The organism is Ramlibacter sp. (assembly GCF_035627355.1).
GTDB lineage: Bacteria > Pseudomonadota > Gammaproteobacteria > Burkholderiales > Burkholderiaceae_C > Ramlibacter.
Genome location: NZ_DASPLW010000028.1, coordinates 1 through 54,496, shown reverse-complemented (window position 1 = coordinate 54,496; position 54,496 = coordinate 1). Strand labels below are relative to the sequence as shown.

Sequence of the window (54,496 nt, the reverse complement as noted above, 5' to 3'; positions counted from 1 at the left end):
GCGCGCACCGAGCGCAAGACCGGCCGCGGCTACCACGGCTTCGCCTTCCATGCCGATCCCGGCGTCACGCTGGAGGAGGACCTCGCCCGGCGCGACCTCACCATCAACGCCATGGCGCGCGACGAGGCCGGACGCCTGATCGATCCCTTCGGCGGCCAGGCGGACCTGCGCGCGCGCGTGCTGCGGCACGTGACCGACGCCTTCCGCGAGGACCCGGTGCGCATCCTGCGGGTGGCGCGCTTCGCGGCCCGCTTCGCCGATTTCAGCCTCGCCCCCGAGACACTGGAGCTGATGCGCGGCATGGTGGCGGCCGGCGAAGTGGATGCGCTGGTCCCCGAGCGCGTGTGGCAGGAACTGGCGCGCGGCCTGATGGAGCAGCGGCCCTCGCGCATGTTCGAGCTGCTGCGCGAATGCGGCGCGCTGGCGCGGCTGCTGCCGGAGGTGGACCGGCTCTGGGGCGTGCCGCAGCGCGCGGACTACCACCCGGAGGTGGACACCGGCGTGCACCTGATGATGGTGCTGGACATGAGCGCGCGGCTGCAGGCCAGCCTGCCGGTGCGCTTCGCCTGCCTGGCGCACGACCTGGGCAAGGGCACGACGCCGGCCTCGGTGCTGCCGCGCCACATCGGCCACGAGGAGCGCAGCGCCCGCCTGCTCAAGTCGCTGGCCAAGCGGCTGCGCGTGCCCACCGAGTGCAGCGAACTGGCGGACGTGGTCGCGCGCGAGCACGGCAACATCCACCGCAGCGGCGAGTTCGGCGCGGCGGCCATCGTGCGATTGCTGGAGCGCTGCGACGCCTTCCGCAAGCCGCAGCGCTTCGACGAGGTGCTGCTGGCCTGCGAGTGCGATGCGCGCGGGCGGCTGGGGCTGGAAGAGTCCGGCTATCCGCAGCGGCCCCGCTTGCGAACCGCCCTGCAGGCCGCGCTGGCGGTCGGCACGCGCGCGATCGCCACGGCCGCGCAGGCGCAGGGCCTCGCCGGGCCACAGGTCGGCGAGCGCATCCACGAGGCGCGGGTGCACGCGGTGGCGCAGTGCCTGGCCGGCACTCAGTCCAGCAGCGCCAGCGCAGCGTAGTCGCCGACCCGCTCGCCCAGCCCGGCGGGTACCAGCTCGCAGCCGGCGGTCAGCGCCGGCAGGTGGCGGCGGACTTCCGCCTGCAGCCGCGGCAGCAGCAACTCCTGGTTGTGGCAGAACACGCTGCCGCCCAGGCTGATGCGCTGCAGGTCGAGGGTCGCCACCAGGTTGTAGAGCCCGCGTCCCATCACGCGGCACAACTCGTCGACGGCGGCCAGCGCCCGGGCGTCGCCCTCGCGGGCGCGCTGCATCAGCGTGGCCGCATCGACGCCGAAACGGGGCTCGGCGAAGGTGCCGCCGACCAGCGCCTCCAGGTCGCCCACGTTGCCGCAGCCGCACTGGATGCGATCGTCGTCGGCGACGAAAGCATGTCCCGCGTGGCCGGCATTCCCGTTCTTGCCGCGCAGCACGCGTCCGCCCACGCACAAGCCGGTGCCGACACCGGTGCTCCACGTCACGTACGCGCAATCGTCCACGCCCTGCAGCGCGCCCCAGCGGCGCTCCGCCTCCAGCGCGGCGATGCCGTCGTTCTCCACCCGCAGCCGGGCGAAGCGGCGCGCCAGCGGCGCTTCCAGCACGGCGGAGGTCCAGTCGTTGGGCAGGCGCCCGGGCGGACCGGCCAGGCCGCCGCAGATGTTGGGCGCGGCGACTTCGATGGCGCCGTCCACCCGCACGAACGGACCGCAGGAGGCAACGCCCGCGGCTTGCACGGCGTCGGGCGCGATGCCCGCCTCGGCGCAGGCCTCGTCGACCATGCGCAGGATCTGGCGCGCCACGGCGTCGCGGCTGCCGCTCTTGGCGGTGGGTTCGTGCCGGCGCGCGACCAGGTCGTGGCTGCGGCCGTCGTTCAGGCTGACCGACACCTTGGTGCCGCCGATGTCGATGCAGGCTTTCATGGGGCGTTCACAACAGGCGGGAGAGGCCGGCCGCCACCATGCTCAGCAGCACCGTCGAGGCCAGCGGGATGTTCCAGTCGCGCCCGAACAGCTTGAAGCGCAGGTCACCCGGCAGCCGGCCGAAGCCCAGCTTCTGCAGCAGCGGCGTCAGCCAGCTGATCAGCATCAGGGCCAGGAAGACGACGATGAACCACCGGATCATGCGGCCAGTGTAGGCGGTGGCTCCGTGACGCGGGCTTCAGAGGCGCCCGGTGCGGTCGCCGCGGGCAAAGCCCATCGCATCCCAGAACCCGCCCGCGGCCAGGCCGACCACCTTGAACAGCTCGCCCATCTCGTGCTCGTTCACCAGCTTCTGCATCGCCGCCTGCTGCGCCCGGTCGGCGCCGGCGGCCAGTTCGAGCAGTCCGCAGTTGAACAGGAAGTGGGCCTGGCTGGTGTAGCCCAGCACCGCCAGCCCGGCGTCCTGCGCCGCCAGCGCGATGCCGGTGAAGTCCACGTGCGCCGTGATGTCCTTGGTGCCGAGCGCGTCCAGCGGGTCGGGGTCGGCCAGGTGGCCGCGGTGGCACATGAGCGTGCCCATGTGCCGCTGCGGGTGCCAGTACTCGCGCTCGGGAAAGCCGTAGTCGAGGAAGAAGGCGGCTCCCTTCTCCAGCCGGTCGGCCAGGGTGCGGATGAAGGCCTGTGCCTGCGGATGGATCTCGGTCAGGTAGTCGTGCGCGCCCTCGACCTCCACCGGCGGGCGCAGCGCGGTCGGCCGGTCCTCGAACCGGAGCCCGTCGCTGCCCGCAGCCACCCCCCGCTCGTGCCACACCCCGCCGATGCGGTGCAGCAGCTTGACCGGCATGGCGTCCAGCACCTCGTTGCCGACCACCACGCCGGCGAAGCGCTGCGGCAGCTCGGACACCCAGCGCACCTTGCCGGCATGCGCCTTGAGCCGCTCCTGCTGCCGCTCGCGCAGGCTGCCCGAGAGATCGACGATGGTGTAGCGCGCGACTGCCGGGCCAAGCGCCTCCAGCAGTTGCCGGGCCAGGGCGCCGGAGCCGGCGCCGAACTCCCAGATCTCGTCCGTGCCCGATACCTCCAGCGCCTGCCCGAGCTGGCGCGCCAGCGTGCGGCCGAACAGCGGCGTGAGCTCGGGCGCCGTCACGAAGTCGCTGCCGCTGGACGGCAGGGCGCCGAACTTGCGGGAGGCGTTCGCGTAGTAGCCCAGGCCGGGCGCGTACAGCGCCAGCGCCATGAAGCGGTCGAACGGCAGCCAGCCGCCGTCGCGCGCGATCGCCTTGGTCATCAGCCCCGCGAGGGCGCTCGTTACACTCGACGCCTCGTCACTCATCGGTGACATTCTGGTTGGAAGCGCGGCGGGAAAAACCGAGGTGGCGTTGGCTGCATCTGAACAATCCGGCTTGGCCGCATCGAACGAGCTCATCCGATGGTTGCGCCTGCTGGCGCTGCCCGTGTGGGCCCGGGCGGCCATTCTGCTCCTGGTGGTCATTGTCGTCGTTGGCGGCACGGCGCTCCTGCCCGGCAAGGCTGGCGCCGACAGCGCGGAACTGGCCGCCTTCCGCCATGTGTTCCTCGCGCGCGGCGTGGTCGAGACGCAGCGCCACGCTATGCTGGTCCCATGACACGGTGGGTCCTCATCACCGGTGGCTCGCGCCGACTCGGCCGCGAGATCTGCACGGTCTTCGCACGGGGCGGCTGGAGCATCGCCTGCCACTACCGCGATTCGGAAGCGCAGGCGCAGGAAGTGGTCGAACAGGCACGGACGTTCGGTGTGCAGGCCCTCGCCCTACAGGGCTCGCTCGACAGCGAGAGCGACGCCGAGTCGCTGTTCCACCGGACCTGTGCAGGCATCGGCGGACCGCCCTCCTGCATCGTCAACAACGCCTCGACCTTTTTTCCCGACGCCGCCACCGATTTCGTCGCACAGTCCCTGCTGCAGCAGTTGCAGACCAATCTCCTGGTGCCGCTGGTGCTGGGGAAGCTCCTGCATGCCGGCTGGTCGCAGGCCTCGAATGCGAGCGGGGTCGCCAGCGTGGTCAACGTGCTCGACCAGAAGGTCTACAACCTGAATCCGGACTACTACTCGTACACCCTCTCCAAGCTGGCCCTGGAGCGGGCCACGATCCAGCAGGCCCAGGCCCTGGCCCCCACGCTGCGCATCAATTCGGTGGTTCCCGGCTTGATGTACCCGAGTGGCCCCCAGACCATCGAGAACTTCGAGCTCGCCGCGAACGCGAACCTGCTGCGGCGCCCGGTCGACCCTGTCCGTGTTGCGGAGACCGTCTTCTTCCTGGCGGACAACGAGTGCATCACCGGGACGAGCGTCTGCGTGGACAATGGGCAGCACCTCGTACCCCTGCCGCGCGACATCATGTTCGTCGTGGACGACCTGCTGCGAAAGAACGCATGAACCCGACCGAACGGCTCCTGGACTGTCGTCGAATCTTCCTGCGCGGGCTCCAGGTCGAGGCCGTGATCGGCGTGCACGAGTTCGAGAAGGACCAGGCGCAGCGGGTCCTCGTCGATGTCGACCTGTACGTCTCCCCCGCATCGCCGGCCCGCGACTCGATCGACGAGGTCGTCGACTACGACTTCGTTCGCGACCTCGTGCTGGAGCGGGTTGCGAGGGGCCCGATCGCCCTCCAGGAAACGCTGTGCGACGACATCCTCCGCGCCGTGCTCTCGCACCCCGAGGTGCAAGCCGCCCGGGTCAGCACGCGCAAGCCGGACGTCTATCCGGACTGCGAGGCGGTCGGCGTCGAAGTGTTCCGGTTCAGGCCGACAGACAGATGAACCCCGACGGCGGCAAGGAGGTCCTCACCCTCACCGGGCTGCGCTTCGACGCCAACCTCGGCATCCTGGAGCACGAGAAGGCGAGCCCGCAGCCGATCCAGGTGGATGCCGAACTGAACCTGGGCACCCAGCCGCTGCTGCCGCGCGACGACGAGATCCTGCACGTGCTGGACTACCGCAAGGTGCGCAAGATCATCATCGAGGAGTGCACGGCCGAGCACGTCAACCTCCTGGAGAGCCTGATCGGCAAGCTGGCGCTGCGGCTGATGCAGTTGCCCGGCGTGCTGGGCGTGCGGGTGCGCATCGCCAAGCTGGCGATCTTCGACGACTGCGAGGTCGCGATCCGCGTCGAGACCGGGCTCTGGTAGCGGCGCCGGCTCAGTGCCGGTGGCCGCTGTCCTTGGGCGCCGGCGTACCCATCACCTGCACGATCTTCACCCGCGTGCCCTCCGGCGCGCCGCGCTGGATCGCCAATGCGGCCCCCTGCGCCGACTGCCGCTTCGTGTCGAGCGCGAACGACATGGCGGACAGCTCGCGCGAGAAGCGCAGGCTGTCCGGATCCACGCCGCGGGTCTTGCGCGCGGCCGCCTGCAGCCGCGCCGCGTCCCAGGGCCCGGCCACTTCGCAGAACACCATCACCCGGCCCTGCCTGGCGGCCTTCTGCAGCAGCGCGTAGTCATAGGTCGCGGCGACCTTGTCCTCGGCACAGGTGCCGCAGGCCCAGGCGCCCGGCGCGGCCAGGGCCGCGGCGGCCAACAGGAAGGCGCTGCGCTTCATCACTTGTGCCCCGAATGCCCGGAGGCACCCTGCGCCGGTGCCGGCACGGGCGAGGCCGGCATCGGCACCGCCGAACGGGTCTGGGACGGCGGCAGCGTGGCGCCCTCGGCCGCGGGCTGCGGCTGGCGCTTGCCCTCCGCCTTGACGTTGGCGTCGGCCCACTTGAAGTACGCGAGGTACTCCTTGACCTCGTTGTCGGAAAGGCCCTGGTTGGGCATGGGCACCTTGTACTTGCCCAGCATCTCCTTGGCGATCGGGTCGGTCTGGATCATCTGCTCGGGCGCCTTCAGCCAGCGCGCCAGCCAGGCTTCGTCGCGCCGCTGGGTGACGCCCAGCACGTCCGGGCCCATGCGGTCGCCGCCGCCGATGGTGTGGCAGGCCAGGCACTTCTGCTCGAAGTGCAGCTTGCCCTGCAGCGCCACCGGATCGGTCGGTGCGCCGGTGGCGGGGATGTTGTGGTGCTCGGGGTCGGTGCCCGGCGCCGTGCCGGCGTCGATGATGCCCACCGCGCCCTGCGAGGCGTTGGCGAAGTGGTGGTCCACCATGGCGTAGCCGCCGGCCTCGGGGATGATGAATTCCACGATCGCGCCGCTGGACGAGCCGAGCAGCACCGTCTGCATGCCGCGGAACTGGTTGTCCGGGTTGCCGTCGATCCAGACGCGGTCGAAGATGGTGCCGACCACGTGGAAGCTGGAGGTGTTGGAGGGCCCCACGTTCAGCACGAACAGGCGCACCTTCTCCAGCGGCTTGGCCGGCAGCGGCTGGTCGACCATGCCGTTGTAGCGGCCGTTGAACACGGTGTAGGTGGGCGCCTTGGAGCGCACCCGGTCGCCGTCCAGCACGTACAGCGGCGCGCCGTCGACCTTGCGCTTCTCCGGGTCGAGCTTGGTATAGAACTCGCTTTGCACCACCGCGTACTCGCGGTCGACCTTGGTCGGGTAGCCGCCGCGCGGCTCCACGATCATCATCCCGTACATGCCCGAGGCGATATGCTCCAGCACCATGGGCGTGCCGCAGTGGTACATGAACACGCCGGGGTAGTTGGCGGTGAACTCGAAGGAGATGGTCTGCCCCGGCGCGATCGAGCGGTACTTGTCGTTGGGCGCCACCATGGCCGAGTGGAAATCCATGGAGTGCATCATGGGCGCGGTGGTCACGCGCGGGCCGGGCATGGCCTCGTCGGAGCGGTTGCTCATGACGAAGCGGATGCGATCGCCCACCTTGGCGCGCACCACCGGCCCCGGCACCATGTCGCCGAAGGTCCAGGCGCTGTACTTCACGCCCGGCGCGATCTCGATGATCTTGTGCGTGATGTCCAGCCGGATCTCCTTGACCGGCGCCGGGTCCAGCGGCTTGAGGGCCGCTTCCATGCTGAGCGAATTTCCCGCCGCGAAGGGACCGGTATGGCGCTCGTTCGAGACCACCGCCGTGGGCGAGCCGAAGGCCATGTGCCGGTGGTCGTAGGGATCGCCAGAGGCCGCCGTGCTGCCGGTCGTCGCTGCCGGCGCCGATGCCGGCGTGGCCGCGCTGCTCGCGGCCGTGTTGCTGTCGCATCCCGCCAGCACCAGGGCCAGCACCGGGCCGAGGACGGCCCACCGCAGTGCGCGGTTCATCACGAATCGCATGCGCTCTTCTCCTTTTATTCGCGTTGGTCTTGACTTAAGTCTAGGAGATTCGCGCAAGAATCTGGCAAAGGCGCAGCGCCGCGCTCGGCCAGTCCGTCAGGGCGACAGGGCCGCGACCGACAGCCGCGAGCGCGCGCCCGCAAACGGCGGCACGCCGGCCGCCCGCCAGCCCTCGGCCGACCGGTGCAAGGCCGCCGCGATGCCGCGGCGCAGCGCCTCGGCCTCCGCGGTCAGGCCCACGTCGCGCCGCCGCAAGGCGACGACCCGCACCGGCGGCAGCGCCAGCCCCTGCAGCTCGATGCGCCGCAGGCCGTGCGGCTGGCCCGACTCGAGCAGCGGCATCGCCACGATGCCGATCGCGTCGGTGCTTCGCAGCAGGCTGAGGCCGACCACCGCGTCGCAACGCAGCACCTGTGCGGGCAGCTTCAGGCCCAGGCTGCGGAAGTAGCTGGCCACCAGCGGCGAGCGGGTGCCGGTGCGCGAGCCCATCGCCAGCCATTCGTACTGCAGCAGCGCATCCGGCGTGACCGAGGGCCCGCCTTGCAGCAGCGGATGGCCGGCGCGCACCGCCAGGCCACGCGGCGCCTCGGCGACGGCCTCGAGTTCGAACCCGCCCAGCGCGATGTCGCCGTCGTCGTGGACGAAGGCGAAGTCCAGCGAGCCGTCGCGCAGGCCGCGCACGGCCGCATGGGCGAAGCCCTCGCCGACGCACACCTGCGCGGCCGGATGGTGGTCGCGGAAGCCACGCAGCGCCGGCACCAGCCCGCAGGCGGCCACCAGCGGCGTGACCAGGAGGCGGACCATGGCCGGCGCGCCGCGGCCCTCCTCCGCCAGGTCCGACTGCAGCAGTTCGAGCTGGCGGTCGATCAGGCTGGCGCGGGCGTGCAGGCGCAGGCCGGCGTCGGTCAGCTGCACGCCGTGCGGCGTGCGCAGCAGCAAGGCCAGGCCGACGTCCTCCTCCAGCTTGCGCAGCGACTTGGTCAGGGCGGCCTGGGTCAACCCGAGCGCGGCGGCGCCGCCGCGCAGGCTGCCGTGCGCGGCCACGGCGAGCAGCGCGCGGATCTGGTGGGCCTTGAGGTCCATGGCGTCAGGCGGCCAGCGAGCGCCCGGTCAGGGCGTAGCCGACGCATTCCACGAAGTATTCGGCGGCCGGCACCAACGGGCGGTCGCGCCGGGTGAGCAGCGTCAGCCGCAGCGGCGGCCTCGGCAGGCCTGCCAGCGGCACCGCCACCAAGTCCGCCAGTTCGGGCGCTGCCAGCAGCGGTTGCGGCAGCACGGTCACGGCATCGCCCTGGCGCAGCATCTGCAGCGCGATGTAGGCCTCGCACTGCAACTGGCGCTCCGGCGGCGCCAGCCCCGCCGCCTCGAAGAAGCCGAGGAAGCGCCGCACCCGCGCGGACGAGGGCGCGACGGTGAACACCCATTCGAAGCGGCGCAGCGCCGCCAGCGAGGGCTGGGCCAACACCGGGTGGCCGCGCCGCACCACCACGACGTAGTGCGTGGTCACCAGCTCGCGACAGGCGAACTCCTCGCCCAAATCGTCGTGGTCGGCCTCGATGGCCAGGTCGACCGCGCCTTCGCGCAGCGCCGGCAGGCCGTGCGAGACCACGCCTTCGAACAGACCGAGCTCCACCTGCGGGTAGCGCTGGCGGAACCAGCGGCAGGCCTGCCCCAGGCCGCCGGCGATCACCAGCGGGGTGACGGAAGCGAGCACCTGCTTCTGCTCGCGCGCCGACTGCTGCAGCTCGGCCATGGCTTCCTGCAGCTCGTTCTCGATCAGGCGGGCGCGCCGGGTCACCCGCTGGCCGTCTTCGGTCAGCGCCGTCCCGGCCGGGCCGCGCTGCACCAGCACCCGGCCGGTGGCGGCCTCCAGTTCGCGGATGGCGCGGGTGACGGCGGCCTGCGACCAGTCGAGTTCGCGGGCGGCGGCCCGGATGCCGCCGTGGTCCACCACGTGCAGCAGGGCGCGCAACTGGCTGAGCTTGATGTCCATGCGTCCTCGTGGCCGGCCGATCGATTCGATGCGGGGTGACGGCAGCCGGTTAAGCCTATAGCCAGCCAACGTCTTCCGCCACTCCAAGGGTTTTCCCTAGAGTCCCGGGTCCGCCCCGTGCGGCCCTCCCCTAGCTCCCCATGCCCTCCTCCTCCGAAGTCCCGGGCTTGCTGCTGGCGCTGAGCGGTTTCGACGCCGACGCCACCAGCCGGCTGCTGCAGGTCGCCCGGCGCCAGGCCGCCGTGCGCTGGCTGGTCTGCGAGGACCCGCGGCGGGCCGACGCCTGGATGATCGCCGGACCCCAGGCCGAGCCGGCCGAGCACGGGCATGTGCGGGTGATCGATCCGACCGGTCAGCGCCGGCCGGTCAAGCTCAACCTGGAGGGGCGACCGGTCGCGTTCTCGGCGCCCGCTTGCGGATCGGCCCCCAACTTCGATCCGGCCTCGCCCGCCAGCGTGGAAGCGGCGCTGCGGGGTTTCGAGATCCGCCTCCGGCCGCTGCGGGTGCAGTTCGAGCTCGGCCGAGACACGGTGCACGGGGGCAGCAGCCTGCGCCACACCGTCTATCACGTGAAGGACCGCGGGCAGCTGGCGGCGGTGCTCGATTTCCAGCGCGGCACCGCCGCCCTGGCGACGGACCTGCATCCCGAGCGGCTGCGCGCCGCGATCTGGAAGCGGCGTCCCGATGGCGCCGGCGTCGCCCCGCCCGGCTTCCAGCAGCTGACCACGGCCCAGCTGGCCTGGGTCTACGTGCAGCGCAGCGACCACCGGCTGCTGCCGGAGGCCTATCGAAAGCAGCCCATCCACCTGCGCCGGATGCCGCGGGTGCCGCTGGCCTGGTTGTCCGATTACCAGCAGGAGGTGCTGCGGCACCTGGCCAGCCATCCCTGCACGCTGCATGAGCTCGGCGGCTTCACCATGCTGCCCATGCAGGCGGTGGAACGCGAACTGGCCTGCCTGTACTTCGGCGGGGCGATCACCACCACGCCGGCCAAGGCCGCCGGTGCCGCCGTCGACCGGCCGGGCTTCGCGCCGACCACCTCCGGCTTCGGCGAGGACCCGCCGGCGCTGCGCAGTGGCGGGCTGCCGCATGGCGGCGGCAAGGGCCCGGCGGGCGAACGCAGCGAATGAGAAAATCGGCGGCACGATGTCTGCCGTCTGGATCGAACCCGAAAACACGCCCGCCTCCCGCGGCCTGAAGATCGAACGCGAGGCGCACAAGCTGGAGAAGCGCCTGTGCCGCGAGGTCGGCCGCGCGATCGCCGACTACCGCATGATCGAAGCGGGCGACCGCGTGATGGTGTGCCTGTCCGGCGGCAAGGACAGCTATGGCCTGCTGGACATCCTGCTGAAGCTGCGCAACCGGGCCCCGGTCGACTTCGATATCGTTGCCGTCAACCTCGACCAGAAGCAGCCCGGCTTCCCCGAGCACGTGCTCCCCGACTACCTGAAGGCGCTGGGCATCCCCTTCCACATCGAGGAGCAGGACACCTACTCCATCGTCAAGGACAAGATCCCCGAGGGCAAGACCATGTGCAGCCTGTGCTCGCGGCTGCGCCGCGGCATCCTGTACCGTGTGGCCGACGAGCTGGGGGCCACCAGGATCGCGCTGGGCCACCACCGCGACGACATGCTGCAGACCTTCTTCCTGAACATGTTCTTCGGCGGCAAGCTCAAGGGCATGCCGCCCAAGCTGGTCAGCGACAACGGCCGCCACGTCGTGATCCGGCCGCTGGCCTACGTGCCGGAGAAGGACCTGGTGCAGTGGGCCGCGCACCGGCAGTTCCCCATCATTCCCTGCACGCTGTGCGGCAGCCAGGAGAACATGCAGCGCAAGCAGGTCGGCGCCATGCTGCGCGAATGGGAGAAGCGCCACCCGGGCCGGCTGGAGAACATGGCCCATGCGTTACAGAATGTCGTCCCCTCGCACCTGGCCGATGGAACGCTCTACGATTTCAAGGGTCTGAAAGCCACTGGCGTGGCCAGCGAAGACGGCGACAAGGCCTTCGACCCGGAGGACTTCGGCCCGCCGGCCGCGCTGACCGGCCTGTCGGTCGTCAAGCCCTGATCGTTCCTGGCTCCTGAAGCGGGGGTTCCGACATGAAGCGCTGCTGGCCTCGCTCGCTCCTCCTGGCGGTGCTGTCCGCCACGCTGCTCGCCGGTTGCGCCGCCGGCTACCTGCTGGACAACCAGGTCCAGAGCTTCTCCGGCCTGCAGTCGGGCCTGCCCGCCAACCCCACCTACACCTTCGAGCGCCTGCCCTCGCAGGCCAACCAGCCGGGCCAGGCCCAGCTCGAGGCGATGGCCGATCCGGCCCTGTTCGCCGCGGGTTTGCGCCGCGACGATGCGTCGCCGCGCTACGCGGTGCAGGTCACCGCGAGCGTGGTGCGCACGCTCTCGCCCTGGTACGACCCCTGGGATCCGTGGTGGGGCGGCGGTTTCGGCCACTTCGGCCCCTACCACCACGGGTTCGGCTGGGGGCCCGCATTCCCGCGCATGGACCAGGCCTGGTTCCAGCGCGAAGTCGGCATCGTCGTGCGGGACAAGGCGAGCGGCCGCGTGGTCTACGAGACCCGCGCCAGCAGCGACGGCCCCTGGCTGGATCCCGCGGCGGTGCTGCCGGCCATGTTCCAGGCCGCCCTGCAGGGCTTCCCCAACCCGCCCGCCGGACCGCGGCGGGTCGACATCCAGCTGGGCGGGCAGACGAAGACGGCGTCCGCGCAGCCCGTCCGGTCGGCCACCAGCCCGCCCGCCGCCGCGCCAGTGCCGGCTGCACCGGCGTCCGCACCCGCACCGGCCCGGTGACAATTCGCTACGGTTGGGGTGCTGGGCAGGCTCGAGGGCGCTGCCTAGAATCGCCCCGATGGAATCCACACGCATCATCGCCGTGCGCCACGGCGAGACGTCCTGGAACGTGGATGCGAGGATCCAGGGCCAGACCGACATCGGCCTGAACGACACCGGCCGCTGGCAGGCCCGCCGCGTCGGCCTGGCACTCGTCGGCGAAGCCATCAGCGCCATCTACACCAGCGATCTCGGCCGCGCCCGAGAAACCGCCTGCTCCATCGCCGAAACGGCCGGTGCCCCCGTCACCCCGCACGCCGGGCTGCGCGAGCGCTGCTTCGGCATGTTCGAGGGCCGCACCTTCGACGAGATCCACCGCGACTGGCCGGAGCACGCGCACAACTGGCGCAAGCGCATTCCCGACTGGCAGCCGCCCGAGGGCGGCGAGTCGCTGCTGCAGTTGCGCGAGCGCGTCACCTGCACGATGACCTCGCTGGCCTCGCGCCACCTGGGCCAGCAGATCGTGGTGGTCGCCCACGGCGGCGTGCTGGATGCGATCTACCGAGTCGCCACCGGACAGGAAGTGAATTCCCCGCGCACCTGGGAGTTGCCCAACGGTGCCATCAACCGGCTGCTCTGGACCCCGCAAGGCTTCACGCTGATCGGCTGGTCGGACACGCAGCACCTCGACCATGCCCATGCTCCGTCCGACGAAACGACCGCTTAGCGACACCCTCCGCCAACTCGTCGGCCGGCCGGTCGACACCATCGACACCCCCGCCCTGGTGGTCGACCTCGATGCCATGCAGCGCAACCTCAATCGCATGGCCGAGTTCGCGAAGAAGCACGACATCCGCTGGCGCCCGCACGCCAAGATGCACAAGAGCTCGGCCATCGCGCGGCTGCAGATGCACGCCGGAGCGGCCGGCATCTGCGTGCAGAAGACCGCCGAGGCGGAAATCATGGCGGCGGGCGGGCTGAAGGACATCTTCATCACCAACCAGGTGATCGCGCCGCACAAGCTGGCGCGGGTCGCCAAGCTGGCACACCGGCTGGCGGCCGACGACGGCCAGTTGGCGATCGCCGTCGACAGCCGCGAAGGCATCAGCCGGCTGGGCCACGCCATGAACGAGGCCCGGCGCAGCAGCGGGCGGGCGGCGGTGATCGACGTGTTCGTCGAGATCGACGTCGGCTCCGGGCGTTGCGGCGTGGCGCCCGGGCGCTCGGCGGTGGAGCTGGTGCACGAGATCCGCAAGCACCCGGCGCTGCGCTTCATGGGCCTGCAGGCCTACCACGGCCGCGCCCAGCACATCCGCAGCGCGCACGAGCGGCGCGAGGTCATCGCGCAGGCCGCGCGCGACGCTGCCTTCACCCGCAAGCTGATCCAGGACGAGGGCGTGGCGGTCAGCCTGGTCACCGGCGCCGGCACCGGCAGCATGGTCTGCGAGGCGGCCAGCGGCGTGTACGGCGAGCTGCAGGCCGGCTCCTTCCTGTTCATGGACGCCGACTACGCCCAGAACGAGCGCGACCCGGCGCAGCCGCAGTTCGAGCCGGCCCTGTTCGTGCGGACCCAGGTGATCAGCAGCGGGCTGCAGCACGCCGTGTGCGATGCCGGCCACAAGAGCCATGCGATCGACTCGGGCCTGCCGAAGGTGCACCGGCTGGGCGACCAGCCCGAGCTGGCGTATGCCAACGGCGGCGACGAGCACGGCATCCTGCGGCCGGTGGACGGCGGCCCGGTGCCGGCGATCGGCGACATCCTGTGGCTGATCCCCGGCCACTGCGACCCCACCGTCAACCTGCACGACCACATCATCGGCGTGAAGGGCGGCCTGCTGCGCGGGCACATCGACCGGGTGATCCGGGTCGACGCGCGCGGCGCCCTGACCTGATTCAGCCGCAGGCGGGGCCGGCCCGCTCGCCGCGCGGCTCGTCGCAACCCGCGCCGCCGTCGGTGCGCGGCCCGGTCAGCACCGGCCAGGCATGCCAAAGGTAGGCGGCGAAGGCGGCGATCCACAGCAGGCCGGATGCGAACAGGATGGCGCTGCCGTAGGCCCCCGCCAACGGCAGGCCCGACAGGGCGCGCAACAGCGCCGCGGCAACCAGCGTCGCTGCTGCCAGCGGCAGCCAGCGGCGGCGGTCCAGCCACTGGCCCGCGTGCAGCCGACCGGCAATGCACATCACGGTGAAGATCGACAGGCCCATGGCGCCGGCCATCAGCAGGTGGCGCCCGGCCGAGGCGGACACCGGCGCCCCCAGCCAGGCGACGCCCATCCATGCGTAGCCCGCGGCCATCATCCAGTAGCCGGCATAGAGCATCAGGGCCCAGCGGGTGAACAGCGGGCGGCCGACGTGCCAGTCGTTCAGCAGGTTGAGCATGGCGGCCGCCGCAGCCAGTGCCAGCCAGCCGGTCACCGGATTCGCACCCAGCACGAATTCGGCGGCGCTGCACAGCAGGATGGTGGCGGCGGCCAGGTGGCGGCGCGGCGGGCGAGCCAGGTAGCCCACATCGGGTGGCGGCGTCGCGCCCGGCCGGCCCTCCTCGATGCGCCCGTTGACCACGCGCAGCGAGATGCGGCTGGTCGCCACGATGATCAGCACCATCAGCAAGCCGACCGCTACGTACAGCCAGGCGAGCGCATGGCCGCCGCGCGCCAGGGTGACGAAGAAGCCGGCCTGCAGCCCGGCCAGCGCCGCCAGCGCCCAGGCGAAGCTGCGGTGGCGCCGCGCCGGATCGCGCCACAGCGGCGGCACCAGGTGCGCCAGCAGCGCCGTCGCCAGGCCCAGATTGCACAAGGCTGCCGGCCAGATGCCGATCGCCGCCGGCCAGGCCGGCGCCAGCACGAAGGCCAGCCGCGCGCAGATCCACAACAGCGCCAGCGAGAGCAACGTGCGGCGGCTGACGGCCGCGCAGCCGGTGAATTCGGGCACGGCGGTGAGCAGGAAGCCGGCGATCGAGGCCATCCCGAAGCCGAACACCAGCTCGTGCGCATGCCAGGCGAGCGCGCCGCCCGGCAACCGTTGCAGGCCGGGCAGCCCGCCTGCCAGCGCCGCCAGCCACAGGGCCATGAACAGCACGGCGCTGCCCGCCGTGAGGACGAAGAAGGGGCGGAAGCCGCACAGCAGGCCCGGATGGGCCTCGATGCGGGCCAGCCAGTCCGCGCGCAGCGATGCGCGAGCCACGTCCATGGTCAGCGCCCTCCCGCCGCGGCCGGCCAGCCATTGGCCGGCCGCGCATCGGCAAGTCCGAAGCCGAGCCGCACTTCCTCGGCCTCCATCAGCTCGCCGGCGGTGCGGTAGATCCAGGCTTCACTGCGCACTGCCTGCGGTTGCGACAGCGTGAACGACCGCACCAGGCGGCCGGGGCCGGGCGCCATCATCAGGATGCGGTCGGCCAGCCGCACCGCCTCCATCAGGTCGTGCGTGATCATCAGCACCGCGCTGCCGACCTCGGCCACGCGCGCGCGCAGCAGCCCGTACAGCTCCGCCTTCAGGCCGACGTCGAGCGCCGAAAAGGGCTCGTCCAGCAGCAGCAGGTCGGGCGCCACCACCAGCGCGCGCCCGAGCGCCACCCGGCTCTGCATGCCGCCCGACAGCGCATGCGGGAACTTGGCCATGTCCTCGTCCGTGAGGCCCAGCCAGCGTGCCATCGCGGCCGCGCGCTCGCGGCGATCGGCCCGTGCCTCGCCGCGCGCCTTCAGGCCCAGCGCGATGTTGTCCAGCGTGCTCTTCCAGGGCAGCAGGCGCGGCTGCTGGAACATGCAGCCGATGCGGCGGAAGCCGTTGGCCAGGGTTCCTTCGGACGGGACCAGCAGGCCGGCCACGAGGTGCAGCAGCGTGCTCTTGCCGCAGCCCGACGGGCCGATCAGCGCCAGCGTCTCGCCCGGGGCTAGGTCGAGGTCGATGCCGGCCAGCACCTCGGTGAGGCCGTAGCGATGCGACAGGCCTCGGATGCGCAGGCCGGCCGTGGGCGCGCCGGCTTCCACGGCATGCAGGTGGTTCATGCCGTCACCCGCCACCGTTCCACCTCGCGCCGGAAGGGCTCCAGCAGCAGGTACTCCACCGCCAGCAGCAGGCCCAGCACGGCCACGATCCAGCCCATCGAAGCGGCCGTGTCCAGGTGCGAGCGCGAGACGGCCAGCGCCGCGCCAACGCCATCCGGCGCCGTGAGCAGCTCGGCCATCACCACCACCTTCCACGAGGTGCCCAGGGCTGTAATCCAGGCCGGGAACAGGTAGGAGACCACGTGCGGCACGTACAGGTCGAGCAGCGTCATGTGCCAGGGCAGCCGGTAGACCCGACCCAGGTCCTTGAGCTGGTGGTCCAGCGTGCGCGTGCCCTGCAGCGCGCCCGCGAACACGATGGGCGTGCAGGCGACCACCACCGTGAAGACCACCGAGGCGTCGCCCATGCCGAACCACAGCATCGCCAGCACCACCCAGGCGATCGGCGGCATGCCCAGGAACAGCGTGACGAGCGGGCGCGACACCATGGACGCCGTGAGCGAGAGTCCCGCCACCAGGCCCAGCACGCTGCCGACCGCGACCGCCAGCGCCAGGCCCACCATCGCGCGCCGGGCCGACACCAGCAATTCCGGGATCGCCGTGCTGCCGGCGAGCATCCCCGACAGCGTGGCGAAGGTGTCCCCTGGCCCCGGCAGCACCAGCGGCCCGTAGACCTGGGCACCGGCCTGCCACAGCGCCGCGAACAGGCACAGGCTGGCGATGGCCCCCCAGCCGCTCCACAGGTAGGCCAGCACGGCGGCCGGCGCACGGGACAGGCTTCGCATGCGGGCTCAGTGGCTGCCGGCGTAGAAGGCCGCGTCGGGCAGCTTGCCGCCGACCAGCGCGGGCTGGCGCTCCAGCAGCAGCCGGTAGAAGAATTCCAGGTCGGGCCGCGCCTCGGCCGCCGTGGCCAGGCGCTTGGGCGCCGCCTGCACGCCATCGGCCACGGCCTGCGCGTTCATCATCGGGATGCGCTTGGCCACCATCGCGCCACAGGCTTCGGCGTTGCGATTGCACCAGTCCTGCGCGGTGGCATAGGCCGCCTGCAGGCGCGCGCACAGGGCGGCGTCCTGCCGGGCCGCGCCGAGCGCCGCGATGCCGGCCTGCGGGATCTGCGGCGCGCGCTGCAGCAGCCGGCCCCATTCGTCCTGCAGGCTCACGCTGCGATGCAGCTCGGGCATGAGCGGCCCGTGCGACTTGTGCAGGGCCATGGAGACGGCCGGCTCGGACAGCAGCGCGTGGTCGACCTGCCGCAGCACCAGCAGCTGCATGGCATCGATCGGGCTGGCCACGTAGCGCAGGCGGAAGTCGCGCTGCGGGTCCAGCCCCTGCTTGGCGGCCAGCAGCTGGAACAGGATGTCGGGCATGTCGGCGCGGAAGGGCACCGCGATCTCCTGGCCCTTGAAGTCGGCCAGCGTGCGCGCGTCCGCCCGGCGCGACACCATCCACAGCAGGCCCCAGACGGAGACGTTCAGCAGCGCCAGCGGCACGCCCCGGTTGTAGAGGTTGGCGCCGACGTTGGTCGGCACCGCGATGAAGTCCGCCTGGCCCTGCATGGCGAGGGCGCGCAGCTGGTCCGGGTTGCTCCACAGGACGAAGTCGACCTGGTCCGCCAGGTCGGCCAGCGCGCCGCTCTCGACGATGCGCACCAGCGGGTTGGAGACGCTGGCCATGGGGCCGGCCAGCACCAGACGTGCCCGCCGGGCCGGCGCCGCCCGCGCCTGCACGAAAGGCAGCGCGGCCAGCGCCGGGACCGCGCGCAGCACGGTGCGGCGATGGCGGGCGAAGGTTCGATCCATCAGAACTCTCCTTTCCAGTGGATGGCCAGGCTGCGACCGGGCGCCTGGATTTCTCGCCCGGACAGGCCCTCGGCCAGGTGCTCGTGGTAGGCCTTGTCGGCCAGGTTGCGGATCGCGAAGCGCAGGCTCTGCTGCTGCCAGCGGTAGGTGACGCCCACATCGGCGGTGGCGAATCCGGGGGTGGTGTTCTCGGTGCCGTTGGTGAAGCGCGTGGCGACGCGATCCTGGGCCCTCACCAGGCGCAGCGTGGCATCGGCGCTCCAGCCGGGGGCGACGCGACCTTCCCAGCCCAGCGACAGTTCGTCGGCCGGCGACTGGAACAGCGGCTCGCCCAGGTCGTCGTTGCCGGCCCGGATGCGCGAATAGCCCAGCTTCGCCGAGTGGCCGCGCGTGAACTGCCAGCGCCCCTCCGCCTCCAGGCCCTGCAGCGTGACGCGGCCGATGTTCTCGGTCCGCTTGACCGGCAGGCCAGCCTGCACGGCGCCGGTGACGCGGCCCGTGATGAAGTCGGTGATGCGCGTGCGGTAGGCCGACAGCGTGTAGCCGAAGCGCTCGTCCTCGCCCTTGAGGCCGACCTCGAACTGGGTGGCCTGCTCGGGGCGGATCTGCGGGTTGCCGAGGTAGAAGAAGCCGTCGCCGCGCGGCGAGGCCTCGAAGCGCTCGCGCATCTCGCCGGCGCGGAACGCGCGCGAGAGATTCGCATAGGGCCGCAGCAGCGGCGCCACTTCGTAGACCAGCCCCAGGCTGGCCGAGGTGGCGCTGTCGCTGCGCGACAGCCCGTTGGTGACGGCACCGTTGTTGATCGACGCCGCGTTGCCCGTCACGCGGTCGAAGCGCAGGCCGGCCAGCACGCCGAGCCGGCCGAAGTGCATGTCGTCCTGCACGTACAGGCCCTGCGCGCGGATGCGCCCGTCGCTGAACGGGTCGTTGCGCATCCGGTTGTTGAACAGGGGCGGGTTGTTGTTCAGGTAGCGCTCGGGCGAGGCCGACATCTCCCAGACGTTCAGGCCGAAGGTCAGGAGGTGGTTCTCGAGGCCGGCCCAGTCGGCCTTCAGGTCCACGCCGTCGGTGACGAAGCGGACCCGCGTGTCGGCCTGGTCGCGCCCCAGTGCGCTGGCGAAGGCGCGGACTTCGCGATACACGGACTGGCGGTACAGGCGCGCGTCCAGCCGCCAGTCGCCGTGGCCCTGGAAGCTGTAGCCGACCTCCGCCAGGCTGCGCTCCTGCCGGGGCGAGTGCACGGTGACGATGCCGAGCGACGGCGGCATGCCGGGCTTGGCCGAACCCGGGTACCAGACGTCCTGGTCGACGTGCTGCTGCAGCGAGACGCGTAGCTGCTGTGCGGCATCGATGCGGAACCGGTACTGGGCGATGGCGCTGGCAGAGCGGTAGCCGGTATCGGCCACCTTGCCGCCGGGCGCACGGTAGTCGTCCTGGTGCGAGGGGGCCAGGCCCAGCATCAGCGCGTGGTCACCCTGGGACGCATTCAGGATGCCGGCCGCGCGCAGTCCCTGGCTGGCGCTGTCGTAGCCGGCCGAGGCGCGGAAGCGAAGGCCCGGCGTGAACTCGGCCTGCGGCAGCCGCACGTTGACCACCCCGCCCAGCGCACCGGTGCCGTACAGCACGGATGCGGGGCCGCGGACGACTTCCACGCTGTCGGCCAGGCCTAGCGACATGAACGAGGCGATGGCGCCGGCCGGCTGGGCCGAATTCAGCCGCATGCCATCCACCAGCAGCACCACGCTCTCGCGCTTGAGGCCGCGGATCACCGGGTTCTGGCCTTGCGCGCCATCGCTGGCGACAGCCAGGCCGGGCGCGCCCCGCAAGGCCTCGCCCACATTGGCGGCGCCGCGCTGGAACAGGTCCTCGCGGTCCAGCACCAGCACGGCCGCGGGCGTCTCCAATGCCTCGGCAGCGTGGCCCTTGGCGGTAACGTTGAGGGTGCGCAGCTGACTGTGCGCGGGGCCGGGTTGGGCCTGCGCCAGCGCGTAGGAGCCAGGAAAGCCGGCGGCGATGAGGAGGGTCAGGAGCCGCAGGCGCGGCTGGAAGGGTCGGAACGTCATGAAAGCGATCTCTCCAGGTTGGCATGGCAACCAGGTGGGCACCTGGTGCACTGGACCGGATCGCTGGCTGGCGGGCTGCTGCGGGCAGGTGGATTGGCTTGCTATCCGAGGCGTAGAGGGAATCTACCCGTCGGAAGTCGCCTTCGAAAACTGTTCATTCGGGAGCAGTTGATCTGCCTCAAGGAATTCCGAATGCATAGTTTTGGTCGTCGCTTGATCGACTTTCTCTGGCGGGCGCACCAAGGCCTCCGCCTGCTCCTGGCGGATCCATTTCGTCGAACGATGGCCTGCGCGTCAGTCCCAATTTCACTGGGTATTGGCGCGCACCATCAGTGCATGGACAAGCGCTCGCCGTGCCCATCCAGGCGCTGCGGAGCGAGGTCGCTGCCAGGTGCGCCCATATATTTCCAGTGGACGCATAACTGACCGAGCGACAACCGTAACGCCGGCGAAAGCCGCTCGTCTCGCATCAGGAGATCGATGTTCGACACGATCCGGGCCCGCATCGCGAGTCGGCGGCCGGCGCTGCCGGCCTCCGCATGGCTGGTCATCAGGGCCAGGGTGCCGGCGAGAACGGCTTCGAGCGCCGGCAACTGGCTGTCGTCCGCCTGCCCCTCGAAGGCCTGTGTCGCGTTGCAAGTCATGCATGTCTCCCGATCGGCAAAGACTTCTGGCTGGCTCCCTTGCCCACCGGGGCTGGCTCGCTACGGGGATCCAATGTACAGGCTCAAATGCGAATCGTTCGCATTGACGTCACTGGCAACGGGGTCTTGCCGGGATGGCCGCCCGCCTGCGGGCGTGCCCGCCGAGGCGGCCCGCTCAGGGTTCCCGCCGAAGCGGCGGACTGCGCCCCGGTCCGAGAATCGCCGCCATGTCCCCCAGCCAAGTCATCGTCCTCGCGACGCCCGTCTTCCTGCTGCTGATCGCGATCGAGTTCGCCTGGGGCTGGGCCCGGGGCCGCAACACCTATCGGCTGAACGACGCGGTCACCAGCATCGGGCTGGGCATGCTCAGCCAGGCCGCCGCCGTCTTCACCCGCCTGTTCCGGGTCGGCATCTACACCGCGGTGTACGGCTACGTGGCCGTCTGGCACAACGAGGCGTTCTGGACCTCCTGGTACGGCTGGATCCTGGCGCTGCTGTTCTACGACTTCTGCTACTACTGGCTGCACCGCGCCGGCCACGAGAGCGCCATCTTCTGGGCCGCCCACGTGGTGCACCACCAGAGCCAGGACTACAACCTGTCCACGGCGCTGCGCCAGACTTCCAGCGGCGCGCTGCTCGGATGGATCTTCTACCTGCCGATGGCGATCGCCGGGGTGCCGCCGCTGGTGTTCGGGGTGGTGGCGCTGATCGACCTGCTGTACCAGTTCTGGGTCCACACCGAGCACGTGCCGAAGCTGGGCTGGTTCGACCGCTGGTTCTGCTCGCCGTCCAACCACCGGGTCCACCACGCGGTGAACGACCGCTACCTCGACCGCAACTACGGCGGCGTGCTGATCGTCTGGGACCGCCTGTTCGGCACCTTCGAGGACGAAGACGAGAAATGCATCTACGGCACCCGCAGCCCGCTGGACAGCTGGGACCCGCTGTGGTCCAACGCCGAGGTCTACTGGGCGCTGGCCCGGGACAGCTGGCACACCAGGCACTGGGGCGACAAGCTGCGCGTGTGGTTCAAGCCGCCCGGCTGGCGGCCGGCCGACGTGGCGGCGCGCTTCCCCAAGGCGCCGTTCGACATCGCCGGCGTCGAGCGCTTCCACCCGCCGATGACGCGACCGGTCGCCTGGTTCGGTGCGCTGCAGTTCCTGGCGCTGCTGGCCGGCGTGTCGCTGTTCCTGTGGCAGGCCGATCGCACGCCGCTGTCCGCCAATGCGGTCTGGCTGGCCGTGCTGGCTGCCGTGCTGTGGTGCACCGGCGCCGTCATGCAGGGCCGCATCACCATCCTCGCAGCGCTGATGATCGAAGCCGGGGCGCTGGCCACCGCGACTTCGGCCATGGGCATGGTCGAACTGCACCGCCTGTTCAAGCCGCTGGCCATGGTGTTCGCCATCGCGCTGGTCGTCCTGCGCGCTCGCGGCCAGGGCGGACTGCGCAAGTTCGACGGACTGCTGGTCGCCGGCCTGGCGTTCTCGCTGGCGGGCGACGTGCTGCTGATGCTGCCGGGCAACTTCATCGCCGGCCTGGTCGCCTTCCTGCTGGCGCATGTCTGCTACATCGTGCTGTTCCGGCAGGGCGTGGGCTGGCTGCCGCGGCCCTGGGCGCTGGCCGCTACGTTGGGCGTCGGCGGGGCGATGTACGCGTTGCTGTTCCCCGGCCTCGGTCCGGTGCTCAAGCCGGCTGTCGCCGCCTACGTGGTGGTGATCGGGCTGATGGCGGCGCAAGCGATCGGCCGCGCCGCGGTGATCCGCGACCTGCCCGCGGTCGCGGTGGCGATCGGCAGCGTGTTCTTCATGCTCAGCGACTCGCTGCTGGCGCTGAACCGCTTCCACCAGCCGCTGCCGATGGCGCAGTTCTGGGTGCTGTCCACCTACTACGCCGCGCAGGCGCTGATCGCCTGCAACAGCCGGCCGTCGCCGGCCGTCAATCCGGCGGCGACGCCCCACCCCCAGGCGGCGCCGGCGGCCTGACGGCCTGGTCGCGCGCGATCCGCCCGTCCACCAGTTCCACCAGCCGGTCGCAGCGGGCCGCCAGCCGCGGGTCGTGGGTGACCACCACGAAGGCGGTGCCGTGCTCGGCGTGGATGCGGCGCAGCTCGCGGAACACCTCGTCCGAGGAGGCGGTATCCAGGTTGCCGGTGGGCTCGTCGGCCAGCACCAGCGGCGGCTGCAGCACCAGGGCCCGGGCGATCGCCACCCGCTGCTGCATGCCGCCCGAGAGCTGGGACGGGCGCTTGTCCATGGCCTGGGCCAGCCCCACCGCGGCCAGCAGGTCGCGCGCCTGCTGCAGCCGCTCGCGGCGGATGCGGCCTTCCGCCATCAGCGCCGGCAGGGTGACGTTCTCCAGCGCGCTGAACGCGGGCAACAGGTGGTGGAACTGGAACACGAAGCCCAGCGCGCGCCGGCGCAGCAGCGTCAGCGCCTGGTCGTCCAGGGCGCCGACGTCCTCGCCTTGCAGGCGATAGCTGCCCGCCGTCATCCGCTCCAGCAGGCCGACGATGTTCAGCAGCGTGCTCTTGCCCGAGCCGGACGGCCCGACCAGGGCCACGAACTCGCCGGCCGCCAGCCGCAGGTCCAGCCCGTGCAGCACCTCGGCCTCGTTCGGCAGGCCGACGTTGTAGCTCTTGCGCAGGCCGCGCAGTTCGAGCAGGGCCTCGCTCACAGCCGGATCGCCTGCGCCGGGTCGAGCCGGGCCGCGCTGCGTGCCGGGGCCAGCGCCGCCAGCACCCCGCACACCAGCGCCAGCAGGCCCACCCGCATGGCCGTGGCCCAGGACAGGTCGATCGGGAACAGCGGCCCGCCGTCGCTGGCATGCACGAAGCGGGTGAACAGGAAGATCATGGCCAGCGCCAGCAGCAGGCCCAGCACCGAGCCGATGGCGCCGACCAGCCCGCCCTGGATCAGGAACACGCGCAGCACCTGGCCGCGGGTGGCGCCCATGGCGCGCAGGATGCCGATCTCGCGCCGCTTCTGCACCACCGACACCACCAGCACGCTGGCGATGCCGAGCACCACCACGGCGGCGACCACCAGCCGGATCACCACCGTGCTGATCGACTGCGCGTTGAGCGCGGACAGCAGCTGCGCGTTGGTGTCCTGCCAACTCTCGATCCGGTAGGGCAGCTGGCGGCGCAGCGAGGTGGCGACCTCGGGCGCGCTCCAGACGTCGTCCAGGCCGATGTCCAGGCTGGTGACGCCGCCCGGCAGCCCGAGCAGGTTCTGCGCCGCCCGCAGCGGCAGGATGACGGTGCGGCGATTGAGTTCGCGCGCGCCGAAATCGACCAGTGCCGTGGCGCGGGCGGTGTCGCTCACCGCGCCGGTGCGGATGGTGAAGCGGTCGCCCGGCCGCAGGCCGAGGTCGTGCGCCAGCGCCAGCCCGACGATCGCGTCGCCCGGATCGAGCCGGGCCGTGCCGGCCACCACCTTGTCTCGCAGCCCGGCCAGCCGGTCGTAGCGATCCAGTTCCACGCCGGACAGGTTGACACCCTGGATCGCTTCGGCGCGCAGCGCAAGGCCGGCGCCACTGACCAGGGGCGAGACCACGGCGATGCCGGGCCGCGGGTCCAGCAGGCGCTGCACCGACTGCCAGTTGGCCACCGAGCGCAGGGGCTGCGCGCGCGGTTGGGTGTCGGTCAGCGACTGCTCGCCGGGCGGCAGCTCGAGCGCCGGCGTGACCACCTCCTCCGGCGCGCGGATGGTCACGTGCGGCTGCGAACCCAGCGTCTTGGACAGGGTGTTGGCCTGCAGCCCGCTGACCAGGGCCGAGATGTAGGCGATCACCGCCACGCCGGCCGCCACGCCCACCACGATCAGCACGGTCTGGAAGCGGCCCTCGCGCAGGAAGCGCACGGCCACCTGCCACTCGAACGCCGGCAGCCTCATCGCCCCACTCCCTGGCTGAGGCTGGACATCGGGTCGGAGCTCAGCGCGGCCTCGATCGCCGCGCCCGAGCGGGCCGGCGCCCAGTCGATGACGGTGGCACGCACCCGGTCGCCCGCCTGCAGCGCCGGCGCCAGCAGCACCTGCTCGCCTTCGCGCAGGCCCTCCAGCACCTCCACAGCGTCCAGCGTCCGCAGTCCGGTGCGCACCGGACGGGCGACCGCGCGGCCGGCGTCCTGCACCAGCACGCTGTCGCCGCCGCTATCCGCCGGCCGCAGCGCGCGCGCCGGGATCACGAGTGCACGATCGCGGCGGCCGGTGATCACCTCCACCGACAGCGTCATGTCTTCGCGCAGGAAGTCGGGCGGGTCGCCCTGCAGCGCCAGCTTGACCTCGACCGCCCCACGCTGCGCATCCACGGACGGGGCGATGCTCAGCACGCGGGCGGCCATGCGCCGCTCGGGAAAGGCATCCGCCAGCACCGAGGCCGGCTGCCCCGTGCGCAACTGCTGCAGGAAGGCCTCGTCCACCTGCGCCACCACCTGGGTCGGCCCGGCCAGCGCCAGCCCCAGCAGGGCGCGGCCGGGCTGCACGATCTGGCCCGGCTCGACCAGCCGGGTCAGCACCCGTGCGGGCGTCGGCGCCACCACGGTGTCCTCGGCCAGGCGGGCCTGCGCGGCCTCGATGGCGGCGCGTGCGGCGGCCAGTTGCGCCTGCGCCTGGGCGAGCTCGGCGCCCTGCCCGCTGCGGGCCTGCAATTGCGCCGCCGCCGCATCGCGCTGGGCCTGCGCGACCTCGAGCGCGCGGCGCGCCTCGTCGACCCGCGAGGCGCTGACGAAACCTTGCGCCACCAGCTGCTGCGCCCGGGACAGTTCGGAGCGCGCCGCCGACAGGTTGGCCTCGGCCTGGTCGAGTTGCGCCGCCGCGGCCCGGCGCTCGCTGCCGCGCAAGCCCTGCAGGCGGGCCTGTGCCTGCCGTTCGTTGGCCATCGCCTGCGCCAGCGCGGCCCGGGTCTGCTCGGACTCCAGCCGCACCAGCGGCTGGCCGGCTTCCACCCGGTCGCCTTCGCGCACCAGCACCTGGCGGACCCGGCCGGTGACCGTGCTGCCGACGTCCACGCGCGACAGCGTGGCGACGCGGCCGGAGAACTGCAGGGTCCGCACCAGCGGCGCTTCCCGGACCTCGATCGCATCGGAAGCCACGCCACTGCGCGCGAGCAGCACGGCCGCGAGCGCGACCGCAAACCCCACAGCCACGACCCACCCCCACCGATGCAGCCGGGGCCGGGGCCGTGCCATGCGCTACTCCTGGAACAGGCTGCCGTCGCTGCGCGGCGGCGCGACCCCGAGGTGCCGGTAGGCCGCCAGCGTCGCCACGCGCCCGCGCGGCGTGCGCTGCAGGTAGCCCTGCTGGATCAGGTAGGGCTCGATCACGTCCTCGATGGTGTCGCGCTCCTCGCCGATGGAGGCCGCGATGTTGTCCAGCCCCACCGGGCCGCCGTCGAAGCGGTGGATCACCGCTTCCAGCAGCTTGCGGTCCATCACGTCGAAGCCCTGCGGGTCCACGTCCAGCATGGCCAGCGCCTTGTGCGCGATCTCCTGCGTGATGTGGCCGCTGCCTTTCACGTCGGCGTAGTCGCGCACCCGGCGCAGCAGCCGGTTGGCGATGCGCGGGGTGCCGCGCGAGCGGCGCGCGATCTCGGCGGCGCCTTCGTCGTCGATCGGCGCCTGCAGCAGCGAGGCGCTGCGCAGCACGATGCGCGCGAGTTCACCGGCCGTGTAGAACTCCAGCCGCGCCACGATGCCGAAACGGTCCCGCAGGGGGTTGGTCAGCATGCCGGCCCGGGTGGTGGCGCCCACCAGCGTGAACGGCTGCAGGTCCAGCTTGATCGAGCGCGCGGCCGGACCCTCGCCGATCATGATGTCGATCTGGTAGTCCTCCAGCGCCGGGTACAGGATCTCCTCGACCACCGGCGACAGGCGGTGGATCTCGTCGATGAAGAGGACGTCGTTGGCCTCGAGGTTGGTCAGCAGCGCCGCCAGGTCCTTGGGCTTTTCCAGCACCGGGCCGGAGGTCTGGCGCAGGTTCACGCCCAGCTCGTGGGCGATGATGTGCGACAGCGTGGTCTTGCCCAGCCCGGGCGGTCCGAACAGCAGCACGTGGTCCAGCGCCTCGCCGCGCTTCTTCGCGGCGCCGATGAAGATCTCCAGCTGCTCGCGCGTCTTGGCCTGGCCCACGTACTCGGCCAGCAGCTTGGGCCGCAGGGCGCGCTCGATCGCCTCCTCGTTGGGCGAAGCCGGCGCGGTCGACACCACCCGTTGCGGAGGCGGCAGGCCGAAGTCGTCGGTCTTGATGGTCATTCTTCTAGCGAACGCAAGTGCGCTATCGCCCTTCCCAAGCTCTGTGCGCTAGCTGCGGCTCGTTCAACACCCCAGGCCTCAGCCACGAAGTGGGCCAAGTGGATGTTGTACCCCGTCCCCTGTCGGAGGACGCTCCCTGGCGCTAGCATTTCCGCGCGTATACCCGGTCTCCGAGACCTCGCAGCTATGCGTAAGACCTCATGTTTCGCATCATTGAGTTCCTCTGGATCATTCGGAATATTCCTTAGAGGAACTTCGAAGAAGTCTGCCATTGCTTGACGGTCAGCAAGGATCCAACTCTCTGCCTCAGAGACTGCGAGCCGGAACAGAAAATTGTCCGGCGCGTCCTCTGGCAGCCATTTCTGCCTTAGCTCCAGAGCACACTGGTGGTCGGTATCCGCGATACAGAGCACCGTCCGAACGTTCCTCGCGCACTCTGCGTAGCGATTCAAGTCCGGAAGCAAGCGAGTGATGCCTCGCTTATTAATAGGGCGCCCTGCTATCGACCAACCCGGCAGGACTCCCCGGACAATCTTGACCGCCAATTCGCAGCATAGCTGGTCCTCGCCGACCAGCAGGATGTCCCTCACTTAAAAAGCCCCATCTGCTCAATATTCTGCGGACGCGTCTTCGGGAGCATGACCTCAGACGGCGTCAAGCCGTGAGTCATTTCCTGCATCTCAACCTCGTTTGCTGTCCTGACAGTTGTACCGTTCTCCCCGGGTTCGAGAAGTAGGATTGACGCGGGCTCAGAAATGGAACCAATTAGAGTATCGCTATGGGTTGTGCTCAATACCTGTCTCAGGAAACCGCCCTTCTTCCGTTGCCTTAGAACCCGATCAATCATTAGCGGAATATGTTCGGTTATCGCATCGTTTAGCGAAAGCTCTGGCTCCTCGAGTAGCAATAGCCCTTCACCCTCCTGTAATGCCCACAGGAATCCTATCAGTCTCAGCGTTCCATCAGAAAATTGATCCTCGCGCTGCCAAGCGCCATTCACACGCCAATGCTTGAAGTTAGCTTTCAAGTGCGGGAGACCTGTAATTGGATCTTGCTCGAAGTGCAACTCGGAGAACTGGGGCACCGCCACTTCGAGGGCCTGCTGAATCCGACTTAGTCTCGCCTTTTGAGTCTTAGCGGGAGTTCGTGCGATGCGCTGCAGCAATCCTTGACCAAAAGGATCGTTCTCGATGATTCGACCACTGATCTCGTCACTGTGCTTCAATAGTTGAGGCACCAAGTGAAGGTAGGTCGTTGCCGACAAAAAATCGACGAGTTCCCGGAACTTGGCATTAGTGTTAATCTGCTCAAGGAAGGTTTGCGTTAAGCGGGCTGGATCGTGTTTGTCATCTCTGTCCGGACGTCTAAACAGCACCTCGCCATCCTTGTCCACCGATTCCTCTTGGACTAAGACGCGCTGCTGGCCTTTCCCCTCCGATTTGAAAGAGAGGACGTATCTCCAACGAGGTTGCGAGTCTTCAAGTAACTCACAAACCTCAATTTCAATCCTCACATCTGGCTCACGCCGCGCATGAAGGCTTCGAAGCTTGCTCAGACCTCCACGTTCCTTGAGAGCCTTCTGTAAGCCGCCACCTTCAGATTGAGCGACCGTCCGCAGGAAACGGAACACGTCGAGAAGGTTTGATTTCCCCGATGCATTGGCACCAATCACGTAACCTCTAGGGCCTAGGGCCACGTCAACTTGCCGGAAGTTTCTCCAGTTCCGTAGCTTCAGTCTCGTGATTAGCATCAGTGTCCCCCAACCCCCAATGTTGTCAGCCTATCTAGCGAGCATCTTCAGCGCCTGCTTGATGCCTTCGCTCACGCCGACGTCCTTGGGCAGCGCCTTGAGCGAAGCCTGCGCTTCCTTGTCGCTGTAGCCCAGGGCCACCAGCGCCTGCAGGATGTCGGCCTGGGCATCGGTGGCCGCGGCGCCACCGCCGGCCACGCCGACGTCGGCGCCGATCTTGCCCTTCAACTCCAGCAGCAGGCGCTCGGCGGTCTTCTTGCCGATGCCCGGTACCTTGACCAGGCGGCTGGCATCCTGCGCCGTCACCGCCTGCGCGATGTCGGCCACGCTCATGCCGCTGAGCACCGACAGCGCGGTGCGCGGGCCGACGCCGGAGATGCGGATCAACTGGCGGAAGGCCTCGCGCTCGGCGGCGCTGCCGAAGCCGAACAGCACCTGCGCGTCCTCGCGCACCACGAAGTGGGTCAGCAGCGTGACCGGTTCGCCCACGCCGGGCAGGTTGTAGAAGGTGCTCATCGGAACATCGACCTCGTAGCCGACCCCGTGGCAGTCCACCAGCACCTGCGGCGGGTTCTTGTCGGCCAGCGTTCCGTTCAATCTGCCTATCATTGACGAGTCCCGGCCAACATGGCCTTCCTGAGCTTCACGGATTATCAGCTTGATCCTTCGCCACGCCTTCGCGCCGCCGAACAACACCCGCCTCGCGCACCTGTGCGGCCCCATGGACGAACACCTGCGCACCATAGAGACGGCATTGCAGGTCAGGATCACCCGCCGCCAGGAGCAGTTCAAGGTCGAAGGCCCCAAGGCCAAGGCGCAGCGCGCGATGGACGTGCTGCAGGCGATGTACGAGATGGCCGGCCGCCCGATCGCCGCCGACAAGGTGCAGCTGATGGTGGCGGGCGAGCAGGCCATGGACGAGGACGAGTCCGGCGCGCTGGTGCTGCACACGCGGCGCTCCGACCTGAAGGCGCGCACGCCCAACCAGAGCGTCTACCTGGACAACATCGCCAACCACGACATCACCTTCGGCATCGGCCCGGCCGGCACCGGCAAGACCTACCTGGCCGTGGCCTGCGCGGTCGACGCGCTGGAGCGCAGCGGGGTGCAGCGCATCGTGCTGACGCGCCCGGCGGTGGAAGCCGGCGAGAAGCTCGGCTTCCTGCCGGGCGACCTGACGCAGAAGGTCGACCCCTACCTGCGGCCGCTGTACGACGCGCTGTACGACCTGATGGGGTTCGAGCGGGTGAACAAGGCCTTCGAGCGCAACGCGCTGGAGATCGCGCCGCTGGCCTTCATGCGCGGGCGCACCCTGAACAACGCCTTCGTCATCCTGGACGAGGCCCAGAACACCACGCCCGAGCAGATGAAGATGTTCCTCACCCGCATCGGCTTCGGCAGCAAGTGCGTGGTGACCGGCGACATCAGCCAGATCGACCTGCCCAAGGGCCAGCTGTCCGGGCTGGTGGACGCCGAGCGCATCCTGAAGCGGGTCAAGGGCATCGCGCACACGCGCTTCACCAGCGCCGACGTGGTGCGGCACCCGCTGGTGGCCCGCATCGTCGATGCCTACGACGCGGCACGGAAACAATGAGCTCCCCCCCGAAGCGGCCTTCGGCCGCCTCCCCCCCAGGGGGGCGCCAGCAGCGGCCCGGCAAAGCCGGTTCCGCGCTGGCCCTGGATCTGCAGATCGCAACCTTCGCCGGCGCAAGCAAGCACGCGGCCCTCCTCGGCCATTCCAAGGTCAAGCGCTGGATGGCGGCGGCGCTGCGCGGACCGGCCGAGATCACGGTGCGCATCGTCGGCGAGGCCGAAGGCCGGGCGCTGAACCGCCAGTACCGGCGCAAGGACTACGCCACCAACGTGCTGACCTTCGACTACGCCCGCGAGCCGGTGGTCAGCGCCGACCTGGTGCTGTGCGCGCCGGTGGTGGTGCGCGAGGCGCGCGAGCAGGACAAGCCGCTGGAGGCGCACTACGCCCACCTGCTGGTGCACGGCACCCTGCACGCGCAGGGCTACGACCACGAGACCAGCGAGCGCGATGCGTTCGAGATGGAGGCGCTGGAGGTCCTGCTGCTCGGGATGCTGGGCTTCCCCAATCCCTACTGAGCTACTGGATGCGCATCGGGATGGTCACCGGCCCGTCGTTGACCAGCTGCACCTTCATGTCGGCCGCGAACTCCCCGGTTGCCACGACCGGGTGCGCCGCCCGGGCGCGCTCGACGAAGTAGTCGTAGAGCCGCCGCCCCAGCTCCGGCGGCGCCGCATGGCCGAAGCTCGGGCGGTTGCCGCCCGACAGGTCGGCGGCCAGCGTGAACTGGCTGACCACCAGCAACCCGCCGCCGACGTCCTGCACGCTGCGGTTCATCTTGCCCTGCTCGTCGCCGAAGATGCGCAGCTTCAGCAGCTTGGCCAGCACCCGGTCGGCCTGGCCCTCGCCGTCGCCGTGTTCCGCGCACAGCAGCAGCAACAGCCCGCTGCCGATCTCGCCGATCACGCGGCCGTCCACCACCACCCGGGCTTCACTCACCCGCTGCACCAGTCCGATCAAATCAGGTCCTCCTCGTCCGCGGCGTGGGTCTCCACGTCGCTGGGCAACAGCTCGATGGTGGCGCGCAAGCCGGGCACCGCGCTCATCAGCGCCTGCTCGACCGAACCGCGGACCGCGGCCGCCCGCCGCAGGGTCCAGTTGCCCGGCATGTGCATGTGCAGGTCGACGAAGCGGCGCTGCCCCGAGCGGCGCGTCGTGATGTGGTCGAAGCGGATCGCCGGGTGCTCGAAGGACCTGAGCACCTTGTCGATCTCGTCCTGCACGTCGCGCTCGACGCGCTTGTCCATCAGGCCCTGCGAGGACCGCCACACCAGGCTGCCGCCTTCGCGCAGGATGTTGAGCGCGACGGCGATGGCCACCAGCGGATCCAGCCACTGCCAGCCGGTCAGCGCCACCAGGCCGATGCCGACCACGACGCCGGCCGAGGTCCAGACGTCCGTGAAGAGGTGGCGGGCGTCGCCCTCCAGCGCGATGGAGCGGTGCCGCCGCGCCGACTGCAGCATGGCCCAGGCCAGCAGCCCGTTGAACACCGAGCTCAGCACCGAGAGCCCCAGGCCCAGCCCGATCTGCTCCAGGCCCTGCGGATGCAGCAGCCGGTTCACCGCGGCCCAGATGATGGCCGCCGCCGCCACCATGATGGCCAGGCCCTCGAACGCCGAGGAGAAGTACTCGGCCTTGTGGTGGCCGTAGGGATGGTCGGCATCGGCCGGCTGCGCCGCGACATGCACCATCAGCAGCCCGAAGGCCGCGCTGGCCAGGTTGACCAGCGATTCCATCGCATCCGACAGCAGGCCCACCGAGCCGGTCAGCCACCAGGCCAGCGTCTTCAGGGCGATGGTCAGCACGGCGACCCCGATCGAGATCCGCAGCCAGGCGCTGGGCGGCACGATGCTGGCGCGGTCGGCGAGGGTCATGCCGTCATTGTCGGGCACCGCCCGATGCAGAATCGGCGGGCATGGAACACCCGCACCGTTCCTGCACCGGCGAGCGGCGCCGCCTGGCCCACCTGGCGATGGCGATCGCCGCGTCACTAGCCCTCGGCACGGCCCTGGCGCAGGTGCCGCCCACGGCGGACGAGCTGAAGCGCCAGGGTGGCCTGCACCTGGCGGCCCACCGGGGCGACGTGAAGAAGATCCTGGCCCTGACGGCCGCCGGGGCCGCCCTCAACGCCACCGACCCCCATGGCCGCACGCCGCTGCACGTGGCGACCTTCGCCCGGCGGCGCGATTCGATCCAGGCGCTGGCCCAGGCCGGCGCCGACCTGGGCCGGCTGGAGAACGACCGCTACGACGCGGTCACCATCGCGGCCGTGGCCAATGACGAGGAGACTCTGGCCTTGCTGCTGTCCCTGGGCGCCAGCGCCAGGCAGGTCACCAGCCGCTACGACGGCACGGCCCTGATCGCGGCGGCGCACCTCGGGAACGCCGGCGTGGTGCGCCAGCTGATCCGGGCCGGCGCGCCACTGGACCATGTCAACAACCTGCACTGGACGGCGGTGATCGAGGCCATCGTGCTGGGCGACGGCAGCCCCCGCTACCAGGCCACGCTGCAGGCGCTGATCGACGCCGGTGCGAACCTGCAGTTCGCCGACCGCGAGGGCCGCACGCCGCTGCAGCTGGCGCGCTCGCGCGGCTACACGGCCATGGCGGCGATGCTGGAGCAGGCGGGCGCCCGCTGAAGGCTCAGGCGCCCAGCGTCACCCGCGCGAACTTGCGCTTGCCCACCTGCACGACGTAGGTGCCGGCGGCCAGCTTCAGGCCCTTGTCGGCCACCACCGCCGAATCCACCCGCACGCCGCCGCCGTCGACCAGGCGATTGGCCTCGCTGGTCGAGGGCGCCAGGCCGGCCTGCTTGAGCAGCGCGCCGATCTGCAGCGGCGCGCCGGACAGCGCCACCTCCGGGATCTCGTCCGGGATGCCGCCCTTGCTGCGGTTGACGAAGTCCTGCTCGGCGGCGTCCGCGGCCGCGGCGTCATGGAAGCGGGCCGCGATCTCCTTGGCCAGCATCACCTTGGCGTCGCGCGGGTTGCGTCCGCCGGCCACTTCGGCCTTGAGGCGCTCGATGGCGGCTTCGCTCTGGAAGCTCAGCAGGGTGTACCAGCGCCACATCAGCTCGTCGGAGATCGACATCACCTTGGCGAACATGGTGTTGGCGTCCTCGGTGATGCCGATGTAGTTGTTCTTGCTCTTGCTCATCTTCTCGACGCCGTCGAGGCCTTCGAGCAGGGGCATGGTCAGGATGCACTGCGGCTCCTGCCCGTATTCCTGCTGCAGGTGGCGCCCCATCAGCAGGTTGAATTTCTGGTCCGTGCCGCCGAGCTCCAGGTCGCTCTTGAGCGCGACCGAGTCGTAGCCCTGCATGAGCGGGTAGAGGAACTCGTGGATCGAGATCGAGGTGCCAGCCTTGAAGCGCTCGTGGAAGTCGTTGCGCTCCATCATGCGCGCCACCGTGTACTTGGCGGCCAGCTGGATCATGCCGCGCGCGCCCAGCGGGTCGCTCCACTCGCTGTTGTAGCGAAGCTCGGTCTTCGCCGGATCGAGGATGCGGTAGGCCTGCGCGCGGTAGGTCTCGGCATTGGTCTCGATCTGCTCGCGCGTCAGCGGCGGCCGGGTGGTGTTGCGCCCGGAGGGGTCGCCGATCATCGAGGTGAAGTCGCCGATCAGGAAGATGACCGTGTGGCCCAGGTCCTGCAGCTGGCGCATCTTGTTCAGCACCACGGTGTGGCCGACGTGGATGTCCGGTGCGGTCGGGTCAAGGCCCAACTTGATACGAAGTGGTACGCCGGTCGCTTCCGAGCGCGCCAGTTTCTGCAGCCATTCTTCACGCGGAATCAGCTCCTCGCAGCCCCGCAGCGACACCGCCATGGCTTCCTGCACGCGATCGGTGACCGGGAAAGGTTTGGTAACAAGCGCTTGATTCATCACGGTTTTTTACTGATCGGACGGGATGTCACCGTCGCTATACTGGCGCCCGGAAGAGGCGGGGTGATTCTAAAGAGGTGCCCGTTTCGGGGCATTCCGCCTGCCCGCGGCCCGAGGGCACACTGCCGGCACCAACGCCGGCAGGTACACGAACAAGGATCCGAGGATTGAAACGAAACCGCTGGATCAGCGCTGCTGAAGATGCCCTGTCGGCGGCGGCTCGGCGCCTGGAGCACCATCCGCGCAAGCTGACGGCGCTGCTGGCGGCCATCCTGCTCGGTGGCGGGGGCGGCGCCTTCGCGGTCGCCTCCTTCGGTCCCGATCCCGCAGCCCTGCCGGTGCGCGAGGTGCTGGAGGCCGTGGAGCCCCAGGGCCTGAGCGAACAGGCCGAGGCGCTGGACGCCCACGTCTTCAATCTCTATCGCAGCGACCTGGTGCGGGCCTCCGACACGGTGGAATCGCTGCTGGGCCGGCTGGGCATCAGCGACCCGGACGCCGCGGCCTACCTGCGCCGGGACAGCACCGTGCGCACCCAGATGCTGGGCCGGCCGGGCCGCACCGTGCGCGCCGAAGCCACCCCGACCCACAGCCTGGCCCGCCTGACGGCGCGCTGGGTGTCCGACGACTCCGGCAACTTCCGCCGCCTGGTGGTCGAGCGCAACGCCGACGGCCACTTCACCAGCCGGGTGGAATCGGCGCCGCTGTCGGCGTCCGTGCGCCTGGGCAGCGGCACCATCCGCAGCTCGCTCTACGCCGCGGTCGACGAATCGCGCATCCCGGATGAAGTGGCCATGCAGGTGGCCGACATCTTCTCGGCCGAGATCGACTTCCACCGCGGCCTGCGCAAGGGCGACCGCTTCAGCGTGGTCTACGAGGCGCTGGAGGCCGACGGCGAGCCGCTGCGCACCGGGCGCGTGCTGTCGGTCGAATTCGTCAACGCCGGCAAGACCTACCACGCGATGTGGTTCCAGGAGCAGGGCACCAAGGGCGGCTACTACACGCTGGACGGCAAGAGCCTCACCAGCGCCTACCTGGCTTCGCCGATGGAGTTCTCGCGCGTGACCAGCGGCTTCGCCATGCGCTTCCACCCGATCCTGCGCACCATGCGCGCCCACCTGGGCGTCGACTACGGCGCGCCCACCGGCACCCCGGTGCGCACGGTGGGCGACGGCCAGGTCGAGTTCGCCGGCTGGCAGAACGGCTTCGGCAACGTGGTGATCATCAAGCACAACGCCAGCGACCAGACGGTGTACGCGCACCTCAGCCGCATCTACGTCAAGCCGCACCAGAGCGTCGAACAGGGCCAGCGCATCGGCGCCGTCGGCTCCACTGGCTGGGCGACCGGGCCGCACCTGCATTTCGAGTTCCGCAAGAACGGCGCGCAGCAGAACCCGATCCAGGTCGCGAAGCGCAGCCAGGCCTACACGCTCAGCGCGGCGGCCCGGCCTGCCTTCGACAAGCTGGCGCGCTCCATGCGCACGCAACTCGCCGCGGCCTCGCTCGCCACGGTCGCCACCGCGGAGTAAGCGCCGCGCCCGCGGCGGCCCCGCCGCATGCCCGAGCTCTACATCGGCCTGATGTCCGGCACCTCGCTCGACGGGGTCGATGGCGTGCTGGCCGACTTCGCCGGCAGCCTGCAGGTGCGCGCGCATGCCAGTGCCCCCTTCGATCCAGCCCTGAAGGCCGAGCTGCTGGCCCTCAACCGCAGCGGCCCGGACGAGATCCACCGCAGCCAGCTGGCGGCCAACGCGCTGATGCGCGTCTACGCGCAGGTCGTGCGCGAGCTGCTGGCGCGCACCGGTGTCCCGGCCGCCGACGTGCGGGCCATCGGCGCCCATGGCCAGACGGTGCGGCACCGCCCGCAGGCCTTCGACGGCACCGGCTACACGGTCCAACTGGCGCAGCCGGCCCTGCTGGCGGAACTCACCGGGATCACCGTCGTGGCCGACTTCCGCAGCCGCGACGTCGCGGCCGGCGGCCAGGGCGCGCCGCTGGCTCCGTTCTTCCACCGGGCGCTGTTCGCGCGCGAGGGCGAGGCAGTGGGCGTGCTCAACATCGGCGGCATCTCCAACCTCACGGTGCTGCGCCCGGACGGCACGCAGCTCGGCTTCGACTGCGGACCGGGCAACGCGCTGATGGACGCCTGGTGCCAGCGCCACCTGGGCCAGCCCTATGACGCCGAGGGTGCCTGGGCCGCCGGCGCGCCGTTCGATCCGGCGCTGCTGCAGGCGCTGCTCTCCGAGCCCTTCTTCGCCGCGCCGCCGCCCAAGAGCACCGGCCGCGACCTGTTCGACGAAGGCTGGCTGCAGCAGCACCTTTCGCCGTTCCCGGCGCTCACCGCGCAGCAGGTGCAGGCCACCCTGGCCGAACTGACGGCAACCGCCTGCGCCGGCGAGGTGCAGCGGCACGCGCCCGGCCTGCCCCGCCTGTATGCCTGCGGCGGCGGCGCGCTCAACGAGCACCTGATGCGCCGGCTGCAGGCCCTGCTGCCCGCCACCCGGGTGCTGTCCAGCGCCGAGGCCGGGCTGCCGCCGCTGCAGGTGGAGGCGGCCGCCTTCGCCTGGCTGGCCCGCAAGGCCGTGCGGCAGGAAGCGCTGGAGCTCCAAAGCACCACGGGCGCCCTGGGCGCCCGTGTGCTGGGAGGCATCTGGCCGGCCTGAGGCCGGCGCCAACGCTCAGGTGGAGAAGCTGGAGCCGCAGCCGCAGGTGCTGTTGGCGTTCGGGTTCTTGATCACGAACTGGGCGCCCTGCAGGTCTTCCTTGTAGTCGATCTCGGCGCCGACCAGGTACTGGTAGCTCATCGCGTCGATCAGCAGCGAGACGCCGTTCTTGTTCATCACGGTGTCGTCGTCGTTGGCGACTTCATCGAAGGTGAAGCCGTACTGGAAGCCCGAGCAGCCGCCGCCCTGCACGAAGACGCGCAGCTTGAGGTCCGGGTTGCCTTCCTCGGCGATGAGGTCGGCCACCTTGGCCGCTGCGCTGTCCGTGAAGATCAGCGGGGCGGGCATGTCGGTCGCGGTTTCGGCTGCAGCGCTCATGGGATGGTTCCGTAGGGTCGGGTGAAATGCTACGACAGATCGCCCTTCGGCGCCCGTCTAGTGGTTGTTTGCCGCCAGCTTGAGCAAGGGCTTTTCCTCGCCCACCAGAAGCGGCTTCAACTGCCCTGAGATGACGGCGCCCTGGTGCATCTCAAGGGCCCGGTAGGACACGTCGCCCTCGATGTGGGCCTTGGGCTGCAGTTCCAGCAGTTCGCGGGCATGGATGGGGCCGCGGACGGTGCCGTTGACGATGACGTGGTCGGCGTGGATCTCGCCCTGCACCACGGCCGCCTCGGAAATGACCAGCATGCTGGGCTCTTCGGCCAGCGCGCGGATGTCGCCGACCACCTCGCCGTCGACCCGCAGGCCTTCGGTGAACTTGAGGTTGCCTTCGACCCGGGTGCCATGGGCGATCAGGCTCTTGATCGGGGGCTGGGCTTTCTTGCCGAACATCCGTGAACTCCTCGACGGTCGTGCTTGCGTGCTTCAAGCCCCCAGCCGGATGCTCTGCACCGCCCGGGTGGCCGATCCTTCCACCACTTTGGCGGAAACGTTTTGTACCACGGCCTGCTCAGGCAGGTCGATCATTCCTTCCAGGCGGCGGTACTGCCGGAACCGGAGGTCCTGGGCGCCGCCGGGCAGGTCCATGGCCCAGGGCTTGCCGTCGAGCGTGCCGGCCACGGTGAGCTGGAGCTGGCCATGGAATTCAGGCGCATTGCGGGTCGGCTGGATCACCAGCACCTGCCACTTGAGCTGGGCGCCGGCCAGCACCTCGGCCTGCAGGGCCCGGATCGCCAACGCGTTGCCGCGGGCCGGCATCAACTTCTCGAAGAATCCCAGGTCGTCGCGCAGCGAGCGGTTCTCGGCCTCGAGCTGGCGCACCTGGGCGGCCAGCCGTTCCTGCGCGGCGCGCTCGGCAATGATGAGGCTGTCGGAGGTATTGCGGACCGACTGCGCCTGGTCGCGTTCCTGGCGCAGGCGGTCGACCTCGGCGCGCAGCTGCGACAGTTCTTCCTTGGCGTTGCCGTCCAGTCCGGCCAGGTCCTTGCCGAGCTCGAAGGCCCACAGGGCGATGGCCGCGCAGAAACCGAGCACCACGGCAGCCACCACCCAGCGCAGCGGCCAGGGCATGGCACTGCGCACCGCGACACGAGGAGCGCTGATGGTGAGCCGGCGGCGAAGCAGTTTCCAACGCATGAGCTAGGCGCGAAGAATGCCCGAAAACGACAAAGCCGCACAAGAAACACTTGTGCGGCTTTGTAACCCGACGGCAGCAGCAGCTGCCGTGGAGGCGATCAGCGCTTGCTGAACTGCTTGCGGCGGCGGGCGGAGTGCAGGCCCACCTTCTTGCGCTCGACCTCGCGGGCGTCGCGGGTGACGTAGCCGGCAGCCGACAGTTGCGGCTTGAGGGCCGCGTCGTAGTCGATCAGCGCGCGGGTGATGCCGTGGCGCACGGCGCCGGCCTGGCCGGACTCACCGCCGCCGTGCACGTTGACCTGCACGTCGAAGGCCTCGACGTTGCCGGTCAGCACCAGCGGCTGCTTGGCGATCATGATCGAGGTCTGGCGGCCGAAGAACTGCTCGATGTCCTTGCCGTTGACCGTGATCTTGCCGCTGCCCTTCTTGAGGAAGACACGGGCCACGCTGCTCTTGCGGCGGCCGGTGCCGTTGTTCCATTCACCAATCATCGTGGGCTCCTCAGATTTCCAGCGGCTTGGGTTGCTGGGCGCTGTGCGGATGCTCGGCGCCGCCGTACACCTTGAGCTTCTTGATCATGGCGTAGCCGAGCGGGCCCTTGGGCAGCATGCCCTTGACGGCCTTCTCCAGCGCGCGGCCGGGGTGCTTGGCCTGCATGTCGCGGAAGTTCGTGGCGTAGATGCCGCCGGGGTAGCCCGAGTGGCGGTAGTACATCTTGTCCAGTTCCTTCGCGCCGGTGACGCGGAGCTTGCTGGCGTTGATGACGACGATGTAGTCGCCCGTGTCGACGTGAGGCGTGTAGATGGCCTTGTGCTTGCCGCGCAAACGGGCTGCTGCTTCGCTGGCAACACGCCCGAGCACCTTGTCGGTGGCGTCAATCACAAACCACTCGTGCACCACGTCAGCGGGTTTGGCGCTGAACGTTTTCATGTGAGCTTTCGAGAAAGTGGTCTGGTGGGCCCTTTTCCACGGTCGGTGTTCCTCTGCCGGGAACCTCTTAGGTGGGTGCCGACGGCCCGGTGGGCCCTCGTTTCCGCCGCGGGGCCGCTATGGCGCTGCGGAAAAGCCAGAGATTCTATGCCAAATCAAGCACTTACGACAAGGCCGACGGTCGCCGGCAGGTAGGATGCCGGGATGTTCAGCTACCGCCACGCCTTCCACGCCGGCAACCATGCCGACGTGTTCAAGCACCTGGTGCTGGTCGCCATGCTGCGCCACCTGCTGGCCAAGGACACGCCGCTGTGGGTGATCGACACGCACGCCGGCGCCGGGCTGTACCGGCTGGACGGCGACTACGCCGGCACCTCCGGCGAGGCCCAGGACGGCATCGTGAAGCTGGCCGGCGCAGTGGGCGCCCACGACACGCTCGACGGCCAGGCGCTGGCACCCGCCCTGGCCGACTACCTGGACCTGGTGCGTGGCTTCAACCGCCCGGGCGACTGGCGGATCTACCCCGGCTCGCCCTTCATCGTCCAGAAGCTGCTGCGCACCGAGGTGCGCGACAAGCTCAAGCTGCACGAACTGCACCCCAGCGACAGCAAGGCGCTGGCCGGCAACGTGGCCCAGCTCAATGCCGGCCGGCAGGTGAGCGTGGCGCGCGAGGACGGCTTCGAGGCGCTCAAGGCCCTGCTGCCGCCGCCCTCGCGCCGGGCGCTGGTGCTGGTCGATCCCAGCTATGAAATCAAGAGCGACTACGCCAAGGTGCCGGCCGCGCTGCGCGACAGCCTGCAGCGCTTCGCCACCGGCGCCTACGCCGCCTGGTACCCGGTGATCCCGCGCCCGGAGGCGCACGAGCTGCCACGCAAGCTGCGCACGCTGGCCGGCCAGGTGCGCAAGCCCTGGCTGCACGCCACCTTCTCGATCGGGCAGAAGCCCGTGGCCGCCGGCGAGCCGGCCGACACCCGGCAAGGCCTCACCGCCAGCGGCATGTTCGTGGTCAACCCGCCGCACACGCTCAAGCCGGCGCTCGAGGCCGCCCTGCCGCAGTTGCTGCAGGTGCTCGGCCGCGGCCGCGGCAAAGGGCATTCGATCGAAGCCGGCGGCGCCTGAGGCGCGCACCAGGAGGCTCAGCCCGGATCGGGCTCGACCAGCGTCAGCGCGACCCGCTTGACCCCGGGCCCGAGCAGGCCGATCGCCCGAGCGGCGGCATGGCTGAGGTCGATGATGCGCCCGCGCGCATACGGCCCCCGGTCGTTGATCCTGACGATCACCTCGCGGCCATTGACCAGGCTGCGCACCTTCACCCGCGTGCCAAAGGGCAGCGTGGGATGCGCAGCGGTCAGCGCGTTCATGTCGAAGCGCTCGCCGCTGGCGGTGCGCCGGCCATGGAACGGCAGGCCGTACCAGGAGGCCAGGCCGCGCTGGAATGGCTCGTCCGCCGCCGGCGAGGCCGTCTCGGGACCGGATTCCACCCCTGCCGCATCCGGTGCAGTGCCGGGCGGGACGGCGCAGCCCTGCAGCACCGCCGCCACCGCCAGCAGCACCGCTGCCTCTCGCAGCCGCATCCTCACAGCCCCAGCCGCCGGCAGATCTCCAGCGTGGCCTGGGCCTGGTTCATGGTGTAGAAGTGCAGCCCCGGGACGCCCTCGCTCCGCAGCCGCTCGCACAGCGCGGTGACCACGTCCAGGCCGAAGGCCTTGATCGAGGCGCCGTCGTCGCCGAAGCCCTGCAGCCGCAGCCGGATCCAGCGCGGGATCTCGGCGCCGCACGCGTCGGAAAAGCGCAGCAGCTGGGTCGAGCTGGTGATCGGCATGATGCCCGGCACCACCGGCACCTCGATGCCGCGCTTGCGCAGCTCCTCGACGTAGCGCAGGTAAGCATCCGCATTGAAGAAGTACTGCGTGATGCCGGAGTCGGCGCCCGCCTCCACCTTGGCGACGAAGGCCGCCAGGTCGCCTTCCGGCGAGCGGGCCTGCGGGTGCACCTCCGGGTAGGCGGCGACCTCGATGTGGAACTGGCGCCCGGTCTCGCTGCGGATGAAGGCGACCAGGTCGCTGGCGTAGCGGAACTCGCCGCCCAGGCCATAGCCGCTGGGCAGGTCGCCACGCAGGGCGACGATGCGCCGGATGCCGGCCGCCGCATAGGCGGACAGGCGCTCGCGGATGCTGTCGTGCGTCTGGCCGATGCACGACAGGTGCGGCGCCGCCGCGCAGCCCTCGGCCATGATCTCGCGCACCGCCTGCAGCGTGCCCTCCTGGGTGGAGCCGCCGGCGCCGAAGGTGACCGAGCAGAACGCCGGCTTCAGGTCATAGAGCTTCTGCCGCGCCACGCGCAGCTTGTCGGCGCCTTCGTCGGACTTGGGGGGAAAGAATTCGAGGCTGATCGGGAGGGTCATGGGGTCCCCTGCTGCGAAGCGAAAACGAAGAACTCGCGGTTGCCGTCGCCACCGCGGATCGGGCTGTCGAACCAGCCTTGCACCACCAGTCCGCAGCCGACACAGGCGGCGCGGATGCGCTGCTCGACCTCGGCGTACAGCGAAGCATCGCGCACGATGCCGCCCTTGCCGAGCTGGCCCGGCTGCAGTTCGAACTGCGGCTTGACCAGCATCAGCAGGCGCCCGCCCGGCCTGAGCAACGGCGCGAGCGCCGGCAGCACCAGCGTCTGCGAGATGAACGACAGGTCGCCGACGACGAGGTCGAAGCCGGGCTCGACGCCGGCAGCGCGCAGGCGGTCGGCGTCCAGTTCACGGGCGTTGCACTTCTCGATGCACACCACGCGCGGGTCGTCGCGCAGCCGCGGGTGCAACTGCCCGTGGCCGACGTCGACCCCCACCACCTGTGCGGCGCCGCGCTGCAGCAGGCAGTCGGTGAAGCCGCCGGTGGACTGGCCGACGTCGAGGCAGCGCAGGCCGCGCGGATCGAGGCCGGCCGACTGCAGTGCGCCCTCGAGCTTGAGGCCGCCACGCGAGACATAGCGGGTCTCGGCATCGTCGGCCAGCTCCACCTCGGCGGCGTCAGGCACCTCGTCGCCGTTCTTGGCGACGCGGTGCCAGCCGCGCGCATCCTGCCAGCGCATGCCGGCGGCGATCAGGCGCTGGGCCTGCGAGCGCGTGGCGGCAAGGCCGCGTTCGACGAGGAGCTGGTCGGCGCGCATGGCGGATTCCGCTGGATTCCGCGCGTGCGGAAGGACGCGTCCTCAGTACCGGTAGGTATCCGGCTTGTACGGCCCCTGCTTGGGCACGCCGATGTAGCCGGCCTGCTCGTCGCTCAGCTCGGTCAGCTGCGCGCCCAGCTTCTTCAGCTGCAGCCGCGCGACCTTCTCGTCCAGGTGCTTGGGCAGCACGTAGACCTTGCCAACCTCGTAGAAGTCGCTGTGGGTGAACAGCTCGATCTGGGCGATGGTCTGGTTGGCGAAGGAGGAGCTCATCACGTAGCTCGGGTGGCCCGTGCCGCAGCCCAGGTTCACCAGCCGGCCCTTGGCCAGCAGGATGATGCGCTTGCCATCCTCGAAGATCACGTGGTCGACCTGCGGCTTGATCTCTTCCCACTTGCACTTGGCTTCCAGCGACGCGACGTCGATCTCGTTGTCGAAGTGGCCGATGTTGCAGACGATGGCCTGGTCCTTCATCTTCGCCATGTGCGCGTAGGTGATGACCGACTTGTTGCCGGTGGCGGTGACGAAGATGTCGGCCTTGTCGGCGGCGTAGTCCATGGTCACCACGCGGTAGCCTTCCATCGCGGCCTGCAGCGCGCAGATCGGGTCGATCTCGGTCACCCACACCTGGGCCGACAGCGCGCGCAGCGCCTGCGCCGAGCCCTTGCCCACGTCGCCGTAGCCGGCCACCACGGCGACCTTGCCGGCCACCATCACGTCGGTGGCGCGCTTGATGCCGTCCACCAGCGACTCGCGGCAGCCGTACAGGTTGTCGAACTTGCTCTTGGTGACCGAGTCGTTGACGTTGATCGCGCGGAACATCAGCGTGCCCCTGGCCGACATCTCGTTCAGGCGGTGCACGCCGGTAGTGGTCTCCTCGGTCACGCCGATGATCTGGGCGCTCTTGCGCGAGTACCAGGTCGCGTCCTGGGCCAGCTTGGCCTTGATCGCGGCGAACAGCACGCGCTCTTCCTCGCTGCCGGGGTTGGCCAGCACCGACGCGTCGGTCTCGGCGCGCTTGCCCAGGTGCATCAGCAGCGTGGCGTCGCCGCCGTCGTCCAGGATCATGTTGGGGCCTTCGCCCTCGCTGCCCTTGGGCCCGAAGTCGAAGATGCGGTGGGTGTAGTCCCAGTAGTCGGACAGGGACTCGCCCTTGACCGCGAACACCGGCGTGCCGGCCGCGGCGATGGCGGCGGCAGCGTGGTCCTGGGTGGAGAAGATGTTGCACGAGGCCCAGCGCACCTGGGCGCCCAGCGCCTGCAGCGTCTCGATCAGCACCGCGGTCTGGATCGTCATGTGCAGCGAGCCGGTGATGCGCGCGCCCTTGAGCGGCTGGGCCTTGGCGAATTCCTCGCGGATGGCCATCAGGCCGGGCATCTCGGTCTCGGCGATGCGGATTTCCTTGCGGCCCCAGTCGGCCAGCGAGAGGTCGGCGATGACGCAATCCTGCGTCGGCGTGGGCTTGAGAACGGCGTTCATGGGTGCTCCAAAAGCATGTTCGGGATCAACCACGGGCCTGGGGTTCACTCACCGCACAGGACCAGTGGGTGAGCGTCGTTGCGTGTAGGTTCCGAGCCTCACACCGGGCGGTGCTGCAACGCTCCTCGGATGGGGCGGAATTATACGGGCGGGGCACGGCCGGGCTGGCCGTGGGGCAGCCGGGTTGGCGGCGCGCCGGGAGGGCGCGCCGCCCGCCGACTCAGGCGCGCGCGACCTGCGGCTCGACGGTGCGGTCGACCTCGTCCTCGGGGCTGTTGGGCACCCGCTGGAACCAGGTCGCCACCAGTCCGCCGGAGATGTTGTGCCAGACGCTGAAGATGGCGCTGGGCACCGCGGCCAGCGGCGAGAAGTGGGCGGCCGCCAAGGCCGCGCCCAGGCCCGAGTTCTGCATGCCGACCTCGATCGCCAGCGTCTTGCGCTTGGCGATGCTGCGGCCGGTCAGCTTGCCCAGCCAGTAGCCCAGCAGCAGGCCCAGGCCGTTGTGCAGCACCACCACCGCGAAGATCAGCGCGCCGCTGGTGGCGATCTTGGGCTGGTTGGCGGCCACCACGGCCGCGACGATCGCCACGATCGCGACCACCGACACCAGCGGCAGCACGCCGATCGCGACCTTCACCTTCTCGCGCAGCAGCGACTGCGCCGCGATGCCCAACGCGATGGGCAGCACCACCACTTGCACGATGGACCAGAACATGGCCATGGCGCTCACTTCCAGCCACTCGCTCGCCAGCAGGTAGATCAGGGCCGGCGTGACCACCGGCGCCAGCAGCGTCGTGACCGAGGTGATCGCCACCGACAGCGCGACGTCACCGCGGCCAAGGAAGGTCATGACGTTGGAGGCGGTGCCACCGGGGCAGCAGCCGACCAGGATCACCCCGACCGCGATCTCTGGCGGCAGCTGCAGGACCTGGCACAGCAGCCATGCGAGGCCCGGCATGATGAGGAATTGGCCCAGCACGCCGATCAGCACGTCGACCGGGCGCCGGAAGACCTCGCGGAAGTCGTCCTTGGACAGGGTCAGCCCCATGCCGAACATGATGATGCCCAGCAGCGGGACGATCCAGGCGGCGATCCAGCGGAACTGTGCGGGGGCGAAGAAGGCGCGAAGAAGGCGAGCACTGCGAACAGCAGCACCCAGACGGCAAAGGTCTTGCCGACGAACTGGCTCAGGCGGACGAGGGCCTGCATGGGCGGGATTCCTTGCGAAGTGGCGAAACGGCGATGAAGCCGGCGCCCCGCGCGGGCCGGGTGCGGTCACGTGCAGGTGAACGTCGGTCGGGTGCGGCGCGAGTCCGCGGCCCTGGCCGCCGGGTAGGCGGCGACCCTGCCGTCGTGGACGGCGCGCTGGGCAGGTGCAGCCGGGTGGGCGCAACCTAGGGTTTACCCTGATTCTAGGAAGCCGACCAAAACCTACGGGCAGCGGCGGGTATTCGTCGGGCCGGACCTGCGCCCCGCGGACGGCGGCGAACCGCTACAAACGGGCATGGCCGCCACCGCTTTCCCCACGCCCCCCATCGAACCCATGCTCGCCAAGGTCGCCGACGAGCTGCCGGCCGGCGAGGGCTTCCTGTTCGAGCCCAAGTGGGACGGCTTCCGCGCCCTGGTCTTCCGCAACGCCGACGGCGTGCACATCCAGAGCCGCGACCTCAAGCCGCTGAACCGTTACTTCCCCGAGCTGGAGAAGGTGCTGGCCGAGCAGCTGCCCAAGGGCTGCATCGTGGACGGCGAGGTGGTAGTGGCCGGGCCCAAAGGGCTGGACTTCGACGCGCTGCAGCAGCGCATCCACCCGGCCGCGTCGCGCATCGCCCGGCTCGCCAAGGAAACGCCGGCCGGCTTCGTCGCCTTCGACCTGCTCGCGGCCGGCGGCAAGCCGATCATGGAGTTGCCGCAGCAGGAACGCCGCACCCGGCTGGAACGGCTGCTCGGTTCGGCCCGGCCGCCGCTGTACCTGACCCCGGTGACCACCGACCGCGAGCAGGCGCAACAGTGGCTGCAGCACTTCGAGGGCGCCGGGCTGGACGGCGTGATCGCCAAGCCCGCCAACACGCCCTACCAGCCGGCCAAGCGGGCCATGTTCAAGATCAAGCACGCGCGCAGCGCCGACTGCGTGGTCGCCGGCTTCCGCTGGTACAAGGACACGGACGACGCGGTCGGTTCGCTGCTGCTCGGCCTGTTCGACGACGCCGGCGTGCTGCAGCACGTCGGCGTGACCTCCTCCTTCACCATGGACGCGCGCCGGCAACTGGCGCAGGAGCTGGCGCCGCTGCGCGAGAACGCGATGGAGGGCCATCCCTGGCGCGACTGGGCACAGGCGAGCGCCGGCGATGCCGACCGCATGCCGGGCGCGAAGTCGCGCTGGAGCGGCGGCAAGGACCTGAGCTGGGAGCCGCTGAGGCCCGAGCGCGTTTGCGAGGTGAAGTACGACCATCTGCAGGGCGACCGCTTCCGGCACGCCACCACCTTCCTGCGCTGGCGGCCGGACAAGCCGCCGCAGGAGTGCCGGTATGACCAGCTGGAGGTGGCGACGCCGTTCGAGTTGAAGGACGTCCTGGGAGGCGGGAGCGCGGGATTCCCGCCTTCGCAGGGATGAGGGCTTGCCTTTAGCATCTGCGCATGAGCGAGAAGCAAGCGTTCCTGCGGCCCGCGTCCGCCGGCGCACATTACGTGCACCCCAGCTCGCCGGCCGGGGGCTGCGGGCCGGGCCCTTCGCGGGCGGTGTGCATGCTCACGGCCGACCCGGCGGCCCTGCAGCCGCACGTGCGATCCCCCGCCGCGCGGCAGCACGACTGGCAGTCGGTGCCCTCGCAGTTCCAGCGGCTGCTGCACCAGGAAGACCGGCTCAAGGCCCGGGCCGCCAAGGCGCAGACGCTGCAGGAACTGCACGGGGTCGCGCTGCAGGTCGCCGCGCTGCGGCTGGAATACCAGCGCGCCCGCATGCTGCAGGCGCCGGAGCCGGCGGGCAACTCGCTGCGCGAGGAAATCCGCAAGGTGATCGCGATCCCCTTCGGCCGCTACAAGGATGCGGTGGCCACCGGCCTCGAAATCGCCGACGGAGGCCTTCCCGCCTTCGTCGAGAAGAAGATCGCCGACGCCTACTTCGACCTGTGCAACAAGATGGTCGAGAAGGTGTGCGGCGAGCTCGCCTCCAAGGCCCTGTCCGCCTTCAAGGAAGGGAACATGAGCGGGATCCAGGCCGCGGTCGAGGCCGCCGCCAAGGACATGCTCGCCTTCATGAAGTCGCACGACGACGAGCTGGTCCGCGCCATCTCCATCGCGGCCGGCGTCCCTGCGCGGGACGTGCGGCGCTGGCTCAAGGCGGTGCTCGCCAAGGGCGCCTCCTTCGCCGACCGCCTGGCCGCCTCCCCCTGGGCGGCCGTCGTCCGCCTACTGCTGACGCCCAGTGGCGGCGGCCAGCACGAGAAGGCGGAGATGGAGCTCGCGTTCCGGAGGATGCACGAAGCGCTCTCGCTGCGGCTGGGCGAACTCCTGCCCGAAGTGCGCGTCGAGGCCGCCGACCTGCTGAAGCCAGTGCCCAAGACCGCGTCCGGACCGGCCTTGCGCCAGGGCTGATCGGGCGGGCGGGCTCCTAGCGCGCCTGGGCCTCGATCGCCCGCCGCCGGTCGCGCATCGAGCTCTCCGAGCGGCGGAACTGCACCATAGGCAGCGGCTGCGCAGTGGCCGCCTTCGCCCTGGCGACCCGGGCCGAGAAATCGAGGATGCTCCGGAAGGTCGAACCGACCGTCGAGGCGTCATCGTCGAAAGCGCCGTGCTCGCGCGCCTGCGACAGGTCGGCGCCGTCCGGCGCGACGACCAGCTCGTGCGGGCCGGTCAGCAGGCCCCGCAGCTCGTCGTCCAGGAACTTCTCCATCCCCAGCAGCGGCACGCCGTCGCGGAAGCCCGGAATGTGCGGCTGCGCCTCGAAGGCGTTGGACACCAGGTACAGCAGCGACTTGTTGTAGATGTGGGCGCAGTGGTCGTCCTGCTCGGCCTTGTCGCTCAGCACGTACAACGCGAAGCGGCTGATTCCCTTGGCCTGCAGCGCTGGCCGATAGTGGTCCTCGAACAGCTGCAGGGTGCAGGCCGGCGCCCACAGCGTGCAGGTCGCCACCGTGATGCCGGCGGCGTTGAGCCGGGTAAGCAGCGGTGCCAGCAGGATGGAGCCGGCGCTGTGCCCGACCAGGTGCACCTCGATCGGCCCGTGCGCCTGCTGCAGCGCGGCCAGGTGCTTCAACACCGCCAGGCCCGCCCCGCCAGCGCGGCTGGCCAGCAGCGCGTTCTCCTTCATCTCGTCCCACGCGGCCTTGCCGCCGAGCACGCGGGCCAGCGGTTCCAGCGCGTCGTCCAGGCGATCCAGCATGAAGTCCTTGGCGGCATCGAGCACGCCTTCCGGGCGCCGCCGCCGCACCGCGTCCTGCAGCAGGTTGGTCATGGTGGTCCACCAGTCGGTCTTCCAGATCAGGGCCAGCGGATACACCTCGCCCTCCAGCAGCGCCGGCCGGTAGTCGGCCAGGCGCTGCACCGCCGACTCCTCGCTCACCAGCCCGCCGTGCGCGTACAGCAGGATGCGGCGTCGGCCCCAGCCCTGGGTCACCCGCGGGATGTCCTCGCGGAAGATCTGCGCCAGACCGGCCTCCGTCGTGCCGTAGTCGCCGCCGGGGCGCAGCTTGCCGTCGTTGCCGATGGCGACGATGTGCGGCCGCAGGTCGGCATAGGCGTAGGCGACCGATTGCCGTGCCGCCGCCGAATGCGCGGTGGCGGTCGACTCCGCGCTGCGCAGGGTGACCGGTGCGCCCAGCCGCGCGACCCAGACGTCGGTGCCGTTGCGCAGCCAGTCGTCGTAGCTGATGCGGGCGAAGCCGCCGCTGCCCCAGTCCAGGCCCCAGGAGTTCTGGATCCAGAAGCCCTGGTCGTCGTAGGCCACGATGGCGAAGGCGTGGCCACCCAGCACCCGGTCCGACAGCGGCACGGCGCCGTCCTCGCCGACCTCGTCCCAGCCCGCGTGCACCAGCGCCGTCGCATACAGGATGCCGACCTCGGCCAGCGCCGAGTGCATGGCGACGATGTCCTTGTGGTTGACGCGGTAGTAGGCACCCAGCGGCCGCCGCCGCGCCTCGGCGGTGCGCTGCTCGGTCAGTTCCAGCCCGCGGTCCTTACCGCTCGAGGGATACAACTCCTCGGGGCAGACGCCGTGCTTGTGCCAGCCCTTCATCGCGCCGCGCGCGCTGGAGCCCTCATAGGCCTCGCCCGGCCATTCGTCGTAGCGCCGCGCCAGGTGGTACAGCATGCGCGCGCTGACCGGCACCGGATCGGGAACCACCCGCCGCTGCAGCAGCAGGTAGTTGCACACGGTGGCCAGGCCGTAGCCGGTGCAGGCGCCTTCCCGGCCCTGGTCCAGGATGGGCACGCCGACATCCAGGTAGTCGCCCAGCGGGATGTGCGTCGGCACCTCCACCAGCGTGGGCACGAACATGCGGTCGCGGAAGTCCAGCGTGTCGGGCCGCACGTCGAGCCGGCGCGCCGGCTTGGCCTTGTTCTTGGCCGGTGCGGGTGCGCCGGTGCGCGTGTCCGTCCGCCGAGACGGTGCCAGTTCGCGCACGGCCTCGGCGCCGCGATCCAGCGGGTTGGCCGTGGGCGCAGCGCCTGCCGCACCCGCCGGAACCGCTGCCGGGAACACCGGTGCCAGCACCTGCAGTCCCAGCTCGTAGAAGCGGCGGCGCTCCTCCAGCCCGTTGGTGCCGCCGTTGATGCGGCGCGTGATCGCGTCGAAGTTGCCCGCGTCGGCCAACGCATTGAGGCCGTTGCGTTCCCAGAACAGGGCCGCCGTCTTGAAGCCGACCTCCGGCGTGGCGGCCAGGTCCGGGTCGCCCTCCAGGTCGATCTGCAGCAGCGCGCCGAACGCCGCGTAGTTGGCGCGGCCGGTGAGCTGGATCGGCCCGCGGCCCCGGTAACGGTAGCCGTCGCCCTCCTGGACGTTGCCCAGGCGCCGGGCCAGCGCGCCCGGCGGTTCGTAGCGCCGCTGGGCCTCGGTCGGGCCCCACAACTCCTGCAGGTAGCGGAACTGCCCCGACTCGTGCGCCAGCTGCGCGATGAAGGCGGCGGCGCGCCGCAGGCTGCGATCGATCCCGAACTGCGACATGGCCGCCGCCAGCAGCGGCGTGAAGGCCCGCAGGCGCTGCCGCGACGCCTGCCGCATGACCTGTTCCAGATGGCTGGTTTCCAGCATGGTCCTCTCCCTGTGTGCGTGACGAACGCCCGCACGGCGAGAGGAGCCTTGTCGACCACCCGGACTGCGGGCGACAGCGCATCGAGGAAGGACACCCGGCATGCAGGCTTCCCGGCCGCGCGCGGTCGCACGCGGCTGGCCGGCACCATGCCGCCGGCCAGCGGGCCTGTCAATGCGCAGGCAGGGAGAGCCGGCTCACAAGGCGTTGACCGGGATCTTCAGGTACGCGACCCCGTTCGACTCCGCGGGCGGCAACTGGCCGGCGCGGATGTTCACCTGCACGGCCGGCAGGATCAGCAGCGGCATGCCCAGCGTCGTATCCCGCTGGGTGCGCATGGCCACGAATTCGGCCTCGCCGACGCCGTCGCGCACGTGGATGTTGCCGGCCCGCTGCGCGGCCACCGTGGTTTCCCAGGCCGCCTCCCGCCCGCCCGGCGGGTAGTCGTGGCACATGAACAGGCGCGTGGCCGGCGGCAGGTCCAGCAGGCGGCGGATCGAGCCGTAGAGCGTGGTCGCGTCGCCGCCGGGGAAGTCGCAGCGCGCCGTGCCCACGTCCGGCATGAACAGCGTGTCGCCCACGAACACCGCATCGCCGAAGCGGTACGCGAGGTCGGCCGGCGTGTGGCCCGGCACGTGCAGCACATGGCCCACCAGCCGGCCTATGCGCAGCTCGTCGCCGTCGGCCAACAGGCGGTCGAACTGCGAGCCGTCGGTGCGGAACTCCGGCTCCAGGTTGAAGATGCCCTTGAACACGCGCTGCACGGTGGCGATGTGCTCGCCGATGGCGGTGCGGCCGCCCAGCGCTTCCTTCAGGTACGGGGCCGCCGTCAGGTGGTCGGCGTGCGCGTGGGTCTCCAGGATCCACTCCACCCGCAGCTCGTTGGACCGCACGAATTCGACCAGCCGGTCCGCCGACGCGGTCCCCGTGCGGCCCGAGCGGGGTTCGTAGTCCAGCACCGGATCGATGATGGCGCAGGGCGAGCCGGGACCGTCGTGCACCACGTAGCTCACCGTCCCGGTGGACGGGTCGAAGTCGGCATGTACCGCTGGAGTCATGGTTGAAGGGTTTGGGTTAACGTGGATGGGGCCGGCGATGCGGTGCACGCCTTGTACCAGCAAGTCCGGCCCCCGATGGCAAGAACCATGACGATCGACTGGCTCCATTTCACGCCCTGGCTGTCGCTGGCCGGCGGCCTCCTGATCGGCGGCGCGGCCGCCCTCTTCATCCTGCTCAACGGACGGGTGCTGGGCATCAGCGGCATCCTCGGCGGCCTGCTGGCGCGCCGGCCGGGCGATGCCGGCTGGCGCATCGCGTTCCTGCTGGGGCTGGCGGCCGCGCCTGCCACCTTCTGGCTGGCGGCGCCGGCCGGATTCCTGGCCGAGCCCCGCATCGAGGCCGGCTGGGGCACGCTGGTCCTGGCCGGGTTGCTGGTCGGCTTCGGCACCCGCTACGGCTCGGGCTGCACCAGCGGCCACGGGGTCTGCGGCATCTCGCGCCTGTCGCCCCGTTCGCTGGTCGCCACGGCCGCGTTCATGGCTGCCGGCTTCCTCACGGTCTACCTGCTGCGCCACGTTTGAAGGAGGCCCGACGTCCATGAACCGCCTCATCGAATTCGCCATCGGCCTGCTGTTCGGCTGGGGCCTGCTGCTGTCCGGCATGACCGACCCCGGCAAGGTGCAGGGCTTCCTCGACCTGGCCGGCGCCTGGGATCCCTCGCTCGCCTTCGTGATGGGCGGCGCCGTGCTGGTCGGCTTCTTCGCGTTCGCGCTGGCAGCCCGCCGCAGCCGCAGCTTCCTGGGCCACCCCTTCCAGCTGCCGGCCGCGCGCGAGATCGACCGGCCGCTGGTGCTGGGCGCGCTGATCTTCGGCGTGGGCTGGGGCCTGGCCGGCTTCTGCCCGGGGCCGGCGCTGGTGGCGACCGCGGCCGGCTACCCCGAGGCGCTGGTGTTCGTGGCGGCCATGCTGGCGGGCATGGCGGCCTTCGAGGGCCTGGGCCGCCTCAGAGGCCGCGCGCTCACCGCGGACCCGGCTTCCTGAGCTTGGGCGACGGCTTGTCGGCGGCGGCGATCGGCTGCCGCTGCGCCTTGCGCGCCGACGGCGGCGCCCGCGGCGGTTCGCCGGCCTGCTTGCGGTAGTGCGGCGGCCAGGGCGCGTCGCCCTGCCCTTCGCGCTCCTGCCGCGCCGACAACTCCAGCAGCGACTCGAGCGAGCCGGCCGCCTCGTCGATGCCCGCATGCGGATCGCCGATCCTCTGCAGCCGGGCCGGAACCGTTCGCAGCGTGAAGTCGGCCGGATCGCACACCTGCAGCTCGTCCCAGCCCACCGGCGTGGACACCCGCGCATCCGGCCGCGGCCGCACCGAATACGCCGAGGCCACGGTGCGGTCCTTGGCGTTCTGGTTGTAGTCCACGAACACGCCGTGGCGCTGCTCCTTCCACCACTGCGCGGTCGCCAGCTGCGGCGCCCGCCGCTCGACCTCGCGCGCCAGCGCCAAGGCGGCGCGGCGCACGTGGTCGAAGGACCAGCGGCGCTCGATCCGCACCAGCACGTGGATGCCGCGCGATCCCGAGGTCTTGGGCCAGCCCACCAGCCCGTGCTCGCGCAGTACCTCGCGCGCCAGCGCCGCCACCTCGCGGATCTGCGGCCACTCGACGCCCGGCACCGGGTCCAGGTCCACCCGCAGCTCGTCGGGGTGCTCCAGGTCCTCGGCCCGCACCGGGTGCGGGTGCAGCTCGATGCAGCCCAGGTTGGCCATCCAGGCCAGCGTGGCGGCGTCGCGCGGCACCACTTCCTCGGCCGTCCGGCCGGAGGGGAAGTGGATGGTGCTGACCTCCACCCAGGGCGGCCGGCCGGCTGGCGCCCGCTTCTGGAAGAAGGATTCGCCGGCGATGCCGTCCGGGTAGCGCTTGAGCACGCAGGGCCGGCCACCGGCGCCGCGCAGCGCGCCTTCGGCGACCGCCACGTAGTACTGCACGAGGTCCAGCTTGCTGATCCCCGCCTGCGGGAACAGCAGCTTGCCCGGATTGCTGATCGTGACTTCGTGCCCGCCGGCGGCGAGTACGGCGCCCTGGGATGCCGCAGCCATCGGCCCACCATAGACCCATCGGCGACAATACGGGTCCCGCCGAAACGCTTTGCAGCTCATCGGCCGCGTCGTCCGAAAGCCGTCCTTCCCCCGTGTCCGCATCGCCCTTTGCCGCCGAGACCCGGCGCCGCCGCACCTTCGCCATCATTTCCCACCCCGACGCGGGCAAGACCACGCTGACGGAAAAGCTGCTGCTGTTCTCCGGCGCGATCCAGATCGCCGGCGCGGTGAAGGGGCGCAAGGCCTCGCGGCACGCCACCAGCGACTGGATGGAGATCGAGAAGCAGCGCGGCATCTCGGTGGCCAGCTCGGTGATGCAGATGGTCTACCGCGACCACGTGATCAACCTGCTGGACACGCCCGGCCACAAGGACTTCTCGGAGGACACCTACCGGGTGCTGACGGCGGTGGACTCGGCGCTGATGGTGATCGACGCCGCCAACGGCGTGGAGGCGCAGACCCGCCGCCTGATTGAGGTCTGCCGCCAGCGCAACACGCCCATCATCACCTTCGTCAACAAGATGGACCGCGAGGTGCGCGAGCCGCTGGACATCCTGGACGAGGTCGAGCGCGAGCTGGGCATGCCCTGCGTGCCCATGACCTGGCCGGTCGGCAAGGGCAAGAGCTTCGGCGGCATCATGAACCTGCGCACCGACGCGATGACGGTGTTCGAGGCCGGCAGCGAGCGCCGGCCGCAGGACTTCGAGACCATCCCGCTGGGCGACACCGACACGCTGCGCAAGCGCTTCGGCACCGAGTACGAGGCCGCCGCCGAGAGCATGGAGCTGGCGGCCGGCGCCTCGCCCGAGTGGGACCACCAGGCCTTCCTGGATGCGAAGCAGACCCCGGTGTTCTTCGGCTCCGGCGTCAACAACTTCGGCGTGATGGAGGTGCTGGACGCGCTGGTGGACTTGGCGCCGCCGCCGCAGCCGCGCACCAGCTCGCTGACCGTCAACAGGCAGGTGGTCGAGAAGACCGTGCAGCCGGACGAGCCCAACTTCGCCGGCGTGGTGTTCAAGGTGCAGGCCAACATGGATGCCAACCACCGCGACCGCATCGCCTTCGTGCGCATGGCCTCCGGCAAGTACACGCCTGGCATGAAGCTGAAGGTGCAGCGCACCGCCAAGGAGCTGCGGCCCACCTCGGTGGTCACCTTCCTGTCGCAGCGGCGCGAGGCGGTGGACGAGGCCTATGCAGGCGACATCATCGGCTTCACCACCCACGGCGGCGTGCAGCTGGGCGACACCATCACTGATGGGAGTGTCAGCCTGCAATACACCGGCCTGCCCTTCTTCGCGCCGGAGCTGTTCCAGGTGGTGGTGCTGAAGAACCCGCTGCGCACCAAGCAGTTGCAGCAGGGCCTGGCCCAGCTGGGTGAGGAAGGCGCCATCCAGGTGTTCCGCCCGGAGATCGGTGGGCCCATGCTGCTGGGCG

56 protein-coding genes, 1 pseudogene and 1 riboswitch (1 of these 58 cut by a window edge) are annotated in these 54,496 nt (G+C 70.4%); of the genes and pseudogenes, 22 read left to right on the top strand and 35 right to left on the bottom strand.

Translation table 11 applies throughout. The features are described from left to right. On the top strand, window positions 1-1,074 hold the 3' portion of the coding sequence (locus tag VEC03_RS07955; RefSeq protein WP_324914206.1) for a multifunctional CCA addition/repair protein. It extends 180 nt beyond the left edge of the window; only the last 1,074 of its 1,254 coding nucleotides appear in the window; its start codon lies off the left edge, out of view; the stop codon is at window positions 1,072-1,074. Here VEC03_RS07955 and VEC03_RS07950 read toward each other — a convergent pair. The 3 genes from VEC03_RS07950 to VEC03_RS07940 are packed head-to-tail and all read right to left on the bottom strand — an operon-like array spanning window position 1,047 to window position 3,312. After that, window positions 1,047-1,970, bottom strand: coding sequence for an ROK family protein (locus VEC03_RS07950; RefSeq protein ID WP_324914205.1), 924 nt, complete (start codon window positions 1,968-1,970; stop codon window positions 1,047-1,049). The two genes, VEC03_RS07955 and VEC03_RS07950, sit on opposite strands and share 28 nt — an antisense overlap. 7 nt (window positions 1,971-1,977) lie before the next feature. Next, window positions 1,978-2,172: a DUF2905 domain-containing protein gene (locus tag VEC03_RS07945; RefSeq protein WP_324914204.1), complete on the bottom strand. Its 195-nt coding sequence runs from the start codon at window positions 2,170-2,172 to the stop codon at window positions 1,978-1,980. A 36-nt stretch (window positions 2,173-2,208) separates the two neighbouring features. Beyond that, on the bottom strand, window positions 2,209-3,312 hold the full coding sequence (locus tag VEC03_RS07940) for a class I SAM-dependent methyltransferase (protein ID WP_414708469.1): 1,104 nt from the start codon (window positions 3,310-3,312) through the stop codon (window positions 2,209-2,211). Here VEC03_RS07940 and VEC03_RS07935 point away from each other — a divergent pair. The 4 genes from VEC03_RS07935 to VEC03_RS07920 are packed head-to-tail and all read left to right on the top strand — an operon-like array spanning window position 3,206 to window position 5,134. Beyond that, window positions 3,206-3,595 (top strand): hypothetical protein, encoded by a 390-nt coding sequence (locus VEC03_RS07935; protein WP_324914201.1) that lies wholly within the window; start codon window positions 3,206-3,208, stop codon window positions 3,593-3,595. The genes VEC03_RS07940 and VEC03_RS07935 overlap by 107 nt on opposite strands. Next, complete coding sequence (locus VEC03_RS07930) at window positions 3,592-4,383, top strand: SDR family oxidoreductase (protein WP_324914199.1); 792 nt, start codon at window positions 3,592-3,594, stop codon at window positions 4,381-4,383. Before VEC03_RS07935 ends, VEC03_RS07930 begins: the two co-directional genes overlap by 4 nt. Beyond that, window positions 4,380-4,766, top strand: a complete 387-nt coding sequence (locus tag VEC03_RS07925; protein ID WP_324914198.1) for a dihydroneopterin aldolase — start codon at window positions 4,380-4,382, stop codon at window positions 4,764-4,766. The genes VEC03_RS07930 and VEC03_RS07925 overlap by 4 nt, the downstream gene beginning before the upstream one ends. Continuing rightward, the gene (locus VEC03_RS07920) at window positions 4,763-5,134 is read left to right on the top strand and encodes a dihydroneopterin aldolase (protein WP_324914196.1); all 372 of its coding nucleotides are present in this window, start codon (window positions 4,763-4,765) and stop codon (window positions 5,132-5,134) included. The genes VEC03_RS07925 and VEC03_RS07920 overlap by 4 nt, the downstream gene beginning before the upstream one ends. 10 nt (window positions 5,135-5,144) lie before the next feature. Here the strand turns inward: VEC03_RS07920 and VEC03_RS07915 are convergent, their stop codons facing one another. The 4 genes from VEC03_RS07915 to VEC03_RS07900 form a co-directional block, all read right to left on the bottom strand. Beyond that, window positions 5,145-5,543, bottom strand: coding sequence for a hypothetical protein (locus VEC03_RS07915; RefSeq protein WP_324914195.1), 399 nt, complete (start codon window positions 5,541-5,543; stop codon window positions 5,145-5,147). Continuing rightward, complete coding sequence (locus VEC03_RS07910; RefSeq protein WP_414708470.1) at window positions 5,543-7,156, bottom strand: multicopper oxidase domain-containing protein; 1,614 nt, start codon at window positions 7,154-7,156, stop codon at window positions 5,543-5,545. Before VEC03_RS07910 ends, VEC03_RS07915 begins: the two co-directional genes overlap by 1 nt. A gap of 108 nt (window positions 7,157-7,264) precedes the next feature. Beyond that, a complete protein-coding gene (locus VEC03_RS07905) occupies window positions 7,265-8,251 on the bottom strand; it encodes a LysR family transcriptional regulator (protein ID WP_324914192.1) in 987 nt (328 codons plus the stop codon). Between the two features lie 4 nt (window positions 8,252-8,255). After that, window positions 8,256-9,161 (bottom strand): LysR family transcriptional regulator, encoded by a 906-nt coding sequence (locus VEC03_RS07900; RefSeq protein ID WP_324914191.1) that lies wholly within the window; start codon window positions 9,159-9,161, stop codon window positions 8,256-8,258. A gap of 140 nt (window positions 9,162-9,301) precedes the next feature. Here VEC03_RS07900 and VEC03_RS07895 point away from each other — a divergent pair, with 140 nt between their 5' ends. From VEC03_RS07895 to VEC03_RS07875, 5 genes are read left to right on the top strand one after another with little or no spacing between them, the layout of a single operon-like run. Further along, a complete protein-coding gene (locus VEC03_RS07895; RefSeq protein WP_324914190.1) occupies window positions 9,302-10,291 on the top strand; it encodes a hypothetical protein in 990 nt (329 codons plus the stop codon). Between the two features lie 16 nt (window positions 10,292-10,307). Continuing rightward, window positions 10,308-11,228, top strand: a complete 921-nt coding sequence (gene ttcA, locus VEC03_RS07890; protein WP_324914188.1) for a tRNA 2-thiocytidine(32) synthetase TtcA — start codon at window positions 10,308-10,310, stop codon at window positions 11,226-11,228. A 32-nt stretch (window positions 11,229-11,260) separates the two neighbouring features. Further along, window positions 11,261-11,965: a DUF4136 domain-containing protein gene (locus VEC03_RS07885; protein ID WP_324914187.1), complete on the top strand. Its 705-nt coding sequence runs from the start codon at window positions 11,261-11,263 to the stop codon at window positions 11,963-11,965. A gap of 58 nt (window positions 11,966-12,023) precedes the next feature. Next, window positions 12,024-12,671, top strand: coding sequence for a histidine phosphatase family protein (locus tag VEC03_RS07880; protein ID WP_324914186.1), 648 nt, complete (start codon window positions 12,024-12,026; stop codon window positions 12,669-12,671). Then, the gene (locus tag VEC03_RS07875) at window positions 12,637-13,836 is read left to right on the top strand and encodes a DSD1 family PLP-dependent enzyme (protein WP_324914184.1); all 1,200 of its coding nucleotides are present in this window, start codon (window positions 12,637-12,639) and stop codon (window positions 13,834-13,836) included. The genes VEC03_RS07880 and VEC03_RS07875 overlap by 35 nt, the downstream gene beginning before the upstream one ends. A 1-nt stretch (window position 13,837) precedes the next feature. On the opposite strand, the gene VEC03_RS07870 is transcribed toward VEC03_RS07875, so the two are convergent. The 6 genes from VEC03_RS07870 to VEC03_RS07845 form a co-directional block, all read right to left on the bottom strand. Next, window positions 13,838-15,133: an NnrS family protein gene (locus VEC03_RS07870; RefSeq protein ID WP_324914183.1), complete on the bottom strand. Its 1,296-nt coding sequence runs from the start codon at window positions 15,131-15,133 to the stop codon at window positions 13,838-13,840. Between the two features lie 2 nt (window positions 15,134-15,135). Next, complete coding sequence (locus VEC03_RS07865; protein WP_324914182.1) at window positions 15,136-15,948, bottom strand: ABC transporter ATP-binding protein; 813 nt, start codon at window positions 15,946-15,948, stop codon at window positions 15,136-15,138. Continuing rightward, window positions 15,945-16,733: an ABC transporter permease gene (locus VEC03_RS07860; RefSeq protein ID WP_324914180.1), complete on the bottom strand. Its 789-nt coding sequence runs from the start codon at window positions 16,731-16,733 to the stop codon at window positions 15,945-15,947. Before VEC03_RS07860 ends, VEC03_RS07865 begins: the two co-directional genes overlap by 4 nt. Before the next feature lie 6 nt (window positions 16,734-16,739). Beyond that, on the bottom strand, window positions 16,740-17,747 hold the full coding sequence (locus VEC03_RS07855) for an ABC transporter substrate-binding protein (RefSeq protein WP_324914179.1): 1,008 nt from the start codon (window positions 17,745-17,747) through the stop codon (window positions 16,740-16,742). Next, window positions 17,747-19,810 (bottom strand): TonB-dependent receptor, encoded by a 2,064-nt coding sequence (locus VEC03_RS07850; protein ID WP_324914177.1) that lies wholly within the window; start codon window positions 19,808-19,810, stop codon window positions 17,747-17,749. The genes VEC03_RS07855 and VEC03_RS07850 overlap by 1 nt, the downstream gene beginning before the upstream one ends. A 329-nt stretch (window positions 19,811-20,139) precedes the next feature. Continuing rightward, window positions 20,140-20,454 (bottom strand): hypothetical protein, encoded by a 315-nt coding sequence (locus VEC03_RS07845; RefSeq protein ID WP_324914176.1) that lies wholly within the window; start codon window positions 20,452-20,454, stop codon window positions 20,140-20,142. A 227-nt stretch (window positions 20,455-20,681) separates the two neighbouring features. On the opposite strand from VEC03_RS07845, the gene VEC03_RS07840 reads away from it, so the two are divergent. After that, a complete protein-coding gene (locus VEC03_RS07840) occupies window positions 20,682-22,436 on the top strand; it encodes a lysoplasmalogenase family protein (protein WP_324914174.1) in 1,755 nt (584 codons plus the stop codon). Here the strand turns inward: VEC03_RS07840 and VEC03_RS07835 are convergent. From VEC03_RS07835 to ruvA, 6 genes are all read right to left on the bottom strand, one after another. Next, a complete protein-coding gene (locus VEC03_RS07835) occupies window positions 22,390-23,127 on the bottom strand; it encodes an ABC transporter ATP-binding protein (protein ID WP_324914173.1) in 738 nt (245 codons plus the stop codon). The genes VEC03_RS07840 and VEC03_RS07835 overlap by 47 nt on opposite strands. Beyond that, a complete protein-coding gene (locus VEC03_RS07830) occupies window positions 23,124-24,347 on the bottom strand; it encodes an ABC transporter permease (protein ID WP_324914171.1) in 1,224 nt (407 codons plus the stop codon). Before VEC03_RS07830 ends, VEC03_RS07835 begins: the two co-directional genes overlap by 4 nt. Next, window positions 24,344-25,600 (bottom strand): efflux RND transporter periplasmic adaptor subunit, encoded by a 1,257-nt coding sequence (locus tag VEC03_RS07825; protein ID WP_324914170.1) that lies wholly within the window; start codon window positions 25,598-25,600, stop codon window positions 24,344-24,346. Before VEC03_RS07825 ends, VEC03_RS07830 begins: the two co-directional genes overlap by 4 nt. Before the next feature lie 45 nt (window positions 25,601-25,645). Then, window positions 25,646-26,704: a Holliday junction branch migration DNA helicase RuvB gene (gene ruvB / locus VEC03_RS07820; protein WP_324914168.1), complete on the bottom strand. Its 1,059-nt coding sequence runs from the start codon at window positions 26,702-26,704 to the stop codon at window positions 25,646-25,648. 586 nt (window positions 26,705-27,290) lie between these two features. Next, a complete protein-coding gene (locus VEC03_RS07815; RefSeq protein ID WP_324914166.1) occupies window positions 27,291-28,454 on the bottom strand; it encodes an AAA family ATPase in 1,164 nt (387 codons plus the stop codon). 30 nt (window positions 28,455-28,484) lie between these two features. Continuing rightward, the gene (gene ruvA / locus VEC03_RS07810; RefSeq protein ID WP_324914164.1) at window positions 28,485-29,063 is read right to left on the bottom strand and encodes a Holliday junction branch migration protein RuvA; all 579 of its coding nucleotides are present in this window, start codon (window positions 29,061-29,063) and stop codon (window positions 28,485-28,487) included. A gap of 49 nt (window positions 29,064-29,112) precedes the next feature. Here ruvA and VEC03_RS07805 point away from each other — a divergent pair, with 49 nt between their 5' ends. Then, window positions 29,113-30,048 (top strand): PhoH family protein, encoded by a 936-nt coding sequence (locus VEC03_RS07805; RefSeq protein ID WP_324914163.1) that lies wholly within the window; start codon window positions 29,113-29,115, stop codon window positions 30,046-30,048. Then, complete coding sequence (gene ybeY, locus VEC03_RS07800) at window positions 30,045-30,563, top strand: rRNA maturation RNase YbeY (protein ID WP_349255947.1); 519 nt, start codon at window positions 30,045-30,047, stop codon at window positions 30,561-30,563. Before VEC03_RS07805 ends, ybeY begins: the two co-directional genes overlap by 4 nt. Before the next feature lies 1 nt (window position 30,564). Here ybeY and dtd read toward each other — a convergent pair whose 3' ends face one another. Then, window positions 30,565-31,005 carry a D-aminoacyl-tRNA deacylase gene (gene dtd, locus VEC03_RS07795; RefSeq protein WP_324914161.1) on the bottom strand — a complete coding sequence of 147 codons (441 nt, stop codon included), beginning with the start codon at window positions 31,003-31,005 and terminating at the stop codon, window positions 30,565-30,567. Beyond that, entirely contained in the window at window positions 31,002-31,919 is a 918-nt protein-coding gene (locus VEC03_RS07790) for a cation diffusion facilitator family transporter (RefSeq protein WP_324914160.1), read from the bottom strand. The genes dtd and VEC03_RS07790 overlap by 4 nt, the downstream gene beginning before the upstream one ends. Window positions 31,920-31,960: 41 nt before the next feature. Here VEC03_RS07790 and VEC03_RS07785 point away from each other — a divergent pair, with 41 nt between their 5' ends. Next, window positions 31,961-32,683: an ankyrin repeat domain-containing protein gene (locus tag VEC03_RS07785; protein ID WP_324914158.1), complete on the top strand. Its 723-nt coding sequence runs from the start codon at window positions 31,961-31,963 to the stop codon at window positions 32,681-32,683. 4 nt (window positions 32,684-32,687) lie between these two features. Here VEC03_RS07785 and tyrS read toward each other — a convergent pair whose 3' ends face one another. Beyond that, window positions 32,688-33,926: a tyrosine--tRNA ligase gene (gene tyrS / locus VEC03_RS07780; protein WP_324914157.1), complete on the bottom strand. Its 1,239-nt coding sequence runs from the start codon at window positions 33,924-33,926 to the stop codon at window positions 32,688-32,690. Window positions 33,927-34,093: 167 nt separating this feature from the next. Between tyrS and VEC03_RS07775 the strand changes: the two genes are divergently transcribed. Both VEC03_RS07775 and VEC03_RS07770 read left to right on the top strand, forming a co-directional pair. Then, complete coding sequence (locus VEC03_RS07775; protein WP_324914156.1) at window positions 34,094-35,452, top strand: M23 family metallopeptidase; 1,359 nt, start codon at window positions 34,094-34,096, stop codon at window positions 35,450-35,452. 27 nt (window positions 35,453-35,479) lie between these two features. Beyond that, window positions 35,480-36,586 carry an anhydro-N-acetylmuramic acid kinase gene (locus VEC03_RS07770; protein WP_324914154.1) on the top strand — a complete coding sequence of 369 codons (1,107 nt, stop codon included), beginning with the start codon at window positions 35,480-35,482 and terminating at the stop codon, window positions 36,584-36,586. 15 nt (window positions 36,587-36,601) lie between these two features. Here the strand turns inward: VEC03_RS07770 and erpA are convergent, their stop codons facing one another. The 5 genes from erpA to rplM form a co-directional block, all read right to left on the bottom strand. Then, complete coding sequence (erpA, locus tag VEC03_RS07765; protein ID WP_324914153.1) at window positions 36,602-36,964, bottom strand: iron-sulfur cluster insertion protein ErpA; 363 nt, start codon at window positions 36,962-36,964, stop codon at window positions 36,602-36,604. A 57-nt stretch (window positions 36,965-37,021) separates the two neighbouring features. Continuing rightward, complete coding sequence (locus tag VEC03_RS07760; RefSeq protein WP_324914152.1) at window positions 37,022-37,417, bottom strand: polymer-forming cytoskeletal protein; 396 nt, start codon at window positions 37,415-37,417, stop codon at window positions 37,022-37,024. Window positions 37,418-37,450: 33 nt separating this feature from the next. Next, window positions 37,451-38,161, bottom strand: coding sequence for a DUF6776 family protein (locus VEC03_RS07755; protein WP_324914150.1), 711 nt, complete (start codon window positions 38,159-38,161; stop codon window positions 37,451-37,453). A 98-nt stretch (window positions 38,162-38,259) separates the two neighbouring features. Continuing rightward, a complete protein-coding gene (gene rpsI, locus VEC03_RS07750; RefSeq protein WP_324914149.1) occupies window positions 38,260-38,652 on the bottom strand; it encodes a 30S ribosomal protein S9 in 393 nt (130 codons plus the stop codon). 10 nt (window positions 38,653-38,662) lie between these two features. Next, the gene (rplM, locus tag VEC03_RS07745) at window positions 38,663-39,091 is read right to left on the bottom strand and encodes a 50S ribosomal protein L13 (RefSeq protein WP_324914148.1); all 429 of its coding nucleotides are present in this window, start codon (window positions 39,089-39,091) and stop codon (window positions 38,663-38,665) included. Between the two features lie 204 nt (window positions 39,092-39,295). Between rplM and VEC03_RS07740 the strand changes: the two genes are divergently transcribed. Next, window positions 39,296-40,210, top strand: a complete 915-nt coding sequence (locus VEC03_RS07740) for a 23S rRNA (adenine(2030)-N(6))-methyltransferase RlmJ (protein WP_324914146.1) — start codon at window positions 39,296-39,298, stop codon at window positions 40,208-40,210. A 17-nt stretch (window positions 40,211-40,227) separates the two neighbouring features. Here the strand turns inward: VEC03_RS07740 and VEC03_RS07735 are convergent, their stop codons facing one another. From VEC03_RS07735 to VEC03_RS07715, 5 genes and pseudogenes are all read right to left on the bottom strand, one after another. Further along, window positions 40,228-40,665 carry a septal ring lytic transglycosylase RlpA family protein gene (locus tag VEC03_RS07735; protein WP_324914145.1) on the bottom strand — a complete coding sequence of 146 codons (438 nt, stop codon included), beginning with the start codon at window positions 40,663-40,665 and terminating at the stop codon, window positions 40,228-40,230. A 2-nt stretch (window positions 40,666-40,667) separates the two neighbouring features. Beyond that, window positions 40,668-41,495: a methylenetetrahydrofolate reductase [NAD(P)H] gene (gene metF / locus VEC03_RS07730; RefSeq protein WP_324914144.1), complete on the bottom strand. Its 828-nt coding sequence runs from the start codon at window positions 41,493-41,495 to the stop codon at window positions 40,668-40,670. Then, window positions 41,492-42,253 carry a TlyA family RNA methyltransferase gene (locus tag VEC03_RS07725; RefSeq protein WP_324914142.1) on the bottom strand — a complete coding sequence of 254 codons (762 nt, stop codon included), beginning with the start codon at window positions 42,251-42,253 and terminating at the stop codon, window positions 41,492-41,494. The genes metF and VEC03_RS07725 overlap by 4 nt, the downstream gene beginning before the upstream one ends. Window positions 42,254-42,295: 42 nt before the next feature. Further along, window positions 42,296-43,732, bottom strand: coding sequence for an adenosylhomocysteinase (gene ahcY / locus VEC03_RS07720; RefSeq protein WP_324914141.1), 1,437 nt, complete (start codon window positions 43,730-43,732; stop codon window positions 42,296-42,298). A gap of 63 nt (window positions 43,733-43,795) precedes the next feature. Further along, window positions 43,796-43,865, bottom strand: a riboswitch (S-adenosyl-L-homocysteine riboswitch). A gap of 87 nt (window positions 43,866-43,952) precedes the next feature. After that, a pseudogene (locus VEC03_RS07715) lies at window positions 43,953-44,941 on the bottom strand (bile acid:sodium symporter family protein). A 295-nt stretch (window positions 44,942-45,236) separates the two neighbouring features. Between VEC03_RS07715 and VEC03_RS07705 the strand changes: the two are divergent. Both VEC03_RS07705 and VEC03_RS07700 read left to right on the top strand, forming a co-directional pair. Next, window positions 45,237-46,343, top strand: a complete 1,107-nt coding sequence (locus VEC03_RS07705; protein WP_324914137.1) for an ATP-dependent DNA ligase — start codon at window positions 45,237-45,239, stop codon at window positions 46,341-46,343. 23 nt (window positions 46,344-46,366) lie between these two features. After that, window positions 46,367-47,323 (top strand): hypothetical protein, encoded by a 957-nt coding sequence (locus tag VEC03_RS07700; RefSeq protein ID WP_324914136.1) that lies wholly within the window; start codon window positions 46,367-46,369, stop codon window positions 47,321-47,323. 16 nt (window positions 47,324-47,339) lie between these two features. Here VEC03_RS07700 and VEC03_RS07695 read toward each other — a convergent pair whose 3' ends face one another. Both VEC03_RS07695 and VEC03_RS07690 read right to left on the bottom strand, forming a co-directional pair. Next, the gene (locus VEC03_RS07695; protein WP_324914134.1) at window positions 47,340-49,976 is read right to left on the bottom strand and encodes a glycoside hydrolase family 19 protein; all 2,637 of its coding nucleotides are present in this window, start codon (window positions 49,974-49,976) and stop codon (window positions 47,340-47,342) included. 195 nt (window positions 49,977-50,171) lie between these two features. Beyond that, window positions 50,172-51,032 (bottom strand): MBL fold metallo-hydrolase, encoded by an 861-nt coding sequence (locus VEC03_RS07690; protein ID WP_324914133.1) that lies wholly within the window; start codon window positions 51,030-51,032, stop codon window positions 50,172-50,174. A gap of 87 nt (window positions 51,033-51,119) precedes the next feature. On the opposite strand from VEC03_RS07690, the gene VEC03_RS07685 reads away from it, so the two are divergent. Continuing rightward, a complete protein-coding gene (locus VEC03_RS07685; RefSeq protein ID WP_324914132.1) occupies window positions 51,120-51,554 on the top strand; it encodes a YeeE/YedE family protein in 435 nt (144 codons plus the stop codon). 16 nt (window positions 51,555-51,570) lie between these two features. Then, complete coding sequence (locus VEC03_RS07680) at window positions 51,571-52,014, top strand: DUF6691 family protein (RefSeq protein ID WP_324914130.1); 444 nt, start codon at window positions 51,571-51,573, stop codon at window positions 52,012-52,014. Here VEC03_RS07680 and ligD read toward each other — a convergent pair. Continuing rightward, window positions 51,992-53,062 carry a non-homologous end-joining DNA ligase gene (ligD, locus tag VEC03_RS07675; RefSeq protein ID WP_324914129.1) on the bottom strand — a complete coding sequence of 357 codons (1,071 nt, stop codon included), beginning with the start codon at window positions 53,060-53,062 and terminating at the stop codon, window positions 51,992-51,994. The genes VEC03_RS07680 and ligD overlap by 23 nt on opposite strands. A gap of 92 nt (window positions 53,063-53,154) precedes the next feature. On the opposite strand from ligD, the gene VEC03_RS07670 reads away from it, so the two are divergent. Continuing rightward, on the top strand, window positions 53,155-54,496 hold a 1,342-nt coding region (locus tag VEC03_RS07670; RefSeq protein WP_324914127.1), incomplete at its 3' end, for a peptide chain release factor 3.

Coding starts and splice junctions, on each gene's coding strand:
- VEC03_RS07950 (WP_324914205.1), bottom strand. CDS start 1,970: ATGAAAGCCTGCATCGACATCGGCGGCACCAAGGTGTCGGTCAGCCTG.
- VEC03_RS07945 (WP_324914204.1), bottom strand. CDS start 2,172: ATGATCCGGTGGTTCATCGTCGTCTTCCTGGCCCTGATGCTGATCAGC.
- VEC03_RS07935 (WP_324914201.1), top strand. CDS start 3,206: ATGAAGCGGTCGAACGGCAGCCAGCCGCCGTCGCGCGCGATCGCCTTG.
- VEC03_RS07940 (WP_414708469.1), bottom strand. CDS start 3,312: ATGTCACCGATGAGTGACGAGGCGTCGAGTGTAACGAGCGCCCTCGCG.
- VEC03_RS07930 (WP_324914199.1), top strand. CDS start 3,592: ATGACACGGTGGGTCCTCATCACCGGTGGCTCGCGCCGACTCGGCCGC.
- VEC03_RS07925 (WP_324914198.1), top strand. CDS start 4,380: ATGAACCCGACCGAACGGCTCCTGGACTGTCGTCGAATCTTCCTGCGC.
- VEC03_RS07920 (WP_324914196.1), top strand. CDS start 4,763: ATGAACCCCGACGGCGGCAAGGAGGTCCTCACCCTCACCGGGCTGCGC.
- VEC03_RS07915 (WP_324914195.1), bottom strand. CDS start 5,543: ATGAAGCGCAGCGCCTTCCTGTTGGCCGCCGCGGCCCTGGCCGCGCCG.
- VEC03_RS07910 (WP_414708470.1), bottom strand. CDS start 7,156: ATGAACCGCGCACTGCGGTGGGCCGTCCTCGGCCCGGTGCTGGCCCTG.
- VEC03_RS07905 (WP_324914192.1), bottom strand. CDS start 8,251: ATGGACCTCAAGGCCCACCAGATCCGCGCGCTGCTCGCCGTGGCCGCG.
- VEC03_RS07900 (WP_324914191.1), bottom strand. CDS start 9,161: ATGGACATCAAGCTCAGCCAGTTGCGCGCCCTGCTGCACGTGGTGGAC.
- VEC03_RS07895 (WP_324914190.1), top strand. CDS start 9,302: ATGCCCTCCTCCTCCGAAGTCCCGGGCTTGCTGCTGGCGCTGAGCGGT.
- ttcA (WP_324914188.1), top strand. CDS start 10,308: ATGTCTGCCGTCTGGATCGAACCCGAAAACACGCCCGCCTCCCGCGGC.
- VEC03_RS07885 (WP_324914187.1), top strand. CDS start 11,261: ATGAAGCGCTGCTGGCCTCGCTCGCTCCTCCTGGCGGTGCTGTCCGCC.
- VEC03_RS07880 (WP_324914186.1), top strand. CDS start 12,024: ATGGAATCCACACGCATCATCGCCGTGCGCCACGGCGAGACGTCCTGG.
- VEC03_RS07875 (WP_324914184.1), top strand. CDS start 12,637: ATGCCCATGCTCCGTCCGACGAAACGACCGCTTAGCGACACCCTCCGC.
- VEC03_RS07870 (WP_324914183.1), bottom strand. CDS start 15,133: ATGGACGTGGCTCGCGCATCGCTGCGCGCGGACTGGCTGGCCCGCATC.
- VEC03_RS07865 (WP_324914182.1), bottom strand. CDS start 15,948: ATGAACCACCTGCATGCCGTGGAAGCCGGCGCGCCCACGGCCGGCCTG.
- VEC03_RS07860 (WP_324914180.1), bottom strand. CDS start 16,733: ATGCGAAGCCTGTCCCGTGCGCCGGCCGCCGTGCTGGCCTACCTGTGG.
- VEC03_RS07855 (WP_324914179.1), bottom strand. CDS start 17,747: ATGGATCGAACCTTCGCCCGCCATCGCCGCACCGTGCTGCGCGCGGTC.
- VEC03_RS07850 (WP_324914177.1), bottom strand. CDS start 19,810: ATGACGTTCCGACCCTTCCAGCCGCGCCTGCGGCTCCTGACCCTCCTC.
- VEC03_RS07845 (WP_324914176.1), bottom strand. CDS start 20,454: ATGACTTGCAACGCGACACAGGCCTTCGAGGGGCAGGCGGACGACAGC.
- VEC03_RS07840 (WP_324914174.1), top strand. CDS start 20,682: ATGTCCCCCAGCCAAGTCATCGTCCTCGCGACGCCCGTCTTCCTGCTG.
- VEC03_RS07830 (WP_324914171.1), bottom strand. CDS start 24,347: ATGAGGCTGCCGGCGTTCGAGTGGCAGGTGGCCGTGCGCTTCCTGCGC.
- ruvB (WP_324914168.1), bottom strand. CDS start 26,704: ATGACCATCAAGACCGACGACTTCGGCCTGCCGCCTCCGCAACGGGTG.
- VEC03_RS07815 (WP_324914166.1), bottom strand. CDS start 28,454: ATGCTAATCACGAGACTGAAGCTACGGAACTGGAGAAACTTCCGGCAA.
- ruvA (WP_324914164.1), bottom strand. CDS start 29,063: ATGATAGGCAGATTGAACGGAACGCTGGCCGACAAGAACCCGCCGCAG.
- ybeY (WP_349255947.1), top strand. CDS start 30,045: ATGAGCTCCCCCCCGAAGCGGCCTTCGGCCGCCTCCCCCCCAGGGGGG.
- VEC03_RS07790 (WP_324914160.1), bottom strand. CDS start 31,919: ATGACCCTCGCCGACCGCGCCAGCATCGTGCCGCCCAGCGCCTGGCTG.
- VEC03_RS07785 (WP_324914158.1), top strand. CDS start 31,961: ATGGAACACCCGCACCGTTCCTGCACCGGCGAGCGGCGCCGCCTGGCC.
- tyrS (WP_324914157.1), bottom strand. CDS start 33,926: ATGAATCAAGCGCTTGTTACCAAACCTTTCCCGGTCACCGATCGCGTG.
- VEC03_RS07770 (WP_324914154.1), top strand. CDS start 35,480: ATGCCCGAGCTCTACATCGGCCTGATGTCCGGCACCTCGCTCGACGGG.
- erpA (WP_324914153.1), bottom strand. CDS start 36,964: ATGAGCGCTGCAGCCGAAACCGCGACCGACATGCCCGCCCCGCTGATC.
- VEC03_RS07760 (WP_324914152.1), bottom strand. CDS start 37,417: ATGTTCGGCAAGAAAGCCCAGCCCCCGATCAAGAGCCTGATCGCCCAT.
- VEC03_RS07755 (WP_324914150.1), bottom strand. CDS start 38,161: ATGCGTTGGAAACTGCTTCGCCGCCGGCTCACCATCAGCGCTCCTCGT.
- rpsI (WP_324914149.1), bottom strand. CDS start 38,652: ATGATTGGTGAATGGAACAACGGCACCGGCCGCCGCAAGAGCAGCGTG.
- rplM (WP_324914148.1), bottom strand. CDS start 39,091: ATGAAAACGTTCAGCGCCAAACCCGCTGACGTGGTGCACGAGTGGTTT.
- VEC03_RS07740 (WP_324914146.1), top strand. CDS start 39,296: ATGTTCAGCTACCGCCACGCCTTCCACGCCGGCAACCATGCCGACGTG.
- VEC03_RS07735 (WP_324914145.1), bottom strand. CDS start 40,665: ATGCGGCTGCGAGAGGCAGCGGTGCTGCTGGCGGTGGCGGCGGTGCTG.
- metF (WP_324914144.1), bottom strand. CDS start 41,495: ATGACCCTCCCGATCAGCCTCGAATTCTTTCCCCCCAAGTCCGACGAA.
- VEC03_RS07725 (WP_324914142.1), bottom strand. CDS start 42,253: ATGCGCGCCGACCAGCTCCTCGTCGAACGCGGCCTTGCCGCCACGCGC.
- ahcY (WP_324914141.1), bottom strand. CDS start 43,732: ATGAACGCCGTTCTCAAGCCCACGCCGACGCAGGATTGCGTCATCGCC.
- VEC03_RS07705 (WP_324914137.1), top strand. CDS start 45,237: ATGGCCGCCACCGCTTTCCCCACGCCCCCCATCGAACCCATGCTCGCC.
- VEC03_RS07700 (WP_324914136.1), top strand. CDS start 46,367: ATGAGCGAGAAGCAAGCGTTCCTGCGGCCCGCGTCCGCCGGCGCACAT.
- VEC03_RS07695 (WP_324914134.1), bottom strand. CDS start 49,976: ATGCTGGAAACCAGCCATCTGGAACAGGTCATGCGGCAGGCGTCGCGG.
- VEC03_RS07690 (WP_324914133.1), bottom strand. CDS start 51,032: ATGACTCCAGCGGTACATGCCGACTTCGACCCGTCCACCGGGACGGTG.
- VEC03_RS07685 (WP_324914132.1), top strand. CDS start 51,120: ATGACGATCGACTGGCTCCATTTCACGCCCTGGCTGTCGCTGGCCGGC.
- VEC03_RS07680 (WP_324914130.1), top strand. CDS start 51,571: ATGAACCGCCTCATCGAATTCGCCATCGGCCTGCTGTTCGGCTGGGGC.
- ligD (WP_324914129.1), bottom strand. CDS start 53,062: ATGGCTGCGGCATCCCAGGGCGCCGTACTCGCCGCCGGCGGGCACGAA.